This is a genomic window from Halomonas sp. NO4 (genome assembly GCF_010994375.1).
GTDB lineage: Bacteria > Pseudomonadota > Gammaproteobacteria > Pseudomonadales > Halomonadaceae > Halomonas.
This window is the reverse complement of the sequence record NZ_WHMA01000003.1, coordinates 1-56409: the sequence shown is the minus strand read 5'-3', so window position 1 is coordinate 56409 and position 56409 is coordinate 1. Positions and strand designations below refer to the sequence as shown.

The 56409-nt window shown below is 68.4% G+C and carries 50 protein-coding genes and 1 CRISPR repeat array (1 of these 51 only partly in view); of the genes, 27 read left to right on the top strand and 23 right to left on the bottom strand.

All coding sequences use genetic code 11. The features are described 5' to 3' along the window. From FEF15_RS03345 to FEF15_RS03330, 4 genes are all read right to left on the bottom strand, one after another. Positions 1-297, bottom strand: the 5' portion of a protein-coding gene (locus FEF15_RS03345; protein WP_163557738.1) for a universal stress protein. The gene continues 162 nt to the left of window position 1, outside the view; 297 of the gene's 459 nt are visible here — the first part of the coding sequence; it begins with the start codon at positions 295-297; its stop codon lies beyond the left edge, outside the window. A 91-nt stretch (positions 298-388) separates the two neighbouring features. Continuing rightward, positions 389-2017: an antiporter gene (locus FEF15_RS03340; RefSeq protein WP_163557737.1), complete on the bottom strand. Its 1629-nt coding sequence runs from the start codon at positions 2015-2017 to the stop codon at positions 389-391. Between the two features lie 292 nt (positions 2018-2309). Beyond that, on the bottom strand, positions 2310-2975 hold the full coding sequence (narL, locus tag FEF15_RS03335; protein WP_163557736.1) for a two-component system response regulator NarL: 666 nt from the start codon (positions 2973-2975) through the stop codon (positions 2310-2312). Between the two features lie 9 nt (positions 2976-2984). Continuing rightward, positions 2985-4877, bottom strand: coding sequence for a histidine kinase (locus FEF15_RS03330; protein WP_163557735.1), 1893 nt, complete (start codon positions 4875-4877; stop codon positions 2985-2987). Between the two features lie 178 nt (positions 4878-5055). Between FEF15_RS03330 and FEF15_RS03325 the strand changes: the two genes are divergently transcribed. From FEF15_RS03325 to FEF15_RS03275, 11 genes are all read left to right on the top strand, one after another. Beyond that, a complete protein-coding gene (locus FEF15_RS03325) occupies positions 5056-6324 on the top strand; it encodes an MFS transporter (protein ID WP_163557734.1) in 1269 nt (422 codons plus the stop codon). 209 nt (positions 6325-6533) lie between these two features. Next, positions 6534-10304: a nitrate reductase subunit alpha gene (locus tag FEF15_RS03320; RefSeq protein ID WP_163557733.1), complete on the top strand. Its 3771-nt coding sequence runs from the start codon at positions 6534-6536 to the stop codon at positions 10302-10304. After that, positions 10301-11857, top strand: coding sequence for a nitrate reductase subunit beta (gene narH, locus FEF15_RS03315; protein WP_163557732.1), 1557 nt, complete (start codon positions 10301-10303; stop codon positions 11855-11857). The genes FEF15_RS03320 and narH overlap by 4 nt, the downstream gene beginning before the upstream one ends. After that, positions 11850-12629, top strand: coding sequence for a nitrate reductase molybdenum cofactor assembly chaperone (narJ, locus tag FEF15_RS03310; RefSeq protein WP_163557731.1), 780 nt, complete (start codon positions 11850-11852; stop codon positions 12627-12629). The genes narH and narJ overlap by 8 nt, the downstream gene beginning before the upstream one ends. Positions 12630-12642: 13 nt before the next feature. Beyond that, positions 12643-13326 (top strand): respiratory nitrate reductase subunit gamma, encoded by a 684-nt coding sequence (gene narI, locus FEF15_RS03305; protein WP_163557730.1) that lies wholly within the window; start codon positions 12643-12645, stop codon positions 13324-13326. Between the two features lie 165 nt (positions 13327-13491). Beyond that, entirely contained in the window at positions 13492-14313 is an 822-nt protein-coding gene (locus tag FEF15_RS03300) for a peptidylprolyl isomerase (RefSeq protein WP_163557729.1), read from the top strand. Between the two features lie 10 nt (positions 14314-14323). Beyond that, complete coding sequence (gene moaB / locus FEF15_RS03295) at positions 14324-14908, top strand: molybdenum cofactor biosynthesis protein B (RefSeq protein ID WP_163557728.1); 585 nt, start codon at positions 14324-14326, stop codon at positions 14906-14908. After that, positions 14905-16155: a gephyrin-like molybdotransferase Glp gene (glp, locus tag FEF15_RS03290; protein ID WP_163557727.1), complete on the top strand. Its 1251-nt coding sequence runs from the start codon at positions 14905-14907 to the stop codon at positions 16153-16155. The genes moaB and glp overlap by 4 nt, the downstream gene beginning before the upstream one ends. Continuing rightward, positions 16115-16858 carry a Crp/Fnr family transcriptional regulator gene (locus FEF15_RS03285; RefSeq protein WP_163557726.1) on the top strand — a complete coding sequence of 248 codons (744 nt, stop codon included), beginning with the start codon at positions 16115-16117 and terminating at the stop codon, positions 16856-16858. The genes glp and FEF15_RS03285 overlap by 41 nt, the downstream gene beginning before the upstream one ends. Positions 16859-16894: 36 nt before the next feature. After that, positions 16895-17902 carry a GTP 3',8-cyclase MoaA gene (moaA, locus tag FEF15_RS03280; RefSeq protein WP_163557725.1) on the top strand — a complete coding sequence of 336 codons (1008 nt, stop codon included), beginning with the start codon at positions 16895-16897 and terminating at the stop codon, positions 17900-17902. A gap of 47 nt (positions 17903-17949) precedes the next feature. After that, positions 17950-18717: a M15 family metallopeptidase gene (locus FEF15_RS03275; RefSeq protein WP_205598465.1), complete on the top strand. Its 768-nt coding sequence runs from the start codon at positions 17950-17952 to the stop codon at positions 18715-18717. A 9-nt stretch (positions 18718-18726) separates the two neighbouring features. Here the strand turns inward: FEF15_RS03275 and FEF15_RS03270 are convergent, their stop codons facing one another. Continuing rightward, complete coding sequence (locus FEF15_RS03270) at positions 18727-19182, bottom strand: thioesterase family protein (RefSeq protein ID WP_163557724.1); 456 nt, start codon at positions 19180-19182, stop codon at positions 18727-18729. A gap of 47 nt (positions 19183-19229) precedes the next feature. Continuing rightward, positions 19230-22058 carry an EAL domain-containing protein gene (locus FEF15_RS19590; RefSeq protein ID WP_163557723.1) on the bottom strand — a complete coding sequence of 943 codons (2829 nt, stop codon included), beginning with the start codon at positions 22056-22058 and terminating at the stop codon, positions 19230-19232. Between the two features lie 411 nt (positions 22059-22469). Here FEF15_RS19590 and FEF15_RS03260 point away from each other — a divergent pair, with 411 nt between their 5' ends. The 7 genes from FEF15_RS03260 to FEF15_RS03230 all read left to right on the top strand — a co-directional run bounded on the left by FEF15_RS03260 (position 22470) and on the right by FEF15_RS03230 (position 29439). After that, positions 22470-24050, top strand: coding sequence for an ABC transporter substrate-binding protein (locus tag FEF15_RS03260; protein WP_163557722.1), 1581 nt, complete (start codon positions 22470-22472; stop codon positions 24048-24050). A 62-nt stretch (positions 24051-24112) separates the two neighbouring features. After that, complete coding sequence (locus tag FEF15_RS03255; protein ID WP_163557721.1) at positions 24113-25090, top strand: ABC transporter permease; 978 nt, start codon at positions 24113-24115, stop codon at positions 25088-25090. Then, a complete protein-coding gene (locus FEF15_RS03250) occupies positions 25087-26052 on the top strand; it encodes an ABC transporter permease (protein WP_163557719.1) in 966 nt (321 codons plus the stop codon). The genes FEF15_RS03255 and FEF15_RS03250 overlap by 4 nt, the downstream gene beginning before the upstream one ends. Further along, a complete protein-coding gene (locus FEF15_RS03245; protein WP_163557717.1) occupies positions 26027-27103 on the top strand; it encodes an ABC transporter ATP-binding protein in 1077 nt (358 codons plus the stop codon). Before FEF15_RS03250 ends, FEF15_RS03245 begins: the two co-directional genes overlap by 26 nt. Then, a complete protein-coding gene (locus tag FEF15_RS03240; protein ID WP_276208186.1) occupies positions 27093-28142 on the top strand; it encodes an oligopeptide/dipeptide ABC transporter ATP-binding protein in 1050 nt (349 codons plus the stop codon). Before FEF15_RS03245 ends, FEF15_RS03240 begins: the two co-directional genes overlap by 11 nt. Continuing rightward, positions 28139-28909: a sulfite exporter TauE/SafE family protein gene (locus tag FEF15_RS03235; protein ID WP_240454056.1), complete on the top strand. Its 771-nt coding sequence runs from the start codon at positions 28139-28141 to the stop codon at positions 28907-28909. Before FEF15_RS03240 ends, FEF15_RS03235 begins: the two co-directional genes overlap by 4 nt. A 101-nt stretch (positions 28910-29010) precedes the next feature. After that, on the top strand, positions 29011-29439 hold the full coding sequence (locus FEF15_RS03230) for a hypothetical protein (protein ID WP_163557715.1): 429 nt from the start codon (positions 29011-29013) through the stop codon (positions 29437-29439). Positions 29440-29450: 11 nt separating this feature from the next. Here the strand turns inward: FEF15_RS03230 and FEF15_RS03225 are convergent, their stop codons facing one another. From FEF15_RS03225 to FEF15_RS03215, 3 genes are all read right to left on the bottom strand, one after another. Continuing rightward, a complete protein-coding gene (locus tag FEF15_RS03225) occupies positions 29451-29642 on the bottom strand; it encodes a DUF2061 domain-containing protein (protein ID WP_163557713.1) in 192 nt (63 codons plus the stop codon). A gap of 182 nt (positions 29643-29824) precedes the next feature. Further along, entirely contained in the window at positions 29825-32050 is a 2226-nt protein-coding gene (locus tag FEF15_RS03220) for a TonB-dependent receptor (protein WP_163557711.1), read from the bottom strand. A 156-nt stretch (positions 32051-32206) separates the two neighbouring features. Further along, positions 32207-33145 (bottom strand): LysR family transcriptional regulator, encoded by a 939-nt coding sequence (locus FEF15_RS03215; protein ID WP_163557709.1) that lies wholly within the window; start codon positions 33143-33145, stop codon positions 32207-32209. A gap of 270 nt (positions 33146-33415) precedes the next feature. On the opposite strand from FEF15_RS03215, the gene FEF15_RS03210 reads away from it, so the two are divergent. From FEF15_RS03210 to FEF15_RS03185, 6 genes are all read left to right on the top strand, one after another. After that, on the top strand, positions 33416-34285 hold the full coding sequence (locus tag FEF15_RS03210; protein WP_240454066.1) for an ABC transporter substrate-binding protein: 870 nt from the start codon (positions 33416-33418) through the stop codon (positions 34283-34285). A gap of 47 nt (positions 34286-34332) precedes the next feature. After that, a complete protein-coding gene (locus tag FEF15_RS03205; protein ID WP_205598473.1) occupies positions 34333-35310 on the top strand; it encodes an iron ABC transporter permease in 978 nt (325 codons plus the stop codon). Positions 35311-35337: 27 nt separating this feature from the next. After that, on the top strand, positions 35338-36441 hold the full coding sequence (locus tag FEF15_RS03200) for an iron ABC transporter permease (protein ID WP_163557704.1): 1104 nt from the start codon (positions 35338-35340) through the stop codon (positions 36439-36441). Then, positions 36438-37250, top strand: a complete 813-nt coding sequence (locus tag FEF15_RS03195; RefSeq protein ID WP_163557702.1) for an ABC transporter ATP-binding protein — start codon at positions 36438-36440, stop codon at positions 37248-37250. Before FEF15_RS03200 ends, FEF15_RS03195 begins: the two co-directional genes overlap by 4 nt. A gap of 152 nt (positions 37251-37402) precedes the next feature. Next, on the top strand, positions 37403-38716 hold the full coding sequence (locus FEF15_RS03190) for a D-alanyl-D-alanine carboxypeptidase (RefSeq protein ID WP_163557699.1): 1314 nt from the start codon (positions 37403-37405) through the stop codon (positions 38714-38716). A 173-nt stretch (positions 38717-38889) separates the two neighbouring features. Next, the gene (locus tag FEF15_RS03185; protein ID WP_163557698.1) at positions 38890-39765 is read left to right on the top strand and encodes a DMT family transporter; all 876 of its coding nucleotides are present in this window, start codon (positions 38890-38892) and stop codon (positions 39763-39765) included. Here the strand turns inward: FEF15_RS03185 and thiE are convergent. From thiE to FEF15_RS03115, 14 genes are all read right to left on the bottom strand, one after another. Then, positions 39755-40369, bottom strand: coding sequence for a thiamine phosphate synthase (gene thiE, locus FEF15_RS03180; RefSeq protein WP_163557696.1), 615 nt, complete (start codon positions 40367-40369; stop codon positions 39755-39757). The genes FEF15_RS03185 and thiE overlap by 11 nt on opposite strands. An 82-nt stretch (positions 40370-40451) precedes the next feature. Continuing rightward, on the bottom strand, positions 40452-40898 hold the full coding sequence (locus tag FEF15_RS03175; RefSeq protein WP_346427854.1) for a C40 family peptidase: 447 nt from the start codon (positions 40896-40898) through the stop codon (positions 40452-40454). Positions 40899-40936: 38 nt separating this feature from the next. Beyond that, complete coding sequence (locus FEF15_RS03170) at positions 40937-41281, bottom strand: hypothetical protein (RefSeq protein WP_163557692.1); 345 nt, start codon at positions 41279-41281, stop codon at positions 40937-40939. A gap of 96 nt (positions 41282-41377) precedes the next feature. Further along, positions 41378-42115 carry a class III extradiol ring-cleavage dioxygenase gene (locus FEF15_RS03165; protein ID WP_163557690.1) on the bottom strand — a complete coding sequence of 246 codons (738 nt, stop codon included), beginning with the start codon at positions 42113-42115 and terminating at the stop codon, positions 41378-41380. A 106-nt stretch (positions 42116-42221) separates the two neighbouring features. Next, the gene (locus FEF15_RS03160; RefSeq protein WP_163557688.1) at positions 42222-43394 is read right to left on the bottom strand and encodes a lipocalin-like domain-containing protein; all 1173 of its coding nucleotides are present in this window, start codon (positions 43392-43394) and stop codon (positions 42222-42224) included. Further along, on the bottom strand, positions 43391-45892 hold the full coding sequence (locus tag FEF15_RS03155; RefSeq protein WP_163557687.1) for an ABC transporter permease: 2502 nt from the start codon (positions 45890-45892) through the stop codon (positions 43391-43393). The genes FEF15_RS03160 and FEF15_RS03155 overlap by 4 nt, the downstream gene beginning before the upstream one ends. Positions 45893-46097: 205 nt before the next feature. After that, positions 46098-46811, bottom strand: coding sequence for a TVP38/TMEM64 family protein (locus FEF15_RS03150; protein ID WP_163557685.1), 714 nt, complete (start codon positions 46809-46811; stop codon positions 46098-46100). 4 nt (positions 46812-46815) lie between these two features. Next, on the bottom strand, positions 46816-47469 hold the full coding sequence (locus FEF15_RS03145; protein WP_163557683.1) for an ABC transporter ATP-binding protein: 654 nt from the start codon (positions 47467-47469) through the stop codon (positions 46816-46818). Between the two features lie 12 nt (positions 47470-47481). Then, a complete protein-coding gene (locus tag FEF15_RS03140) occupies positions 47482-48660 on the bottom strand; it encodes a UbiH/UbiF/VisC/COQ6 family ubiquinone biosynthesis hydroxylase (protein ID WP_163557681.1) in 1179 nt (392 codons plus the stop codon). An 86-nt stretch (positions 48661-48746) separates the two neighbouring features. Beyond that, positions 48747-49748, bottom strand: coding sequence for a zinc ABC transporter substrate-binding protein (locus FEF15_RS03135; protein WP_163557679.1), 1002 nt, complete (start codon positions 49746-49748; stop codon positions 48747-48749). Between the two features lie 25 nt (positions 49749-49773). Continuing rightward, positions 49774-50664 carry a metal ABC transporter permease gene (locus FEF15_RS03130; protein ID WP_163557677.1) on the bottom strand — a complete coding sequence of 297 codons (891 nt, stop codon included), beginning with the start codon at positions 50662-50664 and terminating at the stop codon, positions 49774-49776. Next, the gene (locus tag FEF15_RS03125; RefSeq protein WP_163557675.1) at positions 50658-51395 is read right to left on the bottom strand and encodes a metal ABC transporter ATP-binding protein; all 738 of its coding nucleotides are present in this window, start codon (positions 51393-51395) and stop codon (positions 50658-50660) included. Before FEF15_RS03125 ends, FEF15_RS03130 begins: the two co-directional genes overlap by 7 nt. After that, complete coding sequence (locus FEF15_RS03120; RefSeq protein WP_163557673.1) at positions 51395-51544, bottom strand: hypothetical protein; 150 nt, start codon at positions 51542-51544, stop codon at positions 51395-51397. Before FEF15_RS03120 ends, FEF15_RS03125 begins: the two co-directional genes overlap by 1 nt. A gap of 110 nt (positions 51545-51654) precedes the next feature. Further along, positions 51655-52311 carry a hypothetical protein gene (locus tag FEF15_RS03115; RefSeq protein WP_163557672.1) on the bottom strand — a complete coding sequence of 219 codons (657 nt, stop codon included), beginning with the start codon at positions 52309-52311 and terminating at the stop codon, positions 51655-51657. A 145-nt stretch (positions 52312-52456) separates the two neighbouring features. Between FEF15_RS03115 and FEF15_RS03110 the strand changes: the two genes are divergently transcribed. The 3 genes from FEF15_RS03110 to cas1f all read left to right on the top strand — a co-directional run bounded on the left by FEF15_RS03110 (position 52457) and on the right by cas1f (position 54066). Further along, complete coding sequence (locus tag FEF15_RS03110) at positions 52457-52582, top strand: tryptophan-rich sensory protein (RefSeq protein WP_240454055.1); 126 nt, start codon at positions 52457-52459, stop codon at positions 52580-52582. Between the two features lie 112 nt (positions 52583-52694). Then, entirely contained in the window at positions 52695-52919 is a 225-nt protein-coding gene (locus FEF15_RS03105; RefSeq protein WP_163557670.1) for a type II toxin-antitoxin system Phd/YefM family antitoxin, read from the top strand. Positions 52920-53091: 172 nt separating this feature from the next. Beyond that, complete coding sequence (gene cas1f, locus FEF15_RS03100; protein ID WP_163557668.1) at positions 53092-54066, top strand: type I-F CRISPR-associated endonuclease Cas1f; 975 nt, start codon at positions 53092-53094, stop codon at positions 54064-54066. Positions 54067-54279: 213 nt separating this feature from the next. Beyond that, positions 54280-56351: direct repeats of the CRISPR family, unit length 28 nt; unit sequence GTTCGCTGCCGCACAGGCAGCTCAGAAA. Positions 56352-56409 lie beyond the last annotated feature (58 nt).

Below are 56409 nucleotides of genomic sequence, written 5' to 3'. Positions count from 1 at the left end.
ATCGGGTCGGTGCTTCTGGGTGGCGTGCAGCAGCATCTTGCGCGCGTCACCTTCGGCGAGACTCCAGTCGACGTCGAAGCCTTCCCGGGTGGCGAAGTCGGCACCTTCCTGAAGCGCCTTCTTGAGTTGGTCGACCTCTTCCTGGAAGAGGTCCTCGTTGGCGTCGGTGGCGTCGCGCGGGTTCTCGGCGACCCCCACCAGCATCAGCAGCGGCGCATTGCAGCGGAACATGCCGACCGTCTGGGCGAGCGCCAGCTTGGCGTTACGTGAGCCGTCATAGGCGATCATGATCTTCATGACTTACCTCCGTGTGAGACGGACTTTCGAGTGACCGTGCCCGGGCTCGGGCGAGGGGGCACGGTCGTGACGGCGCCAGGGCGGGTCGCTGTTAGGGGTTCTTGATCTCGGCGTTCGGGCGCAGGTAGAACCACCAGTTCACCACCAGGCAGATCGCGTAGAAGATCGCGAAGCCGTACATGGCGAGTTCCGGGGTGCCCAGCTTGATCTGCTCGCCCATCACCCGCGGGGCGATGAAGGCGCCGTAGGCGGCCACGGCGGAGGTCCAGCCCAGCACCGGGCCCTTCTGCTGCTGGTCGAAGATCACGCCGATGGTGCGGAAGGTGGAACCGTTGCCGATGCCGCTGGCGGCGAACAGCACGATGAACAGCGTGAGGAACATCCAGAAGTACTGGTTGGGGTCGGTCGAGTTGTAGGCCAGCATCATCACGTAGCCCACGGCCGCCGAGGCGATCACCATGATCACCGAGATCACCTGGGTGACGATGGAGCCGCCCAGCTTGTCGGAGATCCAGCCGCCCACCGGACGGATCAGGGCGCCGACGAAGGGGCCCATCCAGGCCCAGGTCAGGGCGCTGGGCGCGTCGGGGTTGGCGATGCGGGTGACGCTGCCGTCGGCAGCGACTTCCATCATGTTGCCGAAGATGACGGTGATGGAGAGCGGCAGGGCCGCCGAGAAGCCGATAAAGGAGCCGAAGGTGGCGATGTAGAGCACCGTCATCGACCAGGTGTGCTTGTTGGAGAAGATGGCAAACTGCTTCTGGATGTTGGCGCGGATCTGGCCGGGCAGCAGGCGCAGCAGGGCGAGCGTCAGGCCGATGGTCAGCGGCAGGGCGACCCACATGTTGAGCCAGCCCAGCGCCACCACGCCGGCGATGGCGGTGAGCATGCCCACGCCGTAGAGCCCCAGGATCTTGCCGAAGGCCGCCACGGGGCTGCCGGGGTTGGGGGTGATGTCGCGGATGTTGTTCATGCCGAACCAGCCGGCGAAGGCCAGCGGAATCAGGAAGACCAGCCAGACGAAGCCGGCATTCTGGATCCAGGTTTCGGTTCCCGCCTCGATGCGGCCGATCAGGGTGCCGCTGGCTTGCTGCAGCTCCATGGGAGCGCCGGCGATGGCGCCGAAGATGCCCACCGTCATCACCAGCGGAATCAGGATCTGCATGGTGGTCACGCCAAAGTTGCCCAGCCCGGCGTTCATGCCCAGGGCGTAGCCCTGCTGTTTCTTCGGGTAGAAGGTGGAGATGTTGCTCATCGAGCAGGCGAAGTTGCCGCCGCCGATGCCCGAGAGCAGAGCCAGCGCCTGGAACACCCAGAAGGGCGTGCCCGGGTTCATCAGCGCCAGGCCGGTGCCCGCGGCGGGGAGCATCAGCAGCGCCGTGGTCAGGAAGATGGTGTTGCGCCCGCCGGCGATACGGATCATGAAGGAGGCGGGAATGCGCAGGGTGGCGCCGGAAAGGCCGGCAATGGCCGTCAGCGTGAACAGCTGGTCGACGCTGAACGGAAAGCCGAGGTTGCGCATCTGGGTGGTGATCATGCCCCACATCAGCCAGACCGCGAAGCCCATCAGCAGGCTGGGGATGGAGATCCACAGGTTGCGCGTGGCGACCTTCTTGCCCTCGCGTTCCCAGAAAGCGTCGTTCTCGACGTCCCAGTGTTCGAGGTCGGCATTCTTCCTGCCGGATGCGACCCTGCCCAGGTCGGCATTGGTGTTGGCCATGGTGGTTTCCCCTGATGGTGAGTCCGTCGATGCCCGGCTTGCACCCTGAGGCCTGACCGGGATCAATTCAGTCCAGATGATCGAAAGATACGACGCCGCTCGAGGCGGTGAAACCGGCCGAAATGGCAGCAAAATCAGGGAAATACCCCTTGAGGGGTAGCAGGGGTATTTTTATAACTCACTGTCTTGAATGGTGTTTGAAAAACCGACAGGCAAAAGAAAGGCGCCCTGTCGGCGCCGCGAAGTCATTGGAGGTATCCACACAGAACCCGTTCTTACCTCTCTCGTTTTCCTACCGGTCGATGCCTTCCTGGACGGCCCACACCGCCGCCTCCACCCGCGAGCGCAGGTTGAGCTTCTTGAGCAGGTGCTTGACGTGCACCTTCACCGTGCCCTCGGTGATGTCGAGCTTGCGGGCGATCAGCTTGTTGGAGAGCCCGGCAGCCAGCTCGCGCAGGATTTCGCGCTCGCGCTGGGTGAGGCTGTGGATATCGGGGGTGGCGGGCTGGGCGCGCTGGTTGCGCAGTGCTTCGGCGAGCAGGGCGGTGAGGCTTTCGCTCACCACCATGCGGCCCAGGGCGGCCTGGCGCAGCTGGCGGACCATCTCCTCGGGCTCCATGTCCTTGAGCAGGTAGCCGTCGGCGCCGCCGCGCAGGGCTGCCACCAGGTCCTCCTCGTGGTCGGAGACGGTGAACATCACGATGCGTCCGGCGAAGCCCGCCTCGCGCAGCGCCTTGAGCGTCTGGATGCCGTCCATGCCCGGCATGTTGAGGTCGAGTAGGATCATGTCCGGGTCGAGCTCGCCGGCCAGGCGCACGCCCTCGGCGGGCTCGCCGGTGTCACCGACCAGTTCGAGGTCGTCCTCCAGCTCGAGCAGCTGACCCACGCCACGGCGCAGCAGCGGGTGGTCGTCGATGATCAGGATGCTGGCGGGTGTCTCTTGGCTTGGCTGGCCCATGATGGCGTCTCAGTCTCCTTGCTCGTGAAGGTGGGGGGAAGTCGTCGGCTGGCGGGTGATGAGGCGCGCCGTCTGCGGCGTGAAGATCAGTTCGACGCGAGTGCCGCCGCCGGGGCGATTGGCGATCTCCAGTTCGCCGCCCAGGGTATGGGCGCGATCGCGCATGATCACCAGCCCATAGTGCATGGGCGGCGAGGCATCGTCGGCCAGGCCCACGCCGTCGTCCTCGATGCGCAGCCGGATCCGCGCCTGCTCGAAGCGAACGGTGACGGCCGCCCAGTGCGCCTCGGCGTGCTTGTGGGTGTTGCTGAGCGCCTCGCGGGCGATCTGCAGCACGTGAATCTCCTCGTTGGGGTTGAGCAGGTGGGGCGGCACGTCGTAGTGCAGCTCCACAGGCGCGCCCATGCGTTCGGTGAACTCCTCGGTGGCCTGACGCAGCGCCGACTGCAGTCCCGGGCCCTCCAGCTTGAGGCGGAAGGTGGTGAGCAACTCGCGAAGTTGGCGATAGGCGCTGTTGAGGCCGGTGCGCAGCTCGTCGAACACCGCGGCCTGGGTTTCGCGCGGGGCGTCCTTGGCCTGCATGCGCTCCAGTCGCGCCACCTGCATCTTGAGGTAGGAGAGCGACTGGGCCAGGGAGTCGTGGAGCTCCCGGGCGATCACGGTGCGCTCGTTGATCAGCGAGATCTGCTGCTCCTCCTCGATACGCCGCTGCAGGTAGACCGCCGTGGCCAACTGGTCGGCCAGGGCGTTGAGCAGGCGGCGCACGCTGTCGGAGAGTCGCTCGCCCTTGGGATGCCAGATCTCCAGGGTGCCGAGCATCTCGTCGCCCACGCTCACCGGCAGCAGCAGACACTCGCCCTCCCCGGTGTCGCGCAGGTTGAGCGGGTGCGGCTCGAGTAGGCAGGCGTGGCAGCCGTGGTCGCGGCAGTAAGCCGGGCGCCGCGTCGAGTGGGTGGCAAGGATGGGGATCTGGCGGTCGTCATAGGGGTCGTTGAGCGACAGCCGGATGGGTCCGATCTCCAGCAGCTGCTCGACGCGCCGCAGCATGGGAGCGGCGCTGGCGCAGAGGTCGTTGCCGCCGCCATAGAGCGAGCGGCTGCCGTCGTGCATCACCCGCATCACCTGGTTGCTGCGCTCGAGCTCCTGGGTCTTGCGCGCCACCCGCGCCTCCAGCTCCGCATAGCTGGCGGCGAGCTGCTCGGCCATGTGGTCGAAGGTGCGCCCCAGGGTAGCCAGCTCGTCGCTGCCGGTGAGCTGGGTGCGGCGCGAGAAATCGCGGCGGGTCGCTGCCCGGGCCAGGGCCAGCAGCTGACGCAGCGGCAGCACCAGATTGTGGCGGATGTCGTAGAGGGCGATGGCCACCACCACCGCCGTCAGGCCGAGAAAGAGGATCTGCAGGGCGCTGAGCAGGCGGATCTTGGCCTCGGTGTTCTCCTCGAGCTGGGTGACCATGGTGTCGATGTCGGTAACCAGGTCGTCCAGGGTGCGGTCGAGCTGGCCGCCGCGCAGCTGGCGGGTGTCGATGACCTCCTCGACTTGGGGCCCCAGCTCGTTGTGCCAGCGGGTGAGGATCAGGCGGTACTGCTGGCGAAGCTCGTGAGCCTCGGAGCGAGGGATGGCCCCGGTCAGCTCCGTGGAGGCCAGGCGCTCGCCGAAGCGTTCGGCATACACGCGCACGGCCGTCTCGTGGGCGTCGGTGGGCTGGCGCTGATAGCGCTGCAGGGCGGCGACGATCTGGTAGGTGTTCATGCGCAGCGAACCGGCCACGTTGATCGCCGCAGCATCACCCTGACTACCCCCGGCCACCGCCATGGTCACCACGATGCTGATCAGTGCCATGCCGCTGATGGCGAGCAGCGAGGCCACAATGCGGGCTACCAGGGAACGTTGCAGCAGTTTCATCGCCGGGTCGGGTCTCCACTCGGGGGCGGGATGGGCAGCGCCGGGTCTGACTATACCTCAATGCCGGCGTCGTAGGGGGAGCGACGATAGCCTACAAAGAGGTACCTCGCATGCCCTTTTGACCCTCGGGGCAGGGCTCTCGAAAATGGCTGAGACCATGCCACGGGATCCGTCGTTCATGAAACCTGCCCGGAATGGCCCGGCCCAGGGCCAGCCGATCGACTACCGAACGCTCGTGGTGGTACTGCTATCGCCGCTCGCCTTTGCGCTGGTCTTCGCCAGCTGGACCATCTTCGCCGTCCTGGGCGTGGAATTGAAAGGTGCGCTGGGCTTTGGTGAAGTGCAGTTCGCCACCCTGCTGGCCATGCCGCTGTTCACAGGCTCCCTGGCGGCGCTGCCCATGGCGGCGCTGGCCCGCCGGGTGGGCGGCCGGCGGGTGATGATCGGCTGCCTGCTACTGATCTGCCCCTTCCTGTGGGCCATCGCGAGCTCGCGGGGCTACGTCGACTTCCTGCTCGCCGGTGCCGGCCTGGGGCTGGGTGCCGGGTCGCTGGCCGCCGGTCTGGTCTACGTGGCCACCCTGGGGCCGCGGCGCCATGTCGGCCTGGCACTGGGCCTCTATGGCGCCGGCATGCTGGGGGCGGGGCTGACGTACCTGCTGCTGCCGCTGATCAGCCAGGCCTACGGCTGGCCCATGGCCCCCAAACTCTACCTGCTGCCGGTGCTGCTGGTGGCGACGCTGCTGTGGCTGTTCGCCGACGACGAGCCGGTGCGCGGGCCGCCGGTCGCCTGCCCCGGGCCGGGGCGCCTGTCCGGGCGGCGCCGCCTGCCGTCGCTGGCGGTATGGCGGCTCGCCCTCTACTACAGCTTCTTCTACGGCACCTTCGTGGCGCTGGCGCTGTGGCTGCCGGGCTATCTCGCCGCCCAGTACCAGCTGCCGCTCAAGCAGGCGGCGCTGGCCGCGCTGCTGTTCACCCTGCCCGGCGGGCTGGGCCAGATACTGGGCGGCGCCCTGGCCGACCGCCGCGACTTCCGCGACCTGCGCTGGTGGGTCAGCGCCAGCGTGATGGCCTGCCTGTTCTTCCTCTCCTACCCCGACTTCAGCATGCGGATCCACGGCATCCACGGCGATCTCGAGCTGGATTTCGCCATGCCGTTCACCGGCTTCGTCGCGCTGCTGGCGACCATGGGCCTGGCCATGGGCGTCGGCAAGGGCAGCCTGATGTGCCTGGTGTACCGCGATCACGGCGACGACATGGCCTGTGCCGGCGGCCTGGCGCTCGCCCTCGGCGGGCTCTTCGCTGCCCTCCTGCCGTTGATGTTCGTGCTCGGCAACGAGTGGATCGGTATCCGTACCGCGGGCTTCATGTTCCTCTACGCGGCACTCGCCCTGTGCATGCTGGTGATGCTCTGGGATCCGCGTTCGCGCCCCGGTGCCACGGTCTGAGACAGGTTATCCCCCCGATCGGGCGCCGCTATCACCTTGGGGGTAGAGGGGCGGTATATGGAGGTAACCGGGCAGTAATCGCCGCTTCGATCCCCCAGAATCCGAACCCATAGACCGTGCCTGGCGCGTGGGCTCAGACCCTTCGACCGCCCGGCGCAAGAGGGTGACCCCAGCGGTCACGCATCCTTCGAGGAGCCTGGAGAGCGACCATGAGTCACTTCATCGATCGGCTGAACTTCTTCCGCAAGGCCCGCGAGCCCTTCGCCAACGACCATGGCGAGGTGCGCGAGGAGTCGCGCGGCTGGGAGGACGGTTACCGGCAGCGCTGGCAGCACGACAAGGTCGTGCGCAGCACCCACGGCGTGAACTGCACTGGCTCGTGCAGCTGGAAGATCTACGTCAAGAACGGCCTGGTCACCTGGGAGACCCAGCAGACCGACTACCCGCGCACCCGCCCCGACCTGCCCAACCACGAGCCGCGCGGCTGCCCCCGGGGGGCCAGCTACTCCTGGTACATGTACAGCGCCAACCGCCTCAAGTACCCGCTGATCAGAAAGCCATTGCTCAAGCTGTGGCGCGACGTCCTCAAGGACAAGCAGGATCCGGTCGACGCCTGGGCCTCCATCGTCGAGGACCCGGTTAAGACCAAGCAGTACAAGCGGGCCCGCGGCATGGGCGGCTTCGTGCGCGCCGACTGGGATGAGCTCAACGAGCTGATTGCCGCCTCCAACGTCTACACCGCCAAGCAGTACGGCCCCGACCGCATCATCGGCTTCTCGCCGATCCCCGCCATGTCGATGGTCAGCTACGCGGCCGGCAGCCGCTACCTGTCGCTGATCGGCGGTGTGTGCATGAGCTTCTACGACTGGTACTGCGACCTGCCGCCGGCCTCGCCGATGACCTGGGGCGAGCAGACCGACGTGCCCGAGTCCGCCGACTGGTACAACTCCGGTTACATCATCGCCTGGGGCTCCAACGTGCCCCAGACCCGCACGCCGGATGCCCACTTCTTCACGGAGGTGCGCTACAAGGGGACCAAGACGGTCTCCATCACCCCGGACTACGCCGAGGTCTCCAAGCTCACCGACGAGTGGCTCTCCGCCAAACAGGGCACCGATGCCGCCCTGGCCATGGCCATGGGCCACGTCATCCTCAAGGAGTTCCACCTCGACAACCCCAGCGCCTACTTCACCGACTACGTGCGGCGCTACACCGACATGCCGTTCCTGGTCGAGCTCGAGAAACGCGAGGACGGCAGCTACGCGCCGGGCAAGCAGCTGCGCGCCAGCGACTTCGCCGACAACCTGGGCCAGGACAACAACCCCGAGTGGAAGACCCTGGCGTGGGACGAGACCCGCGACCAGCTGGTGGTGCCGCGCGGCTCCATCGGTTTCCGCTGGGGCGAGGAGGGCAAGTGGAACCTCGAGCCGCGTGACGCCGATGGCAACGACATCCAGCCGCTGCTCACACTCGCCGACAGGCATGACGAGGTGGCCCGGGTCGCCTTTCCCTATTTCGGCGGCATCGAGCACGAGCACTTCGATCACGTCAAGGGCGAGGGAGCCGGTGCGGCCGAGGGCCTGCTGTTCCACAGCCTGCCCGTCAAGCGTCTCAAGAAGGCCGATGGCAGCGAAGTGCTGACCGCCACCGTCTTCGACCTGATGTGCGCCAACTACGGCATCGATCGTGGCTTCGGCAAGGAGGGCGAGGACGACGGCGCGACGTCCTACGACCAGATCCGGCCCTACACTCCGGCCTGGCAGGAGAAGATCACCGGGGTGCCCGCCGAGCAGGCCGCTCGCATCGCCCGTGAGTTCGCCGACAACGCCGACAAGACCCAGGGTCGCAGCATGATCATCGTCGGTGCCGGCATGAACCACTGGTACCACATGGACATGAACTATCGTGGCCTGATCAACATGCTGGTGATGTGCGGCTGCATCGGTCAGAGCGGCGGCGGCTGGGCACACTACGTGGGCCAGGAGAAGCTGCGCCCGCAGACCGGCTGGCTGCCGCTGGCCTTCGGGCTGGACTGGACCCGTCCGCCGCGCCACATGAACTCCACCTCCTTCTTCTACAACCACTCCTCGCAGTGGCGCTACGAGAAGCTCGAGATCCAGGAGATCCTCTCGCCGCTGGCCAAGGTCGAGGACTACCCGGGTAGCCTCATCGATTTCAACGTGCGCTCCGAGCGCATGGGCTGGCTGCCCTCGGCACCGCAGCTGGACACCAACCCGCTGCGCCTCGCCACCGCCGCCAAGGCGGCGGGTCTGTCCACCAAGGAGTACGCCGTCGAGCAGCTCAAGAAGGGCGAGCTCTCCTTCGCCGCCGAGGATCCGGACGACCCCCGGAACTTCCCGCGCAATCTGTTCGTGTGGCGCTCCAACCTGCTGGGCAGCTCCGGCAAGGGTCACGAGTACATGCTCAAGTACCTGCTGGGGACCCGCCACGGCATCCAGGGCAAGGACCTGGGCGAGGAGGGCGGCAGCAAGCCGCAGGAGGTCAAGTGGCACGACGCGGCGCCGGAAGGCAAGCTCGACTTGCTGGTCACCCTCGACTTCCGCATGTCCACCACCTGCCTCTACTCGGACATCGTGTTGCCCACGGCGACCTGGTACGAGAAGGACGACCTCAACACCTCCGACATGCACCCCTTCATCCACCCGCTGACCGCGGCCACCGACCCGGCCTGGGAGTCGCGCAGCGACTGGGATATCTACAAGGGCATCGCCAAGGCCTTCTCCAAGGCGTGCGAAGGCCACCTGGGCGTGGAGACGGACCTCGTCACTCTGCCGCACCAGCACGACTCCCCCGCCGAGCTGGCCCAGCCCGAGGTCAAGGACTGGAAGAAGGGCGAGTGCGAACCGATTCCCGGCAAGACCATGCCGGCGCTGATCGAAATCGAGCGCGACTACCCGGCCACCTATGAGCGCTTCACCTCGCTCGGCCCGGCGCTGGAGAAGCTCGGCAACGGCGGCAAGGGCATCAGCTGGAACACCGACAGCGAAGTCGAACTGCTCGGCAAGCTCAACTACCGCAAGGCCGAGGGGCCGGCCAAGGGACGCCCGTGCATCGAGAGCGCCATCGACGCCGCCGAGACGGTGCTGACCCTGGCCCCGGAGACCAACGGCCAGGTAGCGGTGAAGGCGTGGGGTGCGCTGTCCAAGATCACCGGACGCGACCACACCCACCTGGCATCGAACAAGGAGGAGGAGAAGATCCGCTTCCGCGACATCGTCGCCCAGCCGCGCAAGATCATCTCCAGCCCCACCTGGTCCGGCCTCGAGGACGAGCACGTCTCCTACAACGCCGGCTACACCAACGTCCATGAGCTGATTCCGTGGCGCACGGTGAGCGGCCGTCAGCAGTTCTACCAGGATCACGCCTGGATGCGCGCCTTCGGCGAGAGCCTGCTGGTCTATCGCCCGCCCATCGACACCAAGGCGTACAAGGACGTGGTGTTCGTCAACGACAACGGCAATCCGTCCAAGGCGCTGAACTGGATCACCCCGCACCAGAAGTGGGGCATCCACTCCACCTACTCGGACAACCTGCTGATGCTGACGCTGAACCGCGGCGGCCCGGTGGTGTGGCTTTCCGAGGACGACGCGGCCGACATCGGCGTCGAGGACAACGACTGGATCGAGCTCTACAACGCCAACGGCGCCATCGCCGCCCGAGCGGTGGTCAGTCAGCGGGTCAAGAACGGCATGGTGATGATGTACCACGCCCAGGAGCGCAACGTGAACGTGCCGGGCTCCGAGATCACCGGCACCCGCGGCGGCATCCACAACTCCGTGACCCGGGTGTGTCCCAAGCCGACCCACATGATCGGCGGCTACGCCCAGCTCGCCTACAGCTTCAACTACTACGGAACCGTCGGCTCCAACCGCGACGAGTTCGTCCTGGTGCGCAAGATGAAGCGCGTCGACTGGCTCGATGAAGAGGGCAACGACACCGTTCAGGAGGCCGTGAAATGAAGATTCGTTCCCAGGTAGGCATGGTCCTCAACCTCGACAAGTGCATCGGCTGTCATACCTGTTCGGTGACCTGCAAGAACGTCTGGACCAGCCGTGAAGGCATGGAGTACGCCTGGTTCAACAACGTCGAGACCAAGCCCGGCGTCGGCTATCCCAAGGAGTGGGAGAACCAGAAGAAGTGGAAAGGCGGCTGGCTGCGCCGCAAGGATGGCAAGATCGAGCCGCGCATCGGCGGCAAGTGGCGGGTGCTGGCGAACATCTTCGCCAACCCCGATCTGCCCGAGATCGACGACTACTACGAGCCGTTCGACTTCGACTACCAGCACCTGCACACCGCCAAGCTGGGCAAGCACCAGCCGGTGGCTCGCCCGCGTTCGCTGATCTCCGGCGAGCGCATGCAGAAGATCGAGTGGGGCCCGAACTGGGAGGAGATCCTCGGCACCGAGTTCGCCAAGCGCCGCAAGGACGCCAACTTCGAGAAGGTGCAGGCCGACATCTACGGCCAGTTCGAGAACACCTTCATGATGTACCTGCCGCGCCTGTGCGAGCACTGCCTGAATCCCACCTGCGTGGCGAGCTGCCCCTCCGGTGCCATCTACAAGCGTGAGGAAGATGGCATCGTCCTGATCGACCAGGACAAGTGCCGCGGCTGGCGGATGTGCATCTCCGGCTGTCCGTACAAGAAGATCTACTACAACTGGAAGACCGGCAAGTCGGAGAAGTGCATCTTCTGCTACCCGCGCATCGAGGCGGGCATGCCCACCGTATGCTCCGAGACCTGCGTGGGGCGCATTCGCTATCTCGGCGTGCTGCTCTACGACGCCGACCGCATCGAGGAAGTGGCGAGCTCGCCGGACGAGCGCGACCTCTACCATCGCCAGCGCGAGATCTTCCTCGACCCGCACGATCCGGAGGTGATCGCCCAGGCCAAGAAGGATGGCATCACCGACAACGTGATCAAGGCTGCCCAGGAATCGCCGGTCTACAAGCTGGCCATGGAGTGGGGCCTGGCGCTGCCGCTGCACCCGGAATACCGCACCCTGCCGATGGTGTGGTACGTGCCACCGCTGTCGCCGATTCAGTCCGCCGCCGAGGCGGGCAAGATCGAGTACGACGGCGTGCTGCCCAAGATCGAGTCGCTGCGCATCCCGGTGAAGTATCTGGCCAACCTGCTCACTGCCGGCGAGGAGGCGCCCGTGGTGCTGGCGCTCAAGCGCCTGATGGCCATGCGTCTCTACATGCGCGGCAAGCACGTGGAAGGCCAGGCCGACGCCGGGGTGCTGGAGGAGGTCGAGCTCTCCGAGGCCCAGGTGGAGGAGATGTATCGCTACCTGGCCATCGCCAACTACGAGGATCGCTTCGTGATCCCGACCAGCCACCGCGAGATGGCCACCGAGGCCTTCCCCGAGCGCGGCGGCTGCGGCTTCAGCTTCGGCGACGGCTGCCACGGCGAGAGCAAGCCGAGCTTGTTCAACGGCCGCTCCCAGACCACCACCCTGGTCAAGCCGGTGGAAGTCTACGAACCCGAAGCCGAGGAGGCCCGTCATGGCTGAAGCCGCCCTGCAGATGGCCCAGCCGGAGCCCGGCATGCGCAGCCTGCGCGTGCTGGCCCGCCTGCTGGACTACCCCACCCCCGAGCACCAGGCCGTGGCCGGCGAGATGATCGAGGTCATCGGCGCCGAGCCACGCCTGGGCGGCGAACTCAAGCGGCGCCTGATGGCCTGGTGCCAGGAGATGGCCGATGGCGATCTCCTGGAACTGCAGGCCGAGTACGTGGCGCTGTTCGACAAGGGGCGCAGCACCTCGCTGCTGCTCTTCGAGCACGTCCACGGCGAGTCCCGCGACCGCGGCCAGGCCATGGTCGACCTGATGAACGAATATCAGGCTGCCGGCTTCGAGCTCGATGCCCGCGAACTGCCGGACTACCTGCCGCTGTTCCTGGAGTACCTCTCCACCTGCAGCGAGGCGGAGATCGGCCGCTGGCTGGGCGAGATCCGCCATATCCTGGCGCTGCTCACCGCGCGCCTCGAGGAGCGCGAGGCCGACCAGGCGCTGGTGCCGCGGGCGCTGCTGGCGCTGATCGGTGCCGAGGCCGACGTCGAGCCGCACCGGCCCCAGGTGCGCGACGAAGCCCCGGACGACACCCCCGAGGCACTGGATGCGGTGTGGGAAGAGGAGGCCGTGCGTTTCTCCGCCGAATCCGATCAGGACTGCGCGCTGCAGTCCGCCGAGGGGCGGCGACTCGCCGAGCGCAAGAGCGTCACGCACAGCGAGGCCGTACGCATCATGTCACCGGCTGTCGGCCGCGGCCCGTCCGATCGCTAACAGGAGAATCGCCATGTTTTCCGAATACCTCACGCACCTGCTCTACGGCTACTACCCGTATCTGGCCGGTACGGTGTTTCTGGTCGGCAGTCTGATGCGCTATGACCACGGTCAGTTCACCTGGAAGACCGGCTCCAGCCAGATGCTCTCGTCGAAGAACATGCGTCTGGCCAGCAACCTCTTCCATATCGGCATCATCGTGATCTTCTTCGGCCACCTGTTCGGCATGCTGACGCCGCACTGGGTCTATGCGCCCTTCCTGAGCGCCGGGGCCAAGCAGGTGGTGGCCATTGTGGTCGGCGGCATTGCCGGGGTGCTGTGCCTGGCGGGCGGCGCCATGCTGCTGCATCGCCGTATCACCAACCCGCGCGTGCGGGCGTCGTCCAGCACCATGGATACCCTGATCCTCGGGCTGATCGTCTTCCAGGCGGCGCTGGGCGTGATCAGCGTGTTCTTCTCGCTGGGCCATCTGGATGGCGAGATGATGATCACCCTGGCCGCCTGGGCGCAGGCCATCGTCTTTTTCGGCGGCGGGGCGGCCGAGTACATGACCGAGGTGTCGTGGATCTACAAGCTGCATATCTTCCTCGGCCTGACCATCATCCTGCTCTTCCCGTTCACGCGGCTGGTGCACGTGTGGAGCGTGCCGCTGGGCTACATCACCCGGCGCTACCAGCTGGTGCGCAAGCGGGGTTGAGTCGAAGCCGTACTGGGTCGGGCTTTCCCGGCGGCAGGTCTACGAGGGGGCGCTGTAAACCCATCCCTGGGCGCTACCGATGCCATCCCTGGCATAGGACCCCCTCTACGACCTGTCCCCGGCGCCCTCGAGGGGACAGCTCATGCGCTCCAAGGAGCCATCATCATGCAAATGATCGAGATCGAACAGATTCCCGGAGGGGCCACGCCACCGCCCATCCGGGTCGGCGAGACCGCCATCGGCGAGGCAGACATCGCCCACGAAATGCAGTACCACCCGGCGTCCAGCGCCGGCGAGGCGCAGTTGCAGGCCGCGCGTGCCCTGGTGGTGCGCGAGCTGCTGCGGCGGCGCGCGGTGGAGCGGGGGCTGGTGGCCGACGTCGCCGCGGACGAGGGCGACAACGAGGCGGCCATTGCGGTCCTGCTGGAGCAGGAGCTGGACGTGCCGGAACCCGCGGAGGCGGATTGCCGACGCTTCTATGACGCCGATCCGGCACGCTTCAGCGAACCCACCCGGCTGGCGGTGCGGCATATTCTGCTGCCTGCGGCACCGGACGACGCCGAGGCTCGCGACGCTCAGTACCGCCAGGGCGTGAGCCTGCTCGAAACGCTTCAGACGGTGCCGGAGCGCCTCACCGAGTTCGCCCAGCGCTATTCGGCCTGCCCTTCGAAGGACGAGGGCGGCGAGCTGGGCTGGCTGGCGTCGGGGCAGACCGTGGCCGAGCTCGACCGCGCCCTGCAACACCTGCCGGAGGGGCTGCACGAGCGCCCGCTCGCCTCGCGCTATGGCTGGCACCTGGTCAGCATCGACGCCCGCGCCGAAGGGCGTCAGCTACCCTTCGAAGCGGTCGTCGAAAGGGTACGCCACACCCTGCGCGAGCAGGCCACGCGGCGGGCGCTGCGCCACTACCTGCTGGCGCTGGAAGCGGAGATCGGTGTCGAGGGGATCGAACTCGACGACGATGCCGCCGGTTCATTGATGCAATAGGAGAGATTCCATGGCCCATGTCCACGCCGATGCGTCTTTCGTACCGCTCGGCATTGCCGTGCTAACCGTATCCGATACCCGTGGCTATGACCGCGACGGCAGCGGCGACCTGCTCAGCGAACGACTGACCGAGGCCGGCCATGCCCTGGTCGAGCGGCGTATCGTGCCCGACGACGTCTATCGCATCCGTGCAGCGGTTTCCCAATGGGTGGTGCGCGACGACATTCAGGTGATCCTGGTCAACGGCGGAACCGGCTTCACGCCTCGCGACACCACGCCCGAGGCGCTCTTGCCGCTGTTCGACAAGGCCGTGGAGGGTTACGGCGAATTGTTCCGCCACCTGTCGCTCGCCAGCATCGGCACCTCCACCATCCAGTCCCGCGCCGTGGGCGGGGTGGCCAACCGTACCCTGATCTTCGCCATGCCGGGCTCCCCCAAGGCCTGCTCCACCGCCTGGGATGGCATCCTCGCCGAGCAGCTGGATGCGCGCACCGGGCCCTGCAACTTCGTGGCCATGGTGTTGCCCGAACAGCCCGCCTGTGCCCCGCGCGAGGGGAAAGCGGCGCCTGACCATGGTCAAGGAGTGCGCGCATGAGCTGTGCCACGCTCGCCACTGGCCTGCTCGATCTCGACGTCGCCCGCGCTCGCCTGATCGCCGCCGCCGAGCCGCTCACCGGCGAGGAACACGTCCCGCTGGCGCAAGCGGCGGGGCGGGTGCTGGCCCGCGACGTGGTCGCCCAGCTCGACATGCCCGGCATCGACAACAGCGCCATGGACGGCTATGCCCTGCGGCTTGCCGAGCTGGTTGCGGCCGGCGAGACGGGGCTGCCGGTGGCGCTGCGGGTGCCAGCGGGGGCGGGCGTGACGACGCTGCCCGAGGGCGGCTGCGCGCGCATCTTCACCGGCGCGCCGGTGCCCGAGGGGGCCGACTGCGTGGTGCCCCAGGAGCGGGTGACGCGCGACGCGGCGCAGCGGATCCGAGTCGCTGGCGAGGCGCTGCCGGGGGCCAATGTCCGACGCCGCGGCGAGGAATATCGCGCCGGCGAGCGCTTGCTGCCGGCGGGCACGCTCCTCGATGCTGCGGCACTGGCCATGCTGGCGAGTCAAGGCATCGCCGAGGTGGCGCTGCGCCCGCGCTTGCGGGTGGCGCTGTTGTCAACGGGTGACGAACTGATCGAACCCGGTATACCCTACGAATCCGGTCGGGTATACAACAGCAATCGGGTGATGCTGCAGGCTCTGCTCGCCCAGGCGCACTGCGAGGTGATCGATCTGGGCATCGTCGCCGACACCCCGGCGGCGCTGCACGACGCCCTGGTCTGCGCCCGTGACGGCGCCGACCTGGTGCTGTGCACCGGCGGCGTCTCGGTGGGCGAGGAAGATCACGTACGCCCGGTGCTCGAGCAGCTGGGCGGGCTGGTCTTCCACGGCGTGGCGATCAAGCCGGGCAAGCCGTTCGCCTTCGGCTACCTGGACGACGGCACCCCGGAGGGCGTGCCGCTGATCGGTCTGCCGGGCAACCCGGTGGCCTCGCTGGTGAGCTGGCAGCTGCTGGCGCTGCCCTTCGTCCACGGTTGCCAGGGGCGCACGGTGGGGCCGCTCGAACGCTTCCCCGTGCGCGCCGGGTTCGCGCGGCGTGGTGCGCCGGGCCGCACCGAGCTCCTGCGCGTGGTACTCGACTGGCAGGGCGGCCATCCGGTCGCGCATCTGGCTGGCGGGCAGGGGTCCCACATGTTGCGGGCAGCCAGCCAGGCCCATGGCTATCTATTGATGGCTGCCGATAACGATGTGGAGGAAGGACATGACTACCCCTATCTGCCCGGCGGACAGTTCCTCGTCTGAGCTGCTGTTCAAGCCCAAGCAGCTGCGCGAGCTGGTGCAGGGTGTGCCCTGGCTCGGTGCGCTCGACGAGGACGAGGTGACCGCGCTGCTCGAGGATTCCGAACTCAAGACGCTGAAGAACCGCGAGTGGCTGTTTCGCCAGGATGCGCCGGCGCACTGGCTCTACATCGTGATCAACGGCGCCGTGCGCCTGGCGCGCAGCGCCGGCGACGGGCGCCTGGCCACCATCCGCTGCGTGGAGCGCGGCGGCACCCTCGGCGAGCTGAGCATGGTGTCGCGCGGCGGTATCTATCTCTATTCGGCCGAGGCGCTGCGGCGCACCCATGTGCTGGCCATCCCCGCGTTGCGCTGCCGCGAGATCATGGACCGCCAGCCGGAGTGCCGCGCCGAGTTCATGAGCCGCCTGGCGCTGGAGCTCACCGAGCGCCTGGAGGATCTGGCGCTGCTCACCCAGGCCGATGCCATGTCGCGGCTGGTCAGCTACATCCTGCGTCAGCTGCCGGCCGGGCGCAGCAAGAGCCCGCGGGTGGTGCGCCTGTCGATCCCCAAGCGCTGGCTCGCCGCCCAGCTCGCCATGACGCCGGAGACCCTGTCGCGGCTGCTCGCCAAGCTGCGCGACAGCGGCGCCATCAACATCGACCGCCAGCGGCTCACGGTGCTCGACGAGCAGAAGCTGCGCGACATCATGCTCACCGACGACTGACGGCTGCTGTCGTCGCCCGCCCAGTAAGGAAGGCGCATGCCCTCGAATTCTCGCGAGCCCGCCCTGGTCGACGGCTTCGGCCGCACCGTGCGCTACCTGCGTCTCTCGGTCACCGACCGCTGCGACTTCCGCTGCGTCTATTGCATGGCCGAGGAGATGACCTTCCTGCCGCGCGCCCAGGTGCTCACCCTGGAGGAGATGGCCACGCTGTGCGCCGCCTTCGTCGAGCTTGGCGTGGAGAAGATCCGGCTGACCGGCGGCGAGCCGCTGGTGCGCCGCGGCATCGAGACCCTGGTGGAAAAGGTCGGCGCCCTGCCGGGACTTGCCGACTTCGCCATGACCACCAACGGCGCCGGCCTGGTAAAACACGCCCGGGCCCTGCGTGAGGGTGGCCTTGAACGCCTCAACATCAGCCTCGACACCCTCGATCCCGTGCGCTTCCGGGCGCTGACCCGCACCGGCGAGCTCCCCCGGGTGATCGACGGCATCCGCGCGGCGCGCGACGCCGGCTTCGCGCGCCTGAAGCTCAACGCGGTGATCCTCAAGGGTCGCAACGACGACGAGATTCTCGACCTGGTGGATTTTGCCCGGGCGGAGAACGTCGACATCAGCTTTATCGAGGAGATGCCGCTGGGCCAGGCGATCGGCCACGACCGCGCCGAGACCTTCTGTTCCAGCGACGAGGTGCGCGAGCGTATTGAATCCCGCTACCCGCTGGTACCCACCACCGAGAGCACCCTGGGGCCCTCGCGCTACTACCGCATGGCCGACAGCGATTCGCGGGTCGGCTTCATCTCGCCGCACAGCCATGACTTCTGCGGCGCCTGCAACCGCGTGCGAGTCACCGCCGAGGGGCGATTGCTGCTGTGCCTGGGCAACGAGCACTCCGTCGACCTGCGCGCGGTGCTGCGTCGCCATCCCGGCGACACCGCGCGCCTCAAGGCGGCCATCGTCGCCGCCATGGCGAAGAAGCCCGAGCGCCACCACTTCACCACCGATGGCGAGGTGCAGGTGGTGCGCTTCATGAACATGACCGGGGGCTGAACACTGGGGTAACGTGAGGGGATGGCGTTGCCAGTGAAGGAAGCCTCATGACCCCGTTCGATCTCCCGCCAGACCCCCGCTGCCGCACTCCGATTCCCGCCCTGGCGGAGCCGCGCTGGGAGGCGCTCTCCCGCCTGCCCATCGATGCCCGCGACGAGCCGCTGGTGCCGCTGAGCCTGGCGCCCGAGCCGCTCCGGGCGTTTCCCGCCTACGCCCGCCTGGGCGTTCCCGGCGCGGTGGCGGAGTGCTACGTGCGCGAGGGCGTCTACCGCCGCCTGCTGGCCGCCGCCCGCTCGCTGCCGGCCGGGCTCGGCCTGGTGGTACTGGATGGCTGGCGCCCCTGGCGGGTGCAGCAGTACCTCTTCGACACCCTTCACGAGACGCTGCACGACAAGCACCCGGACCTCGACGAGGCGGCCCTGCTGGCGCGCACCCGCGAGTTCGTCGCCCTGCCCAGCCGCGACCCGGCCGCGCCGAGCCCGCACCTCACCGGCGGCGCGGTGGACGTGACCCTATACGACGCCGACGGCCTGATGCTCGACATGGGCTCGCTGTTCGACGAGGCCACGGCGGCCTCCCACAGCGCGCACCTGGAGCGCCTCGACGCCCCCAGCGAGGCGCAGCGCCGAGCCCGCGACGGGCGCCGGCTGCTCTACCATGCCATGGCCGAGCAGGGCTTCACCAACCTGCCCAGCGAATGGTGGCACTACGACTTCGGCGACCAGCTGTGGGCCCACTACGGCGGTCACGCCCGTGCCCACTACGGGCCCACCGAGCCCGAGACCCTGGAGAGCCGCTGGCGACGCCAGCTGTAGCGGCGCCGTTCAGCGCCGGATGCCGATGGTGCGCCCGGCCAACTCCGGCCAGGCGTCGGCCGCGGCCCGGGGCAGCGCCGCAACCGCCTCGGCCACCGGCGCCGGGAAGGGGGCCGGGCGCACGGCTTCGCTGTCGATGCCCATCAGCATCTGCTCGCTGGTGGCCAGCAGTCGGTCCGTGTCGTCGCGCAGGGCGAAGAAGACATGCAGGCGCTTGGCGTCGCGGTCGAGCAGGGTGACGTCCACCCTGAGCGTCTGGCCCTCGTGGGCCTCGCGGCGATAGCAGAGGTGGGTCTCCAGGGTGTAGAGGGTGTAGCCGTGGTGCTCGCGCCCGGCGGTATCCAGGCCGATTCGGTCCATGAGCGCCTCCACCGCCAGGGAGAAGACCCGGGCATATTCGGCGTCGTTCATGTGGCCGTTGTAGTCGACCCACTCCCGGGCGACACGGGTTTCCAGCAGCATCATCGGCGCTTCCTCCAGACGGTGGCCTGCCGGCCAGTATTTCGGCACCGTCAGGCGTGATCAACCGGGCTGGGGTCCTCCCGAGGCGTGTCACAGCCGGCCTGAAGCCAGCGGGACGGGGGCTCCCACCGGCGATGCCAGTCGAGCAGTGCCTCGGCCGGCATGGGGCGGGCGATGCCGAAGCCCTGCGCCTCACGGCAGCCCAGCTCGATGAGGCGGCAGCCCTGGGCCTGGGTCTCCACGCCTTCGGCGATTACCTGGAAGTCGAAGGCCCGGGCCAGCCCGATGATCCCCTTGACGATGGCCTCGTCGCCACTGTCGTCGAGCATGTTGTGGATGAAGGTGCGGTCGATCTTGAGGCGCTCGGCGGGCAGGTACTTGAGGTACTCGAGGGCCGCGTAGCCGGTGCCGAAATCGTCGAGCGACACCCCGACGCCGAGGGCTCGGCACTCGCGGATCACCTCGCCGGCGCGCTGGATGTCGCCGATGGCGGCACTCTCCAGGATCTCCAGCTCCAGGCAGTTGGCGGCGAGCCCGGGGTGGCACGCCAGGTGGCGGCGCAGTGAGGCGACGAAGTCGGGCTGCTGAAGCTGCAGGGCGTTGATGTTGACGCTGACGGTCAGCCGGAGCCCCTGGTCCTGCCAGGTCGCGACTTGCCGCAGGGCCGTCTCGATGACCCAGTGACCGATGGTGATCGACAGGGGGTGCTGCTCGATGGTGGGCAGGAACTCGCCGGGGGGCACCAGCCCGCGCAGCGGGTCCTGCCAGCGCAGCAGCGCCTCGACCCCGATCAGCCGTCCCGTGCCCAGGTCGACCTTGGGTTGGTAATGCAGCGTCAACTCGTGGTTGGCCATGGCGGCTTCCAGCCGCTGCACCAGCCGTGACTGGGCCGACTGCTGGCGGTCCTGCTGGGGATCGAACCACTGCAGGCGCTGACGCCCGTTGAGCTTGGCCTGGTGCAGTGCCTGGTGGGCATGGCGCAACAGGGTATCGGCGTCGCCGCTGTCCTCGGGGAAGGCGGTGGCGCCGAGGCTGGCCGAGCAGCTGACCCGGAGATCGCCGATCTGCAGCGGGGTCGTCGTCTCGTGACGCAGGCGCTGCAGAATGGGCTCGGCATCGGCGACCGTGGCCAGCTCCTCGATGACGGCGACGAACTCGTCGCCGCCCAGGCGTGCCAGGGTATCGCCCTCGCGCAGCGTGGCCCTGAGACGCTGGGCCAGCAGCTCCAACGCGCGGTCTCCCAGCGCGTGCCCGTAGCGCTCGTTCAGCGCCTTGAAGTCGTCCAGGTCGATGGCCACCACGACCAGCGCCTTGTCGCTGCGCCGACTCGTGCCGAGGGCTTGGGTGAGACGGTCGCTGAGCAGCATACGGTTGGGCAGCCCGGTGAGCGGGTCGTGGTAGGCGCTGTGCTCCAGCTGGCGCTGGTGCTCGCTGGCGCGATCGGTGATGTCGGAAAAGACCGCCACGTAGTTCTGCAGCTTGCCCCGCTCGTCGTGCACGGCGTTGATGGTCAAGAGCTCCGCGTAGACTTCGCCGTTCTTGCGGCGATTCCAGATCTCACCCTGCCAGGAGCCGGTGGTGGTCAGCTGTCGCCACAGCGCCTGGTAGAAGGCAGTGTCCTGGCGGCCCGACTGCAGGATGCGCGGGTTCTGGCCGATGGCCTCGTCGCGGGAATAGCCGGTGATGCGGGTGAAGGCGTCGTTGAGGTCGAGGATCGTGGCGCTGGGGTCGGTGACCGTGATGCCGTCCTGGGTGTGCTGGAAGACGTTGGCAGCCAGCGTCAGCCGCGCCTGGATGTGGCGCAGGATCAGAAACGACAGCCCCACCGTGGCCAGCGCCACCAGCAGCGTCACGGCCAGGTACTTGGCCAGGTCGATGCGCGCCGCGTCCTGCAGACGCTGGGCCGTGGCCAGGATATCGCTGGCCAGCCCATCCTCTACCGCTTTGATGCCCTCGATCCTGGCGGTCTGCCAGGTGAACCACTGCTCGGGGCTGACCCCCAGCGCGGCAATGGCCGGCCGGTCGAGCACGCGCTCGCGAAAGGCCTCCAGCGGCTGCCGTTCGGGATGGTCGAGCGCCGCCCGGAGGTCCTCGCGGGTGTCGGCAGCGGCCAGGCTGTGAAAGGTCGCCAGGTGGGCGGTCTGCTCGCCGCTCAGCTGCACCATCCGGCGATATTGACTCGACGAGAGCATCCAGTCGGCCAGGGCGTCGGAGAGCGTCGCGCGCTCGAGACCGGCCAGCTCCTTGGCCATCAGCAGGGCGTGGTAGGCGCCCAGGCGCCGGTTGATGGGGCCCTCATCGGTGAGGTGCGTGAGCCGACCGACCAGGGCATTGAGCTGCCGGGTGATCTGCGTGTATTGGCTCACCGCCTCCTGGCTGGAGATGGCCAGCTCATCGGTGCGCTGGCGCAGCGCACCGAGACCCTGGAACAGCGTGGTGATGGACTCGAAGTCGCGCAGGAAGCTCAGGTAGCGGTTGTCGACCTGGAGCCTCTCCTGGGGCAGCGCATAGTGGTTCACCTGTTCCGTCAGCTGTGACTGGGTGCTGAGGGCGTCGATGTCGACCGCTTCCAGATGCGCGATGAACCCTGTGACCCGGTGGTCGACCCCGTCTCGCGCGACGACGATCCGTTCGCTGAAATGGCGCCCGGCGCTGCCGAGCAGCCCGGCGCTCATGCCGCGCTCGACTTGAAGGGCATGAACCAGTTCACCGGCCTCGACGGCCAGGCGGGTGAGGGACTCCAGCTCTGCCATGTTCACGGCCAGCTTCTGGTGCTCGATGGCCCCCGAGAAGGCGAGCCAGAACAGGGCTGCCAGCGGCAAGCCGAGGGCGATGACGAAGCGGGCTTCCAGGGACAGGTGGTTGAAGAACGACAGCATGGGACAAGACTCTCCGAGCCGGCCGCTGCTCGGCGGGGCGTGGGCGTAAGGTGTTGTCGGGCTGTCAGGGGAGGGGCGCCGGTCGTATTGTGGTTGGGCTGCGCGGGTGCGGGGCAAGGCCGCGTGGCCGGCTGTGTGACGACGCGCCTAGCGTAACCGATTCTCGGGCGGCGTGCTGCTACTCCCTATCCGGGTATCCGGGGATGGGGAGACCAATCGAGGGTCTCCAACGTCGAGCAGCGCCCTGGATGCTAGCAAGGCCAAGCGTTGATCCCTCACCGGCGTGGGACAGTCAAAACAGCGCTGAAACACGCCCCAGGGGGAAAGCTGGCGTTCTCAACTAAGGTATGGGAAAAACGATCCGGGGGCCGAGCGCCCATCGAACGCTGCAACGAAGCGAGGACAACAACGATGTACAAGAAGACTCTGCTGGTCACTGCCGTCCTGGGCGCCATGCTGGCAAGCGCCGCTCATGCCGAGACCCTGCGCTGGACGCGCTCCGCCGACAGCCTGACGCTCGATCCCCATGCCCAGAACGAGGGCCCGACCCACTCCGTCAACCATCAGATCTTCGATACGCTCATCTACCAGGACATGGACGTCCAGTATCAGCCGGGACTGGCCACCGACTGGTACGTGCGCGACGACGACCCCAGCATCTGGGTATTCGAGATCCGCGAGGGAGTCACCTTCCACGAGGGCCAGGCGCTGACCGCCGACGACGTGGTCTTCTCGCTCGACCGGGCGCGCCACGAGCACTCCGACATGCGCGGCCTGCTGACCTCCATCGCCGAGGTGCGCGCGGTGGACGAATACACCGTGGAGGTGGTGACCGACGGCCCCAATCCACTGCTGCCCAACAACCTCACCAATCTCTTCATCATGAGCCGCGAGTGGGCCGAGGAGCACGACGTGGAGACGCCGCAGAACTACGCGGCCGGCGAGGAAACCTACGCGGTGCGCAACGCCAACGGCACCGGCCCCTTCCGCGTGCAGAGCCGCGAACCCGACGTTCGCACCGTCTTCCTGCGCAACGACGACTACTGGGGCATCGACCGCTACCCCATGGAGATCTCCGAGCTCGTCTTCACCCCCATCGAGTCGGCGGCCACCCGCGTGGCGGCGCTGCTCTCCGGTGAGGTCGACCTGCTCCAGGAGACCCCGGTGCAGGACATCGAGCGGCTGGGCAATGCGCCGGGCATCAAAAACGAGCAGGGCGCCGAGAACCGCACCATTTTCCTCGGGGTGGACCTGGGCTCCGCCGAGCTGCGCACCGCCGACACCGACGACAACCCCTTCGCCGACCGCCGAGTGCGCGAAGCGATCAATCTCGCCATCGATCAGTCCACCATCCAGCGCGCGGTGATGCGCGGCAACTCCCAGCCCGCCGGGATGATCGCGCCGCCCTTCGTCAACGGCTATTCGGAGGCCATGGACGAGGTCACCCCGCCCGATCTCGACCGCGCCAACGAGTTGATGGCCGAGGCCGGCTACGGCGACGGTTTCCGCGTCACCCTGCAGTGCCCCAACGACCGCTACGTCAACGACGAGCAGATCTGCCAGGCGGTGGTGAGCATGCTGGCGCGTATCGGCATCACCGTGGACCTGGTCGCGCAGACCCGCTCGGTGCACTTCGCCGAACTGGCGCGCGGCGAGTACGACTTCTACATGCTCGGCTGGGGCGTGCCGACCATGGACTCCGAGTACATCTTCAACTACCTCTACCACACCAAGGCGGAGGATCGCGGCACCTGGAACTTCACCGGCTTCTCCAACGAGCGGGTGGACGAGCTGACCGTGGCCATGGGCAGCGAGACCAACGAGGAGGCCCGCAACGCCATGATCGCCGAGGCCTGGGAGATCGTGCACGACGAGATCGTCTACATCCCCATCCACCACCAGATGCTGACCTGGTCGATGCGTGACGATATCGACTTCCAGGTGCAGAGCGAAAACACACCGCACTTCAAGTACCTGGAATTCATGGACTAAGCGACGGCGTCCTTGCAGGCTTCCGCCCCTCGCGGGCGGGAGCTTGTTGAGGTGGAGACCCCATGCTGGCTTTTCTGATCCAGCGCGTCCTGCAGGCCATCTTCGTGATGTTCGTGGTCGCGCTCATTGCGTTTTCCCTGTTCCACTACGTCGGCGACCCGGTACTCAACATGCTCGGTCAGGAGGCCACGGAGGCCGACCGCGCCGAGCTGCGCGCTCGCCTCGGGCTCGACCAGCCGGTGGTGGTGCAGTTCTACAACTTCATCGTCAATGCCGCCCAGTTCGAGTTCGGCATCTCCTACCGCTCGGCACGCCCGGTCACCGACCTGATCTCCGAGCGGCTGCCGGCGACCCTGGAGCTTGCCACCATCTCGGCGCTGTTCGCCGTGATCATGGGGATCGTGCTGGGCATCTACACGGCGCTGCACCGCGACAGCTGGCTGTCGCGCTTCATCATGACCGCCTCGCTGATCGGGGTGTCGCTGCCCACCTTCCTGATCGGGGTGCTGCTGATCTATCTGTTCGCCGTGGAGCTCGGCTGGCTGCCCGCCTTCGGGCGCGGCGAGGTGGTCGATCTCGGCTGGTGGAACACCGGGTTGCTCACCCGCAGTGGCCTCGCCTCGCTGATCCTGCCGGCGATCACCCTGGGGCTCTTCCAGCTCACCCTGATCATGCGCCTGGTGCGCGCCGAGATGCTCGAGGTGCTTAGCACCGACTACATCAAGTTCGCCCGCGCCCGCGGACTGCCCCGGCGGGCCGTGCACCTGCGCCATGCGCTGAAGAACACCCTGATTCCGGTGATCACCATCATCGGCCTGCAGCTCGGCACCATCATCGCCTTCGCCATCATCACCGAGACGGTGTTCCAGTGGCCGGGCGTCGGGGCGCTGTTCATCACCGCGGTGCGCTTCGTCGACATCCCGGTGATGGCCGCCTACCTGATGATGATCGCGCTGGTGTTCGTGGTCATCAATCTGGTGGTGGATCTACTCTACTACGCCGTCGATCCGCGCCTGCGGGTGCAGGGAGGGGGCAAATGAGCCGCGATGTCCAAGCCCGCGAAGCGGGCGGGGTGGCAACGCGTCCGCCGGGGCGGCTGCGCACCTTCCTGGCCAGCGACATCGTCCACTCCTGGAAGCAGCAGCCGGTGGTGATCGTCGCCACCCTGGTGACGCTGACCCTGTTCGCCGGAGCGCTCTTCGCCCCCTGGATCGCCCCGCAGAACCCCTTCGATCCTGGCCAGCTGCAGCTGATCGACGCCTTCACGCCGCCGCTCACGACCTCCGAGTTCAGTGGCCGCTTCTACCTGCTGGGCAGCGACAGCCAGGGGCGCGACGTCTTCTCGGCGATCCTCTACGGCTCGCGCATCTCGCTGCTGGTGGGCTTCGCCGCGGTGCTCTTCGCTCTGGTGCTGGGCACTGCCCTGGGTCTCTCGGCGGGCTTTCGCGGCGGCTGGCGCGACGCCCTGATCATGCGCATCGCCGACGTTCAGCTGACCTTTCCGTCGATCCTCATGGCGCTGCTGATCTTCGGGGTGATCCGCGGCTTCCTGCCGCGCTCGATGCACGCCGAGGTGGCGATCATCGTGCTGATCGTGGCCATCGGGCTCTCCGACTGGGTGCAGTACGCCCGGGCGGTGCGCGGCGCCACCATGGTGGAGAAGAACAAGGAGTACGTGCAGGCGGCTCGCGTGATCGGCCTGCCGGCGGGCAAGATCCTCTTCCAGCACATCCTGCCCAACGTGCTGCGCCCGGTGCTGGTGATCGGCACCATCGGCCTGGCGCTGGCGATCATCGCCGAGGCCACGCTCTCCTTCCTGGGAGTCGGCATGCCGCCCACCCAGCCGAGCCTGGGCACCCTGATCCGGGTCGGCCAGGACTACATGTTCTCGGGCGAATGGTGGATCCTGCTCTTCCCCGGGGTGGCGCTGCTGATGCTGGCGCTCTCCGTCAACCTGCTGGGAGACTGGCTGCGTGATGTCCTCAATCCCAAGCTCCGCTGAGCGCTCGCCCGCCGCGGCGCCGGAGCCGGTGCTCAGCGTGCGCCATCTGCGGGTGGAATTTCCCACCCGCCACGGCACCCTGGTGGCGCTGGACGACGTCTCCTTCGCCATCGCCCCCGGCGAGGTGCTGGGGGTGGTGGGCGAGTCCGGTGCGGGCAAGTCGATGACCGGAAACGCCGTGATCCAGCTGCTCGAGCCGCCCGGGCGCATCGCCGACGGCGAGATCCATCTTCAGGGGCGACGCATCGACAACCTGGCCGAGGACGACTTCGTGCCACTGCGCGGCCGCCATATCGGCATGATCTTCCAGGACCCGCTCACCAGCCTCAACCCGCTCTTCTCCATCGGCGACCAACTGATCGAGACGCTGCGCACCCACCTGCCGCTCTCCGAGAAGCAAGCTCGCGAGCGGGCGCTGGCGCTGCTGAGCGAGGTGGGGATCCCGGCGCCGGAAACCCGGCTGGACAGCTACCCGCACCAGTTCTCCGGCGGCATGCGCCAGCGCGTGGTGATCGCGCTCGCCCTGGCTGCCGAGCCGGAACTGATCATCGCCGACGAGCCCACCACCGCGCTGGACGTCTCGGTGCAGGCGCAGATTCTCGCCCTGCTCAAGCGGCTGTGCGCCGAACGTGGCACGGCGGTGATGCTGGTCACCCACGACATGGGAGTGATCGCCGAGACCGCCGACCGCGTCGCGGTGATGTACGCCGGGCGGCTGATCGAGATCGGCCCGGTGAACGCCGTGATTCGCGCCCCCCAGCATCCCTACACCGAGGGCCTGATGGCCTCGATCCCCGCCGTCGAGCACGACCTCGAGCGGCTCTACCAGATCGAGGGCGCCATGCCGCGTCTGGCGGCGATCCCGCCGGGCTGTCCCTTCCATCCGCGCTGTCCGCACGCCCAGGCGCGCTGCGAGCGTGAGCGCCCCGATCTGATGCCGGCAGGGCAGGGTCAGGCGGCGTGCTGGCTACACGACCCGGATGATCCGCTACCGCGGCGGGCCGGGTCGGAAAAGGCGCGACCCCGCCGGGAGAATGCCCATGAGCGCTGAGCCGAGTCTGCACGCCACGGTGCCCGCGGCACGGGGCGAGGTGTTGCTGGAAGCCCGCGACCTGGCGCGCCACTTCGACGTCTCCAAGCCGTGGCTGCAGCGCGTGCTGGAGCGCGGCGAGCGGCTGACGCTCAAGGCGGTGGACGGCGTGAGCTTCACCATCCGCCGCGGCGAGACGCTGGCGCTGGTCGGCGAATCGGGGTGCGGCAAGTCCACCGTGGCGCGCCTGGTGGTGGGGCTCTACGGCCTGACCGGCGGCCGGCTCGTCTTCGACGGCGAGGAGATCAGCGATCTCGCCGGTCGCAGCGGCAAGCAGGCCGCGGCGGTGCGCCGGCGCTTCCAGATGATCTTCCAGGACCCCTACGCCAGCCTCAATCCGCTGTGGCGGGTGGGTACCATCATCGGCGAGCCGCTGCGCGTCTTCCGTCCCGAGATGAGTGCGACCGACCGTCGCCGGCGGGTCGGCGAACTGCTCGAGCAGGTGGGCATGTCGGCCCCCGACGCCGACCGCTACCCTCACGAGTTCTCCGGCGGCCAGCGCCAGCGCATCTCCATCGCCCGGGCGCTGGCTAACGAGCCGGAGTTCATGATCTGCGACGAGCCCACCTCGGCGCTGGACGTCTCGGTGCAGGCGCAGATCCTCAACCTGATGCGCGACCTCCAGGACGAGTACGGGCTGACGTATCTCTTCATCAGCCACGACATGGCGGTGGTCAAGCACATGGCCGACCGCATCGCGGTGATGTACCTGGGGCGCATCGCCGAGATCGCCCCGGCCAGGCAGCTGTTCGCCTCGCCGCACCACCCCTATTCGACGATGCTGCTGGAGGCCGTGCCCTCGCTCGAGGGGGCGGGCAAGGAGCGCACCACCATCAAGGGCGAAGTGCCCAATCCCGTGCATCCGCCGTCGGGCTGCGCCTTCCATCCGCGCTGCCCCCACGCCAACGAGCGCTGTCGCCGCGAGGTGCCGCTGCTGATCGCCCACAGCGACGGCAGCGAGGTGGCCTGTCACGGGGTGGAAGAGGGGCGCATCGAGTGATCCTGGCCGCCCTGGAGGCCCTGTCGCCCCTCTCCGTCAGCGCCACTCTGGTGCTGCTGGCGCTCTCCACCCTCACCTCGGCGATCACCGCGGCGCTGGGCGTGGGCGGCGGGGTGCTGATGATCATGGCGCTGGCCCAGGTGATGCCGGCGGCAGCGGTGATCCCGGTGCACGGCATGGTGCAGCTGGGTTCCAATGTGGGGCGGGTGGCGCTCACCTGGCGCCACATCGACCGCGCCGTGATGGCCGCCTTCGTGCCCGGCGTGGTGCTCGGTGCGCTGCTTGCCGCCTGGCTGCTGGTGCAACTGCCGCCGGGGGTGCTGGAGCTGTGCATCGCCGCCTTCGTGCTCTACTCCTGCTGGGGCTGGGGGCTGCCCAAGCGCGCCCTGGGCGGGCTTGGCACCTTCGTGGCCGGCCTGGTCACCACCGTGCTCTCCAACCTGGTGGGCGCCAGCGGCCCCATGGTGGCAGCCTTCATCAAGGAGGGGCGCAGCGAGCGGCTGCCGCGGGTGGCCACCTTCTCGGCCTGCATGACCGTGCAGCACCTGCCCAAGGCGGTGATCTTCGGCGCGGCGGGCTTCGTGTTTCGCGACTGGCTGGCCTTCATCCTGGTGATGGTGGCGGCGGGCTTCGTGGGGACCTGGCTGGGCCTGAGGTTGCTGCACCGGGTGAGCGACCAGCGCTTCGATGCGCTGTTCAAGTGGGCGCTGACGCTGCTCGCCCTGCGCCTGATCTGGCTGGGGGGCCAGCGCCTGTGGGGTGGCTGAGCGCGCTGGGCGCCTCCAAGTGATCGTGCGGGGAGTCGTGAACGGCATTCGCGGGTCTCAGGGACGTGGCTTCACCGCCTATCCGGAAAGAGGAGGCTGGCATGTATCCTGGGTCACGGTTGTTCGTCGCTATTGCCCTGTTGGGGATCCTGACCGGCTGTGCCGCCGTGCAGGACCCGCGCGAACGGGCCATCGAACTGCGCCCTGGTGAGCCCTACCAGGTCATGGCGCCGGGAGCCTATCTCTTCACCTTCACGCTCGATGCCCCGGCGCGGGTGGTGCTGGAGAGCGAGACCTTCCCCGGCGATCACGCCACCACGCCCGCCGGCGTGTTGCGCGACAGCGAGGGGCAGATCGTCACCCGTGACTGGACCAGCGGCCGCGGCAGCAACTTCCGCATCGAGGAAAGGCTGGCGGCCGGCACCTGGTACCTGCGTACCCATGACCTCCATGCGTGTCTGTCAGTACTCCGCTGCCCGGATCAGGACCATCGCTATTGGGTGCACCTGAGGCTCGACGAGGCGCCCTGAGCGGGGCGCGTTCAGCTCGTCACGAGCGCGCGGCGGCGGGCGAGGTGCTCCCACGCCTTCTCGTGAAAGAAGTAGGCGACGGTGTTGGCGGCGGGTTCGATGAGGGCGACCATGCCGCCGAGCACCCAGCTGCCGGTGAGCAGGAAGGTAACGCCGAAGGCCACGCAGAAGTGCACAAGGGCAAAGGTGGCAGTCTTCTTCACGGCAGGTCTCCAGAAGTGAGAATAATGTTCATTAGGGTAGGTGCCGGGGCGCTATAACGTAAACGGATTATGCGGATGGTCCTGATAGCTGGGCTCAATCATTGGCATCGCCATGTCGCAACGAAAAGGCCCCGGCATGGCCGGGGCAAGGATCGGTAAGCCAAGGAGCGCGACGTTTCGGCTCAGAACTCGTAGATGGCGGAGAGCCAGAGGCTGCGACCGTCCAGATAGACGCCTTCAGTGGCTCGCCAGGTACGCGTGTAACGATAGGCGTACTCGGTGTTGCCATTGTGCTGATAGGCATCGGCTTCGCCGAAGTCCTTGTCGAGCAGGTTGTAGACCTTGCCGGTCAGGCGCAGCCGGTCGGTGAAGCGATAGGTGCTGCTGAGGTGGAACAGCTCGTAGCCGTCGAGCTTGTTGCCCAGCTGCTCATAGAGAGAGAGGTTGGACTCTGAGGTGGGCACGCCCCCCGGGAAGCGCTCGCGCGAGGAGTAGTACTCGCCATCCAGGGTGGTGCTCCAGCGGTCGTTGATGTCCCAGGTCAGGCTGGTGGTGAGCTTGTGCCGTGGCGTATTGGTCAGTAGCAGCCCCTCCGCTTCCCCGGAGGTGATTTCGGTATCGGTCAGGGTATAGCCGCCGCTGAGTTCCCACGCCGGGCTGACGCGGTAGCTGGCACTCAGCTCGAGGCCTTGGGTACGGGCTTCGTCCAGGTTCTTTTCACGGCCGACCTCGGGTTGGCTGTCGAAACCCACCAGGTCGAAACAGTTGGCCGGTACCGGGCTCAGTGCCGAGCCGAAGTCGCTGTCGCTGCCGTCATAGTTGCAGTTGTAGGCGTCGAAGCCGGCGATCTTGTCCTCGAATTCGGTGTAGAAGAGCGTTGCCGTCGCGTTGAAGTCGCGCTGGTTGTCGTAGCCGGCGCTGATCTCGTAGTTGGTGCTCTTCTCCGGCTCGAGGTCAGGTGACCCCACGTTGACGATGGTTCCCTGTCCGCTGAAGCCGGTGATGCCGTCGTGCAGCTGGTTGAGCGTCGGGGTCTTGTAGCCGCGGCTGACGCCCCCTTTCAGCGTCCACCGGTCGGTGGTGTTCCACACCAGGTAACTGCGCGGACTGAAATGTCCGCCGAAGGCGTCGTGGTGCTCGTAGCGGCCGCCCACCGTCAGCGCCAGGTCATCACGCAGCCACCACTCATCCTCGGCGAACAGCGCCCAGCTCTCCTGCTGGAAGGTCTCGTTGCCCGCAGCGCCATCCTTCAGTTCGGCATCGATGTACTGCGCCCCCACGCTCAGGACATGATCGCCCAGCGGGGCAACGAATTTGGTATCGAAGATCAGGTCGGTGTTTTCCAGCAGCCGCGGCTCGCCGCCATCGGCCTGATAGCCGTACTCGGCATTGCTGCCCGGCGGCAGGGTCCGGCCGAGGGTCTCGGTGGTCTTGCGAGTGAGGCTGCTCTCCAGCGTGCCGGCGGAGAGATGCATCGTATGCCCCAGGGCGACCTGGTCACGATGGAAACGTAGCTCTTCTCCGTAGCCGTTGAACTCTCCGGGAGCGGGTTCACCTGCTCGATTGGTGCCGTCCCGTGTGCCCAGCCGGTTGTCATCGTTGGAGTAGACCTGGCGGGCCCGCTCCAGGTCGAGCCACAGCTCGTGGGTATCGTCCGGCGTGACGTTAAGCCGACCGCCGATGGAGTAGATGCGGGCCTCGACGGGACGCGGGTCGCGGCCGGTGCTCTCGGGAATCAGCCGCTCGGAGCCGTCGCGGTCGAACAGTCGGCCCCTGAGTTGCAGCCCGACAGTATCGGCCACCAGCGGGCCCGAGGTATAGAGGTTGAGCGTCGAGCTGTTGCCGGCGTCGCGATCCTGCTGGAAGGTGTTGTCGACGGCAATGGAGGCGGTCCAGTCGCTGGCCACCTTGCGGGTGATGACATTGACCACCCCGCCCATGGCATCGGAGCCGTACAGCGTCGACATGGGACCGCGGATTACCTCGATGCGCTCGATGGACGACATCGGCGGCATGAAGCTGGTGGAGGTGGAGCCAAAGCCGTTGGGGGTGACGCTACCCGAGGTATTCTGGCGGCGGCCATCGATGAGAATGAGCGTATAGTCGCTGGGCATGCCGCGCATGCTGATGTTCAGGCCGCCGGTCTTGCCGGTGCCGGCGCGCACGTCGACGCCGGGCACATCTTTGATCGCCTCGGCGATGTTGGAAAAGCGTTGCTTCTCGAGCTCGTCACGCGTGATCACCGAGATACTGGCCGGTGCCTCTTGAAGTGCCTGCTCGTAGCCGGCGGCGGTCACCACGATGCTGTCGAGACGGTCGTCCTCCTGGGCATGGGCACTGTTGGCGGCAAGGGTAGCGGCGGCGGCCGTGACGGCCATGGCCAGGGTGTTACGGCGGGGAAAACGCATGGGAGCACCTGCTATTGCTGACTTGATGATATTGATTATCAAATGCGCAGGAGATTCTAGTGCGAAAAGTTCCCCGCGTTGAGGGCGAAAGGGCACAACGTCTCGTTGCACGATTGGCAACGGTGGCGAGGCGAGGCGAGGCGAGGCGAGGCGAGGTCAGGTCGGGGTGGGCACGCCTGCGGCGCAGCGCGGCTCCGGGGTTGCCCAGGCCGCCGGCAGGTGCTGGCGCAGATGGTCGAGCAGGGCGGAGACCCGGCGCGGGCGCTGACCGTAGGCGTAGAGCAGCGTCACCGGCAGCGGCGGGGCGCTCCAATCGGTCAGGCAGCGTGCCAGGCATCCGGGGTGGGCCCCCTCGCGCTTGGCGGCGAGCCAGTGCGGCATGAGGCCGAGTCCTTGGCCCCGCGCGATGGCGTCGCCATGCAGCACGTACTGGTCGACACGGAAGCGCGAGCGGGGCGGCTGGAAGCGGTACTCGCCTTCTTGCGGATGGGTCAGCGGCAAGCCCGCCTCGGTTTCTCCCAGTAGGTCGATCCAGGCGTGATTGGCCAGCGCCCGCGGATGCTGGGGGTGGCCGTGGCGAGCCAGGTAATCGGGGTGGGCGTAGAGGCCGCGCGCCAGCCAGGCGAGCGTTTCCTGGCGCAGCTCGCTGTCGGCTACCTCGCCGAGCCAGAGGATCACCGCCTGGCTATCGGCGGCGCGTGGTGGGGCGTGTCGCGAGCGCAGGGTGAGGCGGATACCGGGGTAGAGGTCCATGAAGCGCGCCAGCTCCCGGGAGAGCCAGCTGCGCGTCAGGGCGTCGTGGCACTCGACGACGAGCTCGCCACTCACCTCCTCGCGCAGCTCGTCGAGCGCCTGCTGGCCCTGGCCGGCCAGGGCCAGGATCTGGGCTGCGTAGTCATGGAACAGGCGCCCCGACTCGGTGGCCATCAACCGATTGGACTGGCGGCGCAGCAGCGTCTGGCCCAGCTGCCGCTCCAGCTGGCTGATGCGGCGGCTCAGGGTCGACTTGGCCAGGCCGAGGTGCTGCGCGCTGCGAGTGAGGCTGCCGGACTCGATGACCGCCACGAAGGCGGCGAGCTCGTCGAGATTGTACATGGGTATGGCAAAGCTCCCGGATGAACGTCTTATTATAAATAATTCTCGTTCATTGAGGTAGTCGTGATCCGGCGTTGCGCATCTTGCAACGAGGCGTTGTGCGTCCAGGGTCGACCTCGATTATGATAATCATTATTATTCCGTGCCTGATCCCTGCCGCACACGGCCCCGTGTCAAAGGAGTTCTCCCATGCACCCTGCGCCCACCGCGCGACCCGGTTGTCTCCGGCGTCGGCTGGCTATCTGGCTCACCGCCACGCTGGGGCTGGGCATGGCCCCCGCCCAGGCCGCCAGCGTGGCGACCGCCCACGGCGAGATCGAGGTGCCCGACGCCCCCGAGCGCGTCGTCACCCTCTACGAAGGCGCCCTGGATGCCGCCCTGGCGGCCGGTGTCACGCCGGTAGGGGCGGTGACCACCCGCGGCGGCGATGGGGTGGCTCGCTACATCGAGGCGCATCTCGGCGAGGTGCGTCCGGCCATCGTCGGCGTGGTGCGCGAGATCAACCTGGAGGTGGTGCTGGTCGAGCGCCCCGACCTGATCCTCGCCCCGCCGCAGCTCTCCGACGAGCAGTACGCCCTGCTGTCGTGCATCGCTCCCACCGTGGTGCCCGAGACCCGCGAACTCGCTCCGGACAACTGGAAGGCCGAGGCGCGGCTCTTCGGCGAGGCGTTGAACCGTGAGGAGCCGATCGAGGCCGCCATTGCCGACGTGGAAGCGCGCGCGGCGGCACTGGCCGATGCCTTGGTCGAGGCCGAGGTGGGCGGCAGCGCCAACCTGGTGCGCTGGATGCCCCAAGGGCCGCTGGTGATGTCCGGCGCGCTCTTCTCCAGCGGGCTGCTGGCGGAGGTGGGCCTCGACGTGGACGCCGCGGGCCTCGTCAACCCCCGAGGCGTGCACAGCGATCCGCTGAGTCTGGAGAACCTCTCGCAGTTGCAGGGCAACTGGCTGTTCCTGGCCACCCTCAATGAGGAGGGCGAGGAGGCGCTTGCCGCCGCCGAGCAGTCGCCGGCCTTCGCCCGTCTGCCGGTGGTCAAGAACGGCCGGGTGGTGCCGGTGGACGGCCAGCTGTGGACCAGCGCCAACGGCCCGCTGGCCGCCCAGGCGATCCTCGACGACATCGAAGCGGCGCTGCTGCCTTGAAGTCGGAAGCCGCTGGCTACCCCTGGCCCCGCCGTTCGGCGGGGCAAGTGCGTCTCTGTCTGGGGCTCACGGCGCTGCTGGCCGTTGCCGCCCTGGCCAGCCTGCTGCTGGGCGCCGGCGAGGTGGGGCCGGGGCGGGCCCTGGCGGCGCTCGTGGGGCGCGGCGACGAGGAGGCCCGTTTCGTGGTGGCATCGCTGCGTGGCCCGCGCACCCTGGTGGGCGTGGCGGTGGGACTCTCCCTGGGCGTGGCCGGGGCGTTGCTGCAGGCGGTGTCGCGCAATCCCCTGGCCGAGCCGGGGCTGCTCGGGGTCAGTGCCGGCGCCGCCTTCGCCGTGGCCGTGGCGCTGTGGCTCGACGCCAGTGCCGCCACCCTGCGCATCGCCGTGGGGCAGGTCGGGGCTCTGGTGGGCTGTCTGGCGGTGCTCGCCGTGGTGCGCGTGCGCGGTCTGGGCAACGACCCGGTACGGCTGGTTCTGGCCGGGGCCGCCTTCTCGGCGCTGCTCGCCTCGCTCACCTCCCTGCTGCTGCTGTTCGACCAGCGCACCGCCGACGAGATCCGCTTCTGGGTGGTGGGCAGTCTGGCCGGCCGGCGTCTGGACGACCTGCTGGCGGTGCTGCCCAGCCTGGGCCTGGCACTGGCCATCACGGCCCTGGTGGCACGCCCGCTGGCGGCCCTGGCGCTGGGCGAGCGGGTCGCCTCGGGGCTGGGCCACCACCCCGGCCGGGTGCGTCTGCTGGTGATTTTCGTCGTGGCGCTGCTGGTGGGCGCGGCCACCGCCGTCGCCGGGCCCATCGCCTTCGTCGGCCTGGTGGTGCCCTTCGCCGCCCGGGCCCTGGTCGGCCCCGACATCCGTCGCGCCCTGTGGCTCTGCCTGCCGCTGGGGGCGCTGATGGTGCTGGTGGCGGACGTCGTCTCGCGGCGGGTGGTGGCGCCTTCCGAGCTGCCCATCGGGGTGCTCACCGCCCTGGTCGGCGCCCCGGTGCTGGTGGCGGTGGTGCGCGCGCGCCGCCTGCCAACCCTCTAGCCGACCCGCTATGTAGCCGGAGCCGTCATGTCGGACTCGTCTCTTGCCCTTGATCTTGACCGGCGTGCCGCCCCCGACCCCGATATCGCGGTGTCGCCACCCCCCGGCCGCTGGCGGTTGGCGGTGGGGCGTTGCAGCCTGCTGGTGGAGCGCCGGGCCCTGGTCGTGGCGCTGGCGCTGCTGGCCGCCCTGGGCGCGGCCTCGCTGGCCTACCTGGCACTGGGCAGCGAGCGACTCGCTCCGGGCGCGGTGGTGCGCGCGCTGGCAGGCGAGGGGGACCCCATCGCCCTGTTTCTGGTCCAGGAGCTGCGCCTGCCGCGGCTCGCGGCGGCCTGGCTGACCGGCGCCGCCTTCGCCCTGGCCGGCTGCCTGATGCAGACGCTCGCGCGCAACCGCCTGGCCACGCCCGGCATCATCGGCATCGACAACGGCGCCACCGCCTTCGCCGTGGCGTCCGTGGTGGGGCTCGGCGTGTCGCTGGCGCCGCCCGCCATGGCGCTGGCCGGCGGTGCCACCGCGGCGGCCGTCACCTTCGGCCTGGCCAGCGGCGGCGACACCCGCGGCTACCGCTTCATCGTCGCCGGCATCGGCATCGGCGCGGTGTTCGGCGCCGTCACCCAGCTGCTGCTGGCGCGGGTGGACATCGACACCGCCAACGCCGCCTATCCCTGGACGGTGGGCACCCTCAACGCCCGTCCCGGCCATGCCGTGGCGGCCCTCGCCGCCGGTCTTGCCGTGGGCCTGCCGCTGGCGTTGGCCCTGGCCCGCTCGCTGACCCTGATGCGCTTCTCCGATGCCGTGTCCCGCGGCCTCGGGGTGCGGCTCAAGCGGCACCGCTGGCAGGTGCTCACACTCTCGGTGCTGCTCACGGCATTGGCCGTGGCGGTGGCCGGCCCGGTGGGCATGGTGGGGCTGATCGGCCCGGAGATCGCCCGCTCGCTCACCTCGCCGCGCGGCGTGCCGCTGCTGGCCTCGGCCCTGGCCGGGGCCCTGGTGATGGTGCTCGCCGACCTCACCGGGCGGTTGCTGCTGGCGCCCATCGAGCTGCCGGTGGGCATCGTCACGGCCGTGGTCGGTGGGCCCTGGCTGCTGTGGATACTGATTCGTCCCGCCCGCAGGAGCGCGATATGACACCCGACGAGCCTTCCGCTGCGCTCAGCGCTCGCGACCTCACCCTGGCCTATGGCCGAACTCCGGTCATCGACGGCCTGGATCTGACCCTGCCGCCAGGCCGCGTGACGGCCATCGTCGGTCCCAACGGCTGCGGCAAGTCGACCCTGCTGGCGGCACTGGCTCGCCTGCACGCCCCGCAGGGCGGGGCGGTGCTGCTCGATGGCCGTGACATACAGCGGCTGCCGGCGCGCGAGCTGGCGCGGCGCCTGGCGCTGCTGCCCCAGGAGGCCAGTGCCCCGGAAGGCCTCACCGTGGGCGACCTGATCCGCTTCGGTCGCCAGCCCCACCAGGGCTGGTGGCGCCAGTGGTCCGCCGAGGACCAGCGGGTGGTCGGCGAGGCGTTGGCCGCCGCCGGCCTCGAGGCCCTGGCCGACCGCGCCCTGGACACGCTCTCCGGCGGGCAGCGCCAGCGCGCCTGGATCGCCATGACCATCGCCCAGCAGACCCCGCTGCTACTGCTCGACGAGCCCACCGCGGCCCTGGACCTGGGCCATCAGGTCGAGGTCTTCGACCTGGTGAGGCAACTGGCCGCGGTGGGGCGCACGGTGGTGATGGTGCTTCACGATCTCACCAGCGCCAGCCGCTACGCCGATCATCTGCTGGCCCTGTACGAAGGGCGGCTGGTGGCCGCCGGCCAGCCGCGGGAGGTGGTGACGGCGGCGCTGGTGCGGCGTCTCTACGGCATCGACTGCACCCTCGTGCCTGACCCGGTGAGCGGTGCACCGCTGCTGGCTAATTTGCGCCAGGCAGCGTCCCGCACTACATAAATAAGTGATGTGTGCGGAGTTTGCGTTGGTATATCGCAAAAAAGACGCGCTTTTTCTACGCTTGGTTGGCCGCTGGGCAGCCATACTGAAGCCTGCCCCAAACCGTAAAAGAAGGGCAGTAGGGAACCTTCAAGGGAACAGAGGTGCGAGTTATGAGCCCCGCTTACCGAGTTCGTCTCGGCACGGTCGTTGTCGTGCTGTTCAGCTTCCTGGCGCTGCTGGCCGTGAAACCCGCCCACGCCAATCCGCGCTACGCGGCCATCGTGGTCGATGCCGAGAGTGGCGACGTGCTGCATGCCGCCAACGCCGACGCCACCCGCTACCCGGCGTCATTGACCAAGATGATGACGCTCTATCTGGTGTTCGAGGCGCTCGAGGATGGCGGCCTGGCCCTGGATCAGCCGCTGCCGGTCTCGAGCTATGCGGCTTCCAAGCCGGCTTCCAAGCTCTATCTCAAGGCGGGGTCGACCATTCCCGTGGAGAAGGCCATCCAGGCGCTGGTGATCAAGTCGGCCAACGACGTGGCCGTGGTGGTAGCCGAGGCGCTGGGCGGTAGTGAAGAGCACTTCGCCACCATGATGACGCGCAAGGCACAGGAGCTGGGCATGTCCCGCACCACCTTCCGCAATCCCCATGGCCTGCCCGACGCGCGCCAGGTCACCACGGCGCGAGACATGGCCATTCTCTCACTGCGGGTGATGAAGGACTTTCCCCAGCACTACCACTACTTCTCTCGCACCCGCTTCCACTGGAACGGCAAGACCATCACCGGCCACAACCGTCTGCTGGACAATTACCCCGGTGCCGACGGCCTGAAGACCGGCTTCATCCGCGCCTCCGGCTTCAACGTGGCGACCTCGGCGGTGCGCAACGGCCGCCGTGTCCTTTCGGTGGTAATGGGCGGTTTCACGGCGGCCTCGCGCGATGCGCACATGGCCGACCTGCTCGACCGCGGCTACGTGCGACTCGCGCTGCAGCAGCGCGGCGACTGGATCGCCAAGGCCGATCTGTCCGGCGAGCGCATGGCCCTGCCCGAGCCGCTGCCGGCCACCCCGCCCGCCACGCAGCTGACCTTGGCCGAGACCATCCCCTCCTGGTCGCAGTCGCTGGCCACCGGCCGGACCGAGGCCTCGGCGCTGCTGGCCGAGCCGGACACCGAGATGGGCTCCGCCGACGATCCTATCCGTGAGCTGCTGGCGCGCAACGACCCGGCCTCGCCTGGCGGTGCCTGGGCGGTGCAGGTCGGAGCCTTCAGCGATGTCGACCAGGCTCGAAGCCTGGCGGCACGGGCGGCCGATTCCCTGGCCAGCCAGCTCAACGACGTGCGCGTGGCCATCGCCGAGGCGCAGGGGGCACCGCGTGTGTTCCGGGCGCGGCTGGTCGACCTTCAGGAGAGCGACGCCCGCACCGCCTGCCAGAGCCTGCGCCAGCAGGGCATGGACTGCCTGGTGGTGGCTCACAATTGATGCCATCGCCCGTGCCCCGGCGGCATGGGCGTTGCCGACCGCGACGCGCCGGGCACGCCCCCTTGCCCCCGCGGGTGTAACCCCTTAGCGTGGGAACCAATCAGCCCCGCCGACCCCTCCGGTCGGCGGGGTGGTTTTTTGGTCGCGTGCCCGGAAGGCCAAGGGAGGTCGTGATGTCGCCGTCGCTCAAGGGTATTTTGTTCATGTGTGCCGGGGTACTCTGCCTGGCCATCGGCGATGCCATCGCCAAGTGGCTGGGCGAGGTGCACTCGCCGCTGCAGATCATCTTCTTCCGCACCCTGGTGTCGCTGCCGCTGATCGCGCTGCTGGCCTACTTCGGCGGCGGGCTGCGCAAGTTCGCCACGCGGCGTCCCGGCGTGCACCTGATGCGCGGGCTCATCTATACCGGCACCATGGGCTGCTTCGTGCTGGGGCTGACGCTGTTGCCCCTGGCCGAGGCCACCGCCATCGCCTTTGCCGCACCGCTGTTCGTCACCCTGCTCTCGGTGCCGCTGCTCGGTGAGCGCGTCGATGGACAGGTGCTGGCGGCCTCGCTGCTGGGGTTCGTCGGCGTGCTGGTGATCGTGCGCCCGGGCGGCGAGAGCTTTCACCCCGGGGCACTGGCCATGCTGGGTGCCGCCGTCTTCTATGCGCTGCTGATGATCACCTCGCGGCGCTACGGAGGGCGCGAACATCTCTGGGCCATGGTCTTCTACATGAACCTGGTGCCGCTCGTGATCACGGCTCTGAGCCTGCCGCTGGTGTGGCAGCCGCCCCACCCCGGGCACTGGTGGGGCTTCCTCGCTGCCGGCGTGTTCGGGGTGGGCGCCACGGCCTGCATCACCCTGGCCTTCCGCTTCGCCCCGGCGGCCATCGCCGCCCCCTTCGACTACACCGCCATGCTGTGGGCGGTGCTGCTCGGCTGGTGGTTCTGGGGCGAGATGCCCGACTTCTGGGTCTTTGTCGGCAGTGCGGTGATCATCGGCAGCGGCCTGGCCATCGCCTACCACGACCGCCGCACCACGCTGAAGCGGCGGCCTACCTTGTGAAGAAGGCGCCCGCCGCGGCCTCCGGGTCGGGCTGGCCGCAGATCGCTGAGATCACCGCCGGGCCCTGGGCCCCGGCGTCGCGCACCGCGGCGGCGTGTTCGGTCTTGAGGCCGCCGATGGCCACGGCCGGCAGGGGGCTGGCGGCGACCAGGGTGGCTAGCCCCGCAAAGCCCAGCGGTTCGGCATGGTCCTGCTTGGTGGCGGTGGCGAATACCGGGCCCAGGCCCAGGTAGTCGAGCCGCTCGGCATCGACACGCGCCATCTGCGCCAGGGTCTGCACCGAGCGGCCGAGGATCGCCCGCTCGCCCAGGGCGGCGCGGGCCTCGGCCACCTCGCCGTCGTCCTGGCCGAGGTGCAGCCCGTCGGCGCCGCTCTCCACGGCCACCGCGAGGCGGTCGTTGATGATCAGCGGCACGCCGCTGCCGGCCAGCGCCGCTTTGAGGCGGCGCGCCTGGTCGATCAGCTCGCCGTCGCTGGCGTGCTTGTCGCGCAGCTGTACCACGGTCACGCCGCCGCGCACCGCGGCCACCACGGTCTCCACCAGGCCACGCTCGGCGCAGAGTACGGGATCGGTGATCAGGTAGAGGGAAAGGTCCAGGCGCATCGGTGAGCTCCAGTACGGGCCAAATGGCGGGGGTGCGAGAAGGGCACTATCCCCGCCGCTCCTGCGTGTGTAAAGGGTCTGCTCAGGGGGCGGGGGCAGCGGCGCCGAGAAAGCGCTCGCGCCAGTAGGCGAGGTCGATCGATGTCGTCTCGACGCGGCGCCCGCGCCCGGGGGCATGGATCATCTCGCCGCCGCCCAGATAGATCCCCACGTGGCTCGGCTTGCTGCCGCGCCCGGTGGCGAAGAAGAGCAGGTCACCGGGGCGGGCGGCGTCGGTGCGCGGCAGATGGCGGAACTGCTGTCGGGAGGAGCGCGGGAGATCGATGCCGGCACGAGCGTAGGCCAGCTGCACCAGACCGGAGCAGTCCAGGCCGCGCTCGCTGTTGCCGCCCAGCCGGTAGGGCGTGCCCAGGGTCCGTTTCGCCTCGGCCAGGATCAGCGCCCGTTCCATGCTGAGCGCGTCGCTGTCCCGGGTGGCCAGATCCCGGCTGGCGCAGCCGGCCAGCGCCACCAGGGCGAGCAGCAGCACGAGGGGAGCCAGGTGGCCCCGCAGCGCCCGGCTCACCATCAGCGAAAGGCGATGCGCGTGCCGTAGGCGAGCATCTCGTCCGGGGTGATGGCGTGGCCGGGCACCCCGATCATCTCGTCGCCGCACTGGTCGGCCCAGGTCAGGATGCCGTGGGTCAGGCCGATGTCGCCGAGCAGGTCCTGGATCTCGCCGGTGCCGGTGAAGGTGCAGGTCTTGCCCTGGGCGTCCGACAGCTCGGAGATGCCGTTGGCATGGTGAAATCGCACGATGTAGATGCCGTCCTGGGACTCCACCTCGACGATGGGCGACAGGCCGTGGTGCAGCGCGTAGGAGAGCTGCTTGAGGGTAATGTGATCGCCGAGTTGCATGTCGATTGCGGTCATGGCGTGGTGCCTCGTGGTGATGACAGCGGTCCTTTCCACTTTAGGCCCTGAAACGGCGGCTTGCCCAGGGGATCGCACCGTCACGCGAAGGCACGGTCACGCGAACGCATAGACATCCATGGCCAGCACGCCATGCTCGACGCTGTGGTGGCGTCGCTCGGCCCGACCGCCGGCGCCCATGGCTACCAGCAGCGGCTGGAAGTGTTCCGGCGTGGGGTGGTTGCGCCTCGCCTGGGGCGCGCCTTCCCAGTCGAGCAGCGCGGCGCGGTCATCGGCGGCGAGGCGCGTATGCACCCAGTCGGCGAATTCGCCCACCCAGGCGGGCATGGTCGCCTCGGGAGCATCGAGCTCGCCGAGGTTGTGGGTGAGGCTGCCCGAGCCGACCACCAGGACGTTCTGCTTGCGCAAGCCGGCCAGCTGCTCCCCCAGCGCCATCAGCTCGGCGTTCGCCCACTCGGTGGGCAGCGACAGCGAGACCACCGGCACGTCGGCGGCGGGAAACATCAGCGACAGCGGCACCCAGGCGCCGTGATCCAGGCCGCGCTCGGTGGGTAAGGCGTTGAGCTTGCAGGCCAGTCGCTTCGCCAGGTCGGGCTCGCCCGGCGCGGGATACTGGCACTCGAAGAGCTCGCGGGGAAAGCCGCCGAAGTCGTGGATGGTCTCGGGGTGTGCGCTGGTGCTCACCGCCAGCCGGCGGGTGGTCCAGTGAGCCGAGACCACCACCACGGCGTCAGGGCGCAGCGTCTGGCCCAGCTCGCGCAGGAAGCCGTGGGCCGGCGTCTTGGTCAGGGCCAGCATGGGCGAGCCGTGGGAGATGAAGAGGCTGGGCAGCATGGGGCGACTCCAGAAGGTGGACTTGCCTTCAGGATAGCGCCCCGCGGCGCCAACATCGATAGCAGGCTTATTGATTCCGCGCGCGCAGTAGTTTGTAAGCACCCTCTCAGTAGCCGGTCATCTCTAGGTAGCCTTCACCGAGCCTCTCGCCGCTGGCGGGGTCGCGGGCCACCACAGCGCCCTCCCAGTAGGGCACGCTGGTGGCCATCCAGCGCTCGGCGTGGGGCGCCTCGACGACCAGCTGGAGCCCTTCACTGGGCACCTCGAGGCGCCAGCGGGTGGGCACTTCTCGCCCGGAGACCGTGGCGGTCGCCAACGGCTCGAGCTGGATCGCCCCGGGCGAGAGCGGCGTGGGCGAGCCGTCGGGGGTGATCCAGGTGCCGGAACGGTAGTCACCCCCCGCCGCGCCGCCGCCGCGCAGTTGAAACGCCATCAGTTTGTGGCCGCTTGCCAGGTGCAGCGAGAACCAGTCCCAGCCCTGCTGGCGCTCGTCGAGCAGCTGGCTGCTCCACTCGCGGTCGAGCCACGCCCGGCCAGTCACCGGCTGGGTCTCGCCGTCCAGCGTCACCTCGCCGTCGACGCGCCAGAAGGGCTGGCTGTAGTACATCGAACCAGAGTACATCGAGCCAGAGGAGAGCGAACCCTGGCCGTCGGCGGCCTTCTGGCTGAAGCCGTCCTCGCCGTGGGGCACCAGCGGACCTTCGGCGTCGAGGGTGATATCCGCGCCGAAGCGGCCCCGGTCATCGTCCTGGTGGGCCGATAGCGAGAGTTCGGCGAAGGTGTCCGACGCGGCATCCTCGACGCGGCTGGCCAGCTGCCAGTCGTCGAGCCAGGCGCGAAAGGGCGCGGCCCGCACGCCGGCCTGACCATCATTGCCGGCCGAGTGGCTGCGCGCGAAGCGCTCCGCCACCCGGTGGCTCTCGCCCTGGGAGACGGCGAAGTGCGCCATCCACAGCTGGTCGGCCGCCCAGGGCGCGGGCTCGGGGCGCTCGTCAGGCGGCACCAGCGCCTGGCGGAACAGCGTCCACTGCAGGCCCAGCGGCTCGCCGTCGGCGTTCTCCAGGTTGGCGGTGAGATACCACCACTCGATGCGGTAGTCCGGATGGGGGCCATGGTCGATGGGAAAGCGCAGCGGCGTGCCGGGACTGGCCTGGGCGAAGTCGCCGGCGGCTTCGCCGAGACCCGCGAAGCCGGTGTTCTGCCTCGTCTCCTGCGACGCGTCGCACCCGGCGAGCAAGAGCGCTGTCAGCAGGAGAGGGCCGATCCATGGCTGCCTCATGTCGCCTCCTCCTCGGCCAGCAGGGCCCGGGGTGGGGTGCGCCACAGGCGCAGGGCGGGCAGCAGGGCGGCGAGCAGCGCCACGCCCACGGCGGTGGCCAGGGTCATTGCCATCTCGGCAGGAAAGAGGTGCAGCGGCAGGCGCCAGCCGAAGGCGGCGACGTTGATCACCGCCACCAGGCCCAGCGCCAGGCCGATGCCCAGCGGCACGGCAAGGAGGCCGGTGGCCAGCGCCGCCCCGCCGAGCTGGGCGAGCTGCACCGTCGCGAGCCGAGCGCGCGGCACGCCCAGCGCCCAGAGCGGTGCCAGCTGGCGGCGTCGGCTGCGCGCCTGGGCGAGCAGGCTCGCCAGCAGGGCCAGGGCGGCGACGCCCAGGGTCAGGGCGCTGAGCGCCCGGGTGATGGTGAAGGTGCGCTCGAAGATGCCGGTGGCGACCCGCTTGACCTCGCGCTGGTCCACCAGGCTGTCGCTGCCCAGGGCGAAGCGCTGGCGCAGGGCCTCGCTCAGCGTCTCGGCGCGGCCCCCCGCGGCGAGCACGATGCCGATGGAACTCGGTGTGCCGGCGAAGCGCTTGGCGAGCTGCGGCGTGGCGAGCAGCACCTCGCCGCGGGTGTTGCCGTAGTCGGGGTAGATCGCTGCCACGGGGAGCGTCTCACGACGCCCGGTCGCCTCCACGATCAGGCGGTCACCTGGCGAAAGACCCTCGGCGATGGCCAACTGCTCGTTGACGAAGGCCGCCCCCCCGCGAAAGGCCTGCCAGGCCGCCTCTCGCCCTTGCCGGGTGTCGAGCAGCGGCCAGTGGGGTACCAGGGCGGCGCCGGGAGTGATGCCGTAGAGGCTGACCGGTCGCTCCAGGCTGCGTGCCGCGCCGTCGCGTTCGGCTTCGCGCAGGGTCGCCTCGGCGTGGCGGGTGGGCAGCGTTTCGCGGACTTCGCTACGCTCGCCGAGCCAGGCTTCCACCGAGTCGAACTGCGCCGGCGGCGGTCGCAGGTAGAGGTCGGCGACCAGGCGCTGGTCGAGCCAGTCGAGGAAGGTGAGGCGAAAGCCGCCCACCATGCTGCCGATGCCCAGGTTGGCGGCCAGGGCGATGAGCAGCGCCATCATGGCCAGCGTGAGCCGCGGCAGCTGCAGCTGCAGGTCGGCCACGGCCCACTGGGCGAGGGGGTGGCGGCGCCACAGCCGCGCCAGCGCCGCAAGGCCCAGTGCCAGCAGCGGCGGCAGCCAGAGGGCGCCGGCGAGCAGCAGCGCGGCCACCAGGCCGAAACCGGCGATGAGCCCCTCGCCGGGGGGCTGGGCGGCCAGCCAGGCCCACAGCGCCAGGCCCAGGGCGACCACGCCGCTCCCGGCCAGGGCCAGGCGCCGAAGCTGGCGATGGAAGCCGGCGCGCCACGCCTGGGCCTGGCCGAGCCCCAGCACGCTGAGCCGCGCCGCCCGCCACAGCACCCCGCTGCCGGCGAGGAAGAGCCCGCCCAGGGTCACCGCCAGTCCGCCCAGCCAGTAGTGCCACGGCAGGTACAGCTGGGCCCCCACCTCGGCGCCGTAGAGGCTTGCCAGGGTGGCCGCCACGTCGGGCAGCAGTGCCTGGGCCAGCCATACGCCGCTGACGATACCCGCCAGGGCGCCGACGAGCCCCAGCAGGACGAGCTCGAGTGCCAGCAGGCCCACCAGGCGGCGGGCGGAGACGCCCAGGGCGCGCAGGGTGCGTAGAAGGTCCAGGCGCTGCTCCAGCGCCAGACCCAGAGCCGCCTGGACGATGAACAGCCCCACCACCAGCGCCAGCAACGCCATGGCGGTGAGGTTGAGGTGGAAGCTCTGGGTGAGCTGGCCCGGCTCGACCAGGGTGTCGGCGCGGGTCAGCACGAAGCCGTCGGGAGCCGTGGCCAGGGCATCGGGAGCGGTGACCAGTCGGCTCAGCGTCGTGCCGCGGTCGAGCAGTCTCGCCGCGGCGGCAATGTCCATCACCAGGGTATCCGGGGGCAGCGAAGGCGTAGGCACCAGCGGAGGCAGGCGCTGCCCCTCGGCCAGGTGCGGCGTGGAGCCGGGGGCCTCGCCGCGGGCCACCCCCAGGGCAGCGAGGCTGTCCGGGGCGAGGCGCGTCTGCCAGGGCGAGGTGAGAAAGCCGGTGAGCTCATCGGTACTGCCGGCGGTGGCGAAGGCACTGTCCCCGGGCAGGGTGAGCGGGTCGATTCCGATCAGCGTCAGGCGGTTGCCGTCCGCGGTTTCCACCTCGCCCTCGAGCAGCGGCGAGACAGGCAGCCCGGCGCGGCGCAGGGCCAGGTAGTCGTCGCGGGTCAGTGGCTCGTCATCACGGCGCTCGAGGCGATCCAGGCCAGTAGAGAAGAGCGCCTCGGCGCGGGCGTAGCTGTCGCGGGCCGAGACGTTGATCGCTTGTACCCCGCTCCATAGCGCGCTGGCCACCCAGAGCCCGAGCAGCAGCATGGCGAGCTGCCCGGGATGGCGGCGGTAGTGGGAGAGCAGGGTGGCCAGGGCGGTGAGCATAGGGGCACGTGGGTGGTGAACGAGCGGTGCCGGTATCGTCCCATAGAAGCGACAAGGCGGGGAATGGCAGACGCTCTTGCCGGGCGCCTGCCGGTGGTAGTCACGCTTGCAGGCGTGCGACGGTTTCCTCGGTGCGCCACAGCGCATTGGCCATGTAGCGGCAGTGGGTCAGGGCGGCGATACCGGCTGAGCCGTCAGCTTTCGGCTACTCTTCGGGCGGCTCGTTGAGGTGCAGCCAACGGGCCAGCCGCGAGTGGCGCCGGCGATTCAGGTACCACGGCAGCAGGGTCATCACGGTAAGGATGGAGGCGGCAGCGATCAGGGTGAGCCAGGGATGGAGCTCGAGAGAGCGTCCCAGGATTGCGAACACCACGCTCATGGGCAACATGCCGATCAGTGTTCCAAGGACGAAGCGCCCCACGGAGATCGCGGTGATCCCGGCGGCATAACTGATCAGGGCGAAGGAGAAGATTGGCACCAGGCGCGTTACGAGGATGGTTAGAAACAGCAGGCGCTGCGAGCCGTGGGTGCCGAACAGCGGGTTGTTAGGCAGCCTGGCCCGCAGCGCCTCGCGGCCCACCAGGCGGGCCAGGTAGAAGGCGATCAAGGCTCCCAGCAGGGCGCCAGAGACCGACAGCGCGACGCCCTTGGCCAGGCCGAAGGAGAGTCCCGCCGCGGCGGTCACCGGCAGTGTGGGCAGAGGGCCCACGACCACAGTGAGCACCATCAGCAACAGCAGTAACAGCGGCCCTAACGTCCCCCGGCCGTTGAGCCACTCGGCGATGCCGGCCGGCGTGAAGTGCATCGGCAAGCCCAGAGCCTGCAGCAGCCACCAGATAGCCGCCGTGATGACCACCACGATAGCGATGAGGATGGCCCGGAAGACCCAAGGCGATTTGCGTTCGGCACGCCGCGTCATGGGATTACCGGAGATGACCGTGAGTCAGGTAGCGGCGCTGGTCCAGCGGTGCCGCCACGCGCGGGCTGTGGGTGACCACCAGCAGGGCGCTGCCGCTTTCGTTGACCAGGTCGAGCAGCAGGGCCAGGACGCTATCGGAGGTGGTTTCATCCAGGTTGCCGGTAGGCTCGTCGGCGAGCAGCAGTGCCGGGCGCGGAGCCAGGGCTCGGCCGATGGCCAGGCGTTGCTGCTGGCCACCGGAGAGCTGCTCCGGATAGCGCCGTGCCAGGTCGGTCAGCCCTAGCCGTTCGAGCAGGTGCGCCGACCAGTCGGCGCGCTCGCGACCGGCCAGGCGCGCCTGCAGGCGCAGGTTGTCGGCGACGTTCAAGCTCGGTACCAGGTGGAACTGCTGGAAGACCAGGCCCAGTGCCTCGCGGCGCAGCTTCGCGCGGGATGGTTCGTCGAGCCGCGAGAGCGCCTGTCCGCCGAGCTGTACCTCGCCGCTGTCCGGCAGGTCGAGCCCGGCGGCCAGATGCAACAGGGTCGACTTGCCGCTGCCCGACTCGCCCATCAGCGCCAGGCTCTCGCCGGGGGCGAGCTTTAGGTCGATGCCGGCGAGCACGCTGAGCGGGCCCTGGGGGGTGGCGTAGGCCTTGTGGACCTGACGAAACTCGAGCATGGCGGGTGCTCCTCAGATACCCAGGGCGTAGCGCATCACCCGCTGCTTCGCCGGGCCCAGGCGTTCGGCCACGGCCAGGCCCGCGGCGCCCGCCTGACGCAACGGCGCAGCGCCGGTGAAGAGGTGGTGGAAGCTCTCCATGGCGGCGATCATCGCCAGGTTCCGGGGGCGGCGGGCGCGCGCGTAGCCGGCCAGCGGGCGCCGGTTGCCCGGATCCTCGCCGGCGGCGTGGGCGGCGATCACCCGTTCGCTGAGCTCGGCGGCGTCCTGCAGGCCGAGATTGAGCCCCTGCCCGGCCAGGGGGTGGATGACATGGGCGGCGTCGCCCACCAGCGCCAGGCGGGGGCGGGTGTAGCGCTCGGCGTGGCGGCGGCGCAGGGGGAAGCTCGCGCGCCCCAGCACGGCCTCGATACCGCCCAGGCGGGCCGGGAAGTCGCGTTCGATGGCCGCGCGCAGCGCGTCGTCATCCAGCGCCTCGCGCTCGCGGGTCGCCTCGGGCGGGCCGTACCACACCAGGGAGGCGTAGGGGCCGGGCAGCGGCAGCATGGCCTGAGGGCCCTCGGGAGTGAAGCGCTGCCAGCTCGTGTCCTGCTGGGGCAGGCGGGTGCGCACGTTCACGATCAGCGCCCGCTGGTGGTAGTCGTGGTCGTGTGTGGTGATGCCGGCCAGCTCGCGCACCCGTGAGTTCGCCCCATCGGCGCCCACCACCAGCCGGCCGGCCAGCAATCGGCCGTCGTCGAGCTCCACCAGCGCCTGGTGACCGCCCGTTACCAGCGCCACGGGGCTGGCCTGGCAGAGCGTGGTGACCTGGGGCAGGGCGGCCAGGCGCTGCCAGAGGGCGTGACGAATCACCCGGTTCTCGACGAAGTGGCCGAACGCCTCGAGGCCCAGGTCGGCGGCGGCAAAATGCGTGGTGTGTCGCTCGCGTTCGTCCCACGCCTCGATCTGGCGGAAGGGGCAGCGCCGCGCCGCGGGAATGTGCGACCAGGCGCCGACGTCGTCCAGCAACCGCTGCGAGGCCAGGTTCAGCGACGAGACGCGCAGGTCGAAGGGGGCGTCCTCGGCGATGGGAGCGGGCGGGGCGCCGCCCTCGACCAGCGTCACCGTCATCCCGGCCTGGCCCAGCGCCGTCGCCACGGCCGCGCCGACCATGCCGCCGCCGATGATGATCGCGTCCTGCGTCGCCTCCATTCGCTTCTCCTGGTGGGTGCGTCAGGCCCTCAGGATACCGCGTCAGGGGCAGCGGAGTGGAGGCCGCCAGCGAGGCTCACACGAACTCAGTGGTCATGGTCGCTGTGGTCGTGGCCATGATCCTCATGACCCGGCTCGGCCAGGGCGTCGTGCAGGGTGCGGGCATTGTGGCGCATCATGCCCAGGTAGGTGCTCGCTTCCCCCTCGGTGGCCAGGGCGTCGGCGTAGAGGGTGCCGGCGATGGGGAGGTCCGTCTCCTCGGCGAGCTGCTCGATGATCGCCGGGCTGGTCATGTTCTCGTGGAAGAGCGCGCGGACGTTCTGGCTGCGGATCACATCGATCAGCCGGGCCATGTCGGCAGCGCTGGGCTCGGCCTCGCTGGAGAGCCCCACCGGCGAGAGGAAGCGCAGGCCGTAGGCAGAGGCGAAGTAGCCGAAGGAGTCGTGGCCGGTGATCACGCTGGTGTCGGCGGGAATCTCGGCCAGCCACTCGCGGATCTCGGCGTCGGTGGCCTCGAGCTCGCCGAGGTAGCGCTCGGCGTTGTTGCGATAGCGGGTTTCGCTGGCCGGGTCGGCCTCGATCAGGCCGTCGCGGATGTTGGCCACGTAGATGGCGCCGCGGGCGAGGTCCTGCCAGCCGTGGGGATCCTGGTCGCCATGCGTGTGGCCGTCATGCGCCCCCTGAGCGGCATGATCGTCGTGGTCGCGCTCGTGATCATGGTCGTGGTCGTCATGACCGGCAACGTCCAGCGGCTCGATGCCGTCGCTGGCGGTCACCAGCGGCCCAGCGTAGTCGCTGGAATCGATCAGCCGCTCCATCCAGCCCTCGAAGCGCAGGCCGTTGAATACCACCAGGTCGGCCTCGGCCAGGGCGCGGGCGTCGCGGGGGCTGGGCGAGTAGACATGGGTGTCGCTGTCGGGGCCGACCAGGGAGGTCACGCTGACCCGTTCGCCGCCGACGTTCTCGACCATGTCGGCGAGGATGCTGAAGCTGGTAACCACTTGGAGACGCTCGGCGGCAAACGCCGTCGGCAGGGCCAGCAGGGTCGAGACGCCGAGGACGCAGGCGGCGAGGGTGGCAGTGCGCATGCAGGGACTCCTTGCAGGGGACTCGTCAGTGGGGTTCCGGGGCACCCAGTGGCGCCGCGCGGCGGCCCAGGCGCACCAGCAGGCTGTGATGGCGACCGACCAGGGCCGAGACCAGGTAGCCGGCGCCGGCAAACAGGATGATGGCCGGCCCGGAGGGGATGCTCAGGTGGTAAGAGAGCAGCAGGCCGCCGAGATTCGACGCCATGGCAATGGCGATGCCGATGCCGATCAGGCCTTCCAGGCGCTTGCTCCAGAAGCGCGCCGTGGTGGCCGGCAGCATCATCAGGCCCACCGCCATCAGGGTGCCCAGCGTCTGGAAGCCGGCGGTGAGGTTGAGCACCACCAGGCCCAGAAAGACGCCGTGCACCAGGCTGGCGTGCCAGCCCTGGCCGCGCAGGAAGAGGGGGTCGAGGCTCTCCACCACCAGGGCGCGGAAGACCATCGCCAGGGTCACCACGATGACGCTGCTGATCCCGGCGATCAGCACCAGCGCCGTGGTATTGACCGCCAGCACCGAGCCGAACAGCACGTGGGTGAGATCGACGCTGCTGCCGCCCAGCGATACGAGCATCACGCCGGCGGCCAGCGAGATCAAAAAGAAGCTGGCCATGGCGGAGTCTTCGCGGTGGCCGGTCATCTGCGAGACGCTGCCGGCGAGCATCGCCACCAGCAGGCCCGAGAGCACCCCGCCCAGGCTCATCATCGGCAGCGAGAAGCCGGCGAGCAGGAAACCCAGCGCCACGCCGGGCAGAATGGCGTGGGCCATGGCGTCGCCGATCAGGCTCATGCCGCGCAGCATCAGGAACACCCCCAGCGGCGGGGCGGCCAGCGACAGCGCTAGGCCAGCCACCAGGGCGCGGCGCATGAAGCCATAGTCGAAAGGGGCCAGCAGCCAGGCATCGAGCAGCGCTAGCATGCGTTCGCTCCGGTCAGGCCCAGGGCCAGCGGCACGAGCGGCGACTGGGGCGTGCGTCCCTGGAGCACCGCCTCGGTGGCGGTCCAGTGGGCGTGGCCATTGGCCAGCACCACCACCTCGTCGGCGAGGCGGGCGAGCTGCTCGGTGTCGTGCAGCACCACGATGAGGGTCACGCCGCTGTCGGCCATGTCGCGCAGCACGGTGGTCAGCACATCGACGGTCTCGGCATCCACGTTGGCGAAGGGTTCGTCGAGCAGCAGCAGCTCCGCCTCCTGCATCAGGGTGCGGCCGATCAGCGCGCGCTGGCGCTGGCCGCCGGAGAGCTCACCCAGCGGGCGGTGTGCCAGGTGCGAGATGCCCAGGCGCGCCATGATCTCGCGCCCCTTGCGATAGTGGCGGGCGCAATAGCCCTTGAGCGCGCCGTGGCTCGGCCAGCTGCCGGTCATCACCAGCTCCTCCACGCTCATCGGGAAGGTGAGGTCCAGCGCCAGCTGCTGGGGCAGCCAGGCGCGCCGCTCCTTGGGCACGGTGCAGTTCACCCGGCCGGCAACCGGCTTGAGGATGCCCATGATGCCCTGGATGAGAGTGCTCTTGCCCGTGCCGTTGGCGCCCACCAGGGCGGTGATGGCGCCGTCGCGAAAGGCGCCGTCGACGTGCTCGAGCACGGTGCGGTTGCCCTGGGCGAGCTGCAGGTCGTGCAATTGCAGGCGGGCGGTGGGAGCGGTTTCCATCAGCCCCACCATCCCGCCGCCCAACTGACGGCGAGCCACAGGCCGGCCAGCGGGGCCGCGGCCAGCAGCAGGCGTCGCGTGGCGGCAAGCGACATCAGGGAGAAGTGGCACGGTCCTTCCTGGCGGTGCCGGTGTGTGCGATGGGCCATGGGGGAACCTCCGAAAAACTCGGTGGAGGTTATAACATAACAAGAAAGAGGGTGGCCAGTGCAACCGGCCACGGACGGGCCCGCTTCGAGCCCGCCTACCCGCCTGCTAGTCAGTAGCGCAGCGCCACCCCCAGCTGATTGGGCCCCACCAGCCAGGCGTACTCCCCTTCGAGGCGAATGTCGCCGAACGAGACCGCCAGCGGCTGGAAGCGGTTGATGGCGGCGGTAGCTTGGTGCGGCTGGGTGCGCCGCTGCAGCTCGCTGACCAGCATGCCGGTGGCGAAATTGATGGCACCGTCGCGCTCGCGCCCGTCGCCCACGCCGATCACCAGGCCAGCCACGGTGTTCACGGCGAGCGAGCCGAGCCGCGCCTCCCAACTGCGACGACGCCGCTCCTCTTCCGCCACGGCCTCGATCAATTCACGGGCGCGGTCGATCTCGTCGTCGCCCTCGCGCAGCTCGCGATAGGCCGCGGGATGCGGCTGGCGGTCGGTGAGCATGCCGCCTAGCGCCAGCGCTGACTTCACCACCCCCACGCGGGCGTCGTAGCGGTCGTCGGGATCGCTCGCTTCGCTCGCCTGCCAGGCGTTCAGTGCGAGGCTCCCGGCGTAGACACTCGTCCAGCCGACCTGCCAAAGATCCGCATGGCGTGCGCCACGGGCCAGGGCATTCTCATAGGCGCGGTATTCGGCGCCGGGCGACTGGGCGAGGGCGGGGGGTGTCATCAGCAGGGCAAATGACAGGCAGAGCAGGGGCAAGCGAGGCATGGCGGGACTCCACAGGAAGCGCTGTCAACAGGCTAGCAGGCCCCCGGCGGAATGGTACGGGCAAGGGAACGGCTCGTCGCTGGGCGAGTCGGTGTAGACGGGAATTCGCGCTTTTCTGCCGCTCTCGCCGACACGGATGCCGACCATGCCGTCTCACCCGCTTCGCTCCACCTCGCTTCTGCTCGCCTGGCTGCTCGCACCCTACCTCGCCTGGGTGGGATTCGCCGCCTATCTCAATGCCGCGGTGTGGTGGCTCAATGCCCCGGTATGATCGGACTTGCCGCCTCGGCAGATCAGCGTGCCTCGCGAGGGCGTCTGGCCAGATTGGTCAATGTCGGCCACACACCTAGACTGAACGGCAGAAACGACAGGAGGTGGACGCCATGGCTAGCGAATCCCTATCCCTCGGCGAGGCGCGCCGCAACCTCAAGCAACTGTGCGATGCGGTATACGAGCAGGGCGAGCCCGTGCACATCACCCGCAAGAACGGCCGCCACGTGGTGCTGATGTCGCTCGACGAATACCGCCGCCTGACGGCGGACAGTGGCTCCGATGCCGATCCGCCGGACAGCCTCTACGACGACCTGGAGCGCGAAGCGGATGCGTGAGGGGTGAGCGTACTGCAAAGGAGCATTCGATTCGCGGGGGATGAGGCAGGGAGGAATGACTCGAATCAACCATGGGTTGATGCAGGCCGGCTATCGGCAGACAAAGTTGGCGAAGCTGTCTTAGCCGTGCTTGGATGAGTCGGAAGTCTCCCAATGAAGCCGGGAAGGTGTCATGGATGATCTTTCGCCCTCCGATCTCAAGACGATCCTGCACTCCAAGCGTGCCAATCTCTATTACTTGCAGCACTGTCGCGTGCTGGTTAACGGCGGTCGCGTCGAATACGTGACGGATGAGGGCCGCCAGTCGCGCTATTGGAACATCCCCATTGCCAATACCACCTCGATTTTGCTCGGTACCGGTACGTCGATCACCCAGGCGGCGATGCGCGAACTGGCCAAGGCCGGAGTACTGGTGGGCTTTTGCGGCGGTGGTGGCACGCCGCTATTCGCTGCCAACGAGGTGGATGTCGATGTCGCCTGGCTGACGCCACAGAGCGAGTACCGTCCCACCGAATACCTCCAACACTGGGTGCGCTTCTGGTTCGACGATCAGAAGCGCCTCGAGGCGGCGCGTTCGTTCCAATTGGCTCGCCTCGACAGAATCGAGGCGCTGTGGGGCGACCGGTCGCTCAAGGAGGCCGGCTTTTCTGTGATGCCAGAGTCGCTTCAGGCCGCCTTGGCCAGCCATCGCGAAGCCATTACCAGCTCGCCCAGCACCATCGATTTGCTCACCCTGGAAGCGCGTCTTACCAAACAGCTATTCAAGCTGTCTGCCCGAGGCGTGAGTTACGGTGACTTCACCCGGGCCAAGCGCGGTACGGGCACCGATCCCGCCAATCGCTTTCTCGATCATGGCAACTATCTCGCCTATGGCCTGGCGGCGACTGCGACTTGGGTACTCGGCATTCCGCACGGGTTGGCGGTGCTGCATGGCAAGACACGCCGCGGCGGCCTGGTCTTCGATGTCGCCGATCTGGTCAAGGATTCCGTAATTCTGCCCCAGGCGTTTCTTTCCGCCATGCGAGGCGATGAGGAACAGGAATTCCGTCAGGCTTGCATCGAGCGGCTGACGCGAACCGAATCGCTCGACTTCATGATCGATACCTTGAAGGATGTGGCGGTCGAGCTGGGAGGGCCAGGAGCATGAATGTGCTGCTGGTTTCTCAGTGCAGCAAGAATGCACTCAGGGACACGCGTCGAATTCTCGACCAGTTCGCCGAACGACGAGGCGACCGCACTTGGCAAACGCCGATCACCCAGGCAGGCCTCGATACGCTTAGGAAGCTCTCTAAAAAGGGAGGCGCTGCTCTATCAAACCATTGCTCTTTAACAATCAGTCGCTTACCTTTGAATCGTTCTAGTTCGCTGCCGCACAGGCAGCTCAGAAAACGACCTCGACCGGGACGTGCGGAGCGCCACCGTTCGCTGCCGCACAGGCAGCTCAGAAATTGTCCTCCATCCGGTCCAAGCGCTCGAGCTCGTTCGCTGCCGCACAGGCAGCTCAGAAATGGTCCTCCATCCGGTCCAAGCGCTCGAGCTCGTTCGCTGCCGCACAGGCAGCTCAGAAATCCTCGGCCTGGCATCGCTTCTCGGAAGCTCGGTTCGCTGCCGCACAGGCAGCTCAGAAAAGGAACTCGTGGCCATCGGCCTCGGCTTCCTCGTTCGCTGCCGCACAGGCAGCTCAGAAAACTCGGTATCGGCGCGGTTCATGACAGCACCCGTTCGCTGCCGCACAGGCAGCTCAGAAATGCTGCGCCTTCACGGCAGCCTGACCGTGACCGTTCGCTGCCGCACAGGCAGCTCAGAAATCAGCGACGACACCGCCGCCGTCACTCTCGACGTTCGCTGCCGCACAGGCAGCTCAGAAATGCAGGTCGCCTGCGTCAGAGGCATAGATCGTGTTCGCTGCCGCACAGGCAGCTCAGAAACGCTCGCTCTCCCGGGGCCGGTAGTAGTAGGCGTTCGCTGCCGCACAGGCAGCTCAGAAATCGGAGCAAGCGGTGGGTGTAGAGTGGCTGACGTTCGCTGCCGCACAGGCAGCTCAGAAATGCGCAGTGGTGCCCTCCTGTGCGCGGGTCACGTTCGCTGCCGCACAGGCAGCTCAGAAAATGATGACCTATACCTTTGACGCCGAGCAGGTGTTCGCTGCCGCACAGGCAGCTCAGAAAACGCTCAGCTCGTTGACCGCCTCGCACAGGGTGTTCGCTGCCGCACAGGCAGCTCAGAAACGCTCGCTCTCCCGGGGCCGGTAGTAGTAGGCGTTCGCTGCCGCACAGGCAGCTCAGAAATCGGAGCAAGCGGTGGGTGTAGAGTGGCTGACGTTCGCTGCCGCACAGGCAGCTCAGAAAATGCCAAGGCCGAGTTCTGGCGCGACCTGCAGGTTCGCTGCCGCACAGGCAGCTCAGAAACAGCGCCGACGGTGCCATTCAGCCCGCGCTAGGTTCGCTGCCGCACTGGCAGCTCAGAAATGCTGGAAGTGCAGCGTGCCGCCGCGCAGTCGGTTCGCTGCCGCACAGGCAGCTCAGAAATGCTTGGCCGAGTCGGCACTATGCGTCACGTTGTTCGCTGCCGCACAGGCAGCTCAGAAATGGAAGACGCCCTGGCGTAACCACCAAGCGCCGTTCGCTGCCGCACAGGCAGCTCAGAAAAGCCGGCGCGCTGTGGATGGCGGTCATCAGGCGTTCGCTGCCGCACAGGCAGCTCAGAAATGGACGACGATACCCTCTACCTCGTCCAGGGTGTTCGCTGCCGCACAGGCAGCTCAGAAAGACGAGATCGCCCGCATTCGCGCCAGGGGCGGGTTCGCTGCCGCACAGGCAGCTCAGAAAATTCTGGTCGGCGAGCACGTCGTGCGGGTGCGTGTTCGCTGCCGCACAGGCAGCTCAGAAAGGCTACGAAAAGCTGGGACCGCCTGACGAGCTGTTCGCTGCCGCACAGGCAGCTCAGAAAACTTCGACAACGGCAGCCAGATCACGGTGAGCGTTCGCTGCCGCACAGGCAGCTCAGAAATGCTTGATCGCCTCCCAGTCGTATTGATCGCGGTTCGCTGCCGCACAGGCAGCTCAGAAAGCGAGCTGGGCATCCGCATTCCCAAGGCGCGCGTTCGCTGCCGCACAGGCAGCTCAGAAAATGGGCGTGTCGAATTTCACCCGCTACATGGAGTTCGCTGCCGCACAGGCAGCTCAGAAAATCGACGAGGGGCGACTGGTCTACGACTACGCGTTCGCTGCCGCACAGGCAGCTCAGAAAACATGCGCCGCCAGGACGGCACGCTCCTGCTCGTTCGCTGCCGCACAGGCAGCTCAGAAATCCTGGAGGCGGGCCCGCAGCACTGGGAACTCTGTTCGCTGCCGCACAGGCAGCTCAGAAATCACAAATGCGTTCGAAGATGCGCTGTGCATCGTTCGCTGCCGCCCAGGCAGCTCAGAAATCGGTGTCAATGGCCATCAGAAGTGACCCACCAGCGGTCAACAAAATTGACCCACCCGTG

Bases quoted from the DNA above. Each gene is read 5' to 3' on its own strand.
- FEF15_RS03120 (WP_163557673.1), bottom strand. From the start codon at position 51,544: ATGGCCCATCGCACACACCGGCACCGCCAGGAAGGACCGTGCCACTTC.
- FEF15_RS03150 (WP_163557685.1), bottom strand. From the start codon at position 46,811: ATGACGCGGCGTGCCGAACGCAAATCGCCTTGGGTCTTCCGGGCCATC.
- narI (WP_163557730.1), top strand. From the start codon at position 12,643: ATGTTTTCCGAATACCTCACGCACCTGCTCTACGGCTACTACCCGTAT.
- FEF15_RS03250 (WP_163557719.1), top strand. From the start codon at position 25,087: ATGAGCCGCGATGTCCAAGCCCGCGAAGCGGGCGGGGTGGCAACGCGT.
- FEF15_RS03210 (WP_240454066.1), top strand. From the start codon at position 33,416: ATGGCCCCCGCCCAGGCCGCCAGCGTGGCGACCGCCCACGGCGAGATC.
- FEF15_RS03125 (WP_163557675.1), bottom strand. From the start codon at position 51,395: ATGGAAACCGCTCCCACCGCCCGCCTGCAATTGCACGACCTGCAGCTC.
- FEF15_RS03330 (WP_163557735.1), bottom strand. From the start codon at position 4,877: ATGAAACTGCTGCAACGTTCCCTGGTAGCCCGCATTGTGGCCTCGCTG.
- FEF15_RS03195 (WP_163557702.1), top strand. From the start codon at position 36,438: ATGACACCCGACGAGCCTTCCGCTGCGCTCAGCGCTCGCGACCTCACC.
- FEF15_RS03160 (WP_163557688.1), bottom strand. From the start codon at position 43,394: ATGAGGCAGCCATGGATCGGCCCTCTCCTGCTGACAGCGCTCTTGCTC.
- FEF15_RS03220 (WP_163557711.1), bottom strand. From the start codon at position 32,050: ATGCGTTTTCCCCGCCGTAACACCCTGGCCATGGCCGTCACGGCCGCC.
- FEF15_RS03185 (WP_163557698.1), top strand. From the start codon at position 38,890: ATGTCGCCGTCGCTCAAGGGTATTTTGTTCATGTGTGCCGGGGTACTC.
- FEF15_RS03275 (WP_205598465.1), top strand. From the start codon at position 17,950: ATGACCCCGTTCGATCTCCCGCCAGACCCCCGCTGCCGCACTCCGATT.
- FEF15_RS03190 (WP_163557699.1), top strand. From the start codon at position 37,403: ATGAGCCCCGCTTACCGAGTTCGTCTCGGCACGGTCGTTGTCGTGCTG.
- FEF15_RS03285 (WP_163557726.1), top strand. From the start codon at position 16,115: ATGACTACCCCTATCTGCCCGGCGGACAGTTCCTCGTCTGAGCTGCTG.
- FEF15_RS03255 (WP_163557721.1), top strand. From the start codon at position 24,113: ATGCTGGCTTTTCTGATCCAGCGCGTCCTGCAGGCCATCTTCGTGATG.
- narL (WP_163557736.1), bottom strand. From the start codon at position 2,975: ATGGGCCAGCCAAGCCAAGAGACACCCGCCAGCATCCTGATCATCGAC.
- FEF15_RS03340 (WP_163557737.1), bottom strand. From the start codon at position 2,017: ATGGCCAACACCAATGCCGACCTGGGCAGGGTCGCATCCGGCAGGAAG.
- moaB (WP_163557728.1), top strand. From the start codon at position 14,324: ATGGCCCATGTCCACGCCGATGCGTCTTTCGTACCGCTCGGCATTGCC.
- FEF15_RS19590 (WP_163557723.1), bottom strand. From the start codon at position 22,058: ATGCTGTCGTTCTTCAACCACCTGTCCCTGGAAGCCCGCTTCGTCATC.
- FEF15_RS03320 (WP_163557733.1), top strand. From the start codon at position 6,534: ATGAGTCACTTCATCGATCGGCTGAACTTCTTCCGCAAGGCCCGCGAG.
- cas1f (WP_163557668.1), top strand. From the start codon at position 53,092: ATGGATGATCTTTCGCCCTCCGATCTCAAGACGATCCTGCACTCCAAG.
- FEF15_RS03155 (WP_163557687.1), bottom strand. From the start codon at position 45,892: ATGCTCACCGCCCTGGCCACCCTGCTCTCCCACTACCGCCGCCATCCC.
- FEF15_RS03325 (WP_163557734.1), top strand. From the start codon at position 5,056: ATGAAACCTGCCCGGAATGGCCCGGCCCAGGGCCAGCCGATCGACTAC.
- thiE (WP_163557696.1), bottom strand. From the start codon at position 40,369: ATGCGCCTGGACCTTTCCCTCTACCTGATCACCGATCCCGTACTCTGC.
- FEF15_RS03135 (WP_163557679.1), bottom strand. From the start codon at position 49,748: ATGCGCACTGCCACCCTCGCCGCCTGCGTCCTCGGCGTCTCGACCCTG.
- FEF15_RS03110 (WP_240454055.1), top strand. From the start codon at position 52,457: ATGCCGTCTCACCCGCTTCGCTCCACCTCGCTTCTGCTCGCCTGGCTG.
- FEF15_RS03200 (WP_163557704.1), top strand. From the start codon at position 35,338: ATGTCGGACTCGTCTCTTGCCCTTGATCTTGACCGGCGTGCCGCCCCC.
- FEF15_RS03115 (WP_163557672.1), bottom strand. From the start codon at position 52,311: ATGCCTCGCTTGCCCCTGCTCTGCCTGTCATTTGCCCTGCTGATGACA.
- FEF15_RS03260 (WP_163557722.1), top strand. From the start codon at position 22,470: ATGTACAAGAAGACTCTGCTGGTCACTGCCGTCCTGGGCGCCATGCTG.
- glp (WP_163557727.1), top strand. From the start codon at position 14,905: ATGAGCTGTGCCACGCTCGCCACTGGCCTGCTCGATCTCGACGTCGCC.
- FEF15_RS03230 (WP_163557715.1), top strand. From the start codon at position 29,011: ATGTATCCTGGGTCACGGTTGTTCGTCGCTATTGCCCTGTTGGGGATC.
- FEF15_RS03270 (WP_163557724.1), bottom strand. From the start codon at position 19,182: ATGATGCTGCTGGAAACCCGTGTCGCCCGGGAGTGGGTCGACTACAAC.
- FEF15_RS03140 (WP_163557681.1), bottom strand. From the start codon at position 48,660: ATGGAGGCGACGCAGGACGCGATCATCATCGGCGGCGGCATGGTCGGC.
- FEF15_RS03170 (WP_163557692.1), bottom strand. From the start codon at position 41,281: ATGACCGCAATCGACATGCAACTCGGCGATCACATTACCCTCAAGCAG.
- FEF15_RS03245 (WP_163557717.1), top strand. From the start codon at position 26,027: ATGTCCTCAATCCCAAGCTCCGCTGAGCGCTCGCCCGCCGCGGCGCCG.
- narH (WP_163557732.1), top strand. From the start codon at position 10,301: ATGAAGATTCGTTCCCAGGTAGGCATGGTCCTCAACCTCGACAAGTGC.
- FEF15_RS03130 (WP_163557677.1), bottom strand. From the start codon at position 50,664: ATGCTAGCGCTGCTCGATGCCTGGCTGCTGGCCCCTTTCGACTATGGC.
- FEF15_RS03240 (WP_276208186.1), top strand. From the start codon at position 27,093: ATGAGCGCTGAGCCGAGTCTGCACGCCACGGTGCCCGCGGCACGGGGC.
- narJ (WP_163557731.1), top strand. From the start codon at position 11,850: ATGGCTGAAGCCGCCCTGCAGATGGCCCAGCCGGAGCCCGGCATGCGC.
- moaA (WP_163557725.1), top strand. From the start codon at position 16,895: ATGCCCTCGAATTCTCGCGAGCCCGCCCTGGTCGACGGCTTCGGCCGC.
- FEF15_RS03300 (WP_163557729.1), top strand. From the start codon at position 13,492: ATGCAAATGATCGAGATCGAACAGATTCCCGGAGGGGCCACGCCACCG.
- FEF15_RS03165 (WP_163557690.1), bottom strand. From the start codon at position 42,115: ATGCTGCCCAGCCTCTTCATCTCCCACGGCTCGCCCATGCTGGCCCTG.
- FEF15_RS03145 (WP_163557683.1), bottom strand. From the start codon at position 47,469: ATGCTCGAGTTTCGTCAGGTCCACAAGGCCTACGCCACCCCCCAGGGC.
- FEF15_RS03215 (WP_163557709.1), bottom strand. From the start codon at position 33,145: ATGTACAATCTCGACGAGCTCGCCGCCTTCGTGGCGGTCATCGAGTCC.
- FEF15_RS03105 (WP_163557670.1), top strand. From the start codon at position 52,695: ATGGCTAGCGAATCCCTATCCCTCGGCGAGGCGCGCCGCAACCTCAAG.